The organism is Acinetobacter sp. 24-47-47, from assembly GCF_057737035.1.
On record NZ_CM173216.1, the window covers coordinates 288,358 to 346,028 of the forward strand.

Sequence of the window (57,671 nt, forward strand, 5' to 3'; positions counted from 1 at the left end):
AAGATCCTTCAGAATTTATCAGTGTGGAAGGTAAGAAAGTTATTGTACTCGGTGGCGGTGATACTGCTATGGACTGTAACCGTACTTCAATCCGCCAAGGTGCAACATCTGTCACTTGTGCATACCGCCGCGATGAAGAAAACATGCCAGGTTCACGCCGTGAAGTTAAAAATGCGCGAGAAGAAGGTGTTGAATTTCAGTTCAATCGTCAGCCGATCGAAATCGTGGGTGAGAATGGAAAGGTCACAGGTGTTAAATTTGTGACGACTCAACTCAGTGAGCCTGATAGTCGTGGTCGTCGCAGTCCTGAACCGATCCCAGGTTCAGAGGAAATCTTACCTGCTGATGCAGTGCTGTTGGCCTTTGGTTTCCGTACAAGCCCTGCAGAATGGTTTAATGATGTAAGTATTAATTTAGATGGTTCAGGTCGTGTCGTTGCTCCTGAGCATCAACAATACAAGTTCCAAACTTCTAATCCGAAAATCTTTGCCGGTGGAGATATGGTGCGTGGTTCTGACTTGGTCGTAACTGCGATTTGGGAAGGACGTCAGGCTGCTGAAGGTATTTTAGATTATCTTGATGTTTAAACGAAAACATGCCTTACAAAAAATCCTACTTCGGTAGGATTTTTCATTTATATGCATGACTTGTTTGACAATCTCTTGTTGAATATTCAAAAGTATCCAATTCAAGAACTATCTTAAGAATCATGTAATTAAATTAAAAAAGAGAATGGTGTTGTAATTTAATTTGCGACTTTATTGGCAAAAAATATAATTTATTTGTCTGTGTGGTTATTTTTGCAATATTAAATCTGATTTATTCTGACAGTATGAATAAGAAATGCTATATCCATATAGGCTCTAAAATGACAACTACACAAATCGCCAAAGATAAATCTTATTTAAATCGTCCAAAAGCGATTGGGATTACCGTACGACGTTTAAATTATAATCCTAAAGCCATACGACGCCATTTTTTCGCGAATTCTCCTGTCATGTCACACTTGTTGACGGCACTTTCTTCTACCTTTCCAATTGGTGAACAATTCTTTGTTCATAGTGTTCGTAATGTACGAGATAAAGTGAAAGATGAAAAATTACAAGCGCAGATTGCAGCATTTATTGGTCAAGAAGCGATGCATTCAAAAGCACATGCGGAATTTAATGACGCTTGGCGCCGTGATGATTATCAACTTGACAACTTTCAAGCATGGTTAGCGCGACGCGATGAATTTATTCGTACTACCCATCCAAAATTGCAGTTAGCAATTACCTGTGCTTTTGAGCATTTTACAGCGTTATTGGGTGGTTATATTCTTCGTCATCCTGAAGTCCTGTCGACCTTAGATGAAGATGCAACTAAGCTTTGGGTGTGGCATGCTATTGAAGAAATTGAACATCGAGCAGTTGCATTTGATGTCTATCAAGCGGTATACAAAGATACCAAAGTGCGCCGCAATATTATGCGTAGCGTAACCACAGGTTTCGCGAGTCTTACATTTTATTCAGCGACTCGATTATTTTGGCAAGATCGTCGAAAAAGCTTACCGAAGGTCAGTGGAAACTTATATGGTATTTACCTGATTTCTAAAATGATGATCGAGCTAATTCCAGAATATTTATCATATTACAAAGAAGATTTTCATCCTTCTGAAATTGACTATACGGATATCGTGAATCATTGGAAGGCAAAATTAGCTGAAGAATATCAAGTGGAAGGCTTCCAAGAGCATCCCCAACCTGTACTATATAGCTAACAAAAAAAACCTAGCGAAAGCTAGGTTTTTTTATTACTTAGATGAGTCTTGATTAAACTGACGCATTCTTCTTTGGCGCTGCCAAGGGAGAGGGCGGTCTAGTGCTTCGGGGACATCGCCTGATGTAGAGCGTAAACGTAAATGTAATGCAGCTTGTGCAATTAAATTTGCCGATACAGGCGCCGTAATAAAGGCAAGTAATGTAATCAGTAGTTCAGCAAACCCAAAGCGACTATGAAAAGCTGAATAAATCATAGCTGCTATTAAAAAACTACCTAGGCCTAGTGTGCTCGACTTTGTAGGGGCATGCAGACGCATGAATAGGTCAGGCAATTTCACCATTCCAATTCCACCTACAAGTGTAAAAAAGGCACCATTGATCAGGAAGAAGGAAACTAAGATTTCCATAATCAGCTGAATATTCATAGTTTTCTCCTAGTCCACCACATGGCCTGTCGTAAAATAGCGAGCTAATGCTGCTGTCGATACGAAACCGAGCATGGCTACCAATAGTGCACCTTCAAATAAAGAGGTGCTAGCCCAATAAATTCCTAGAACCACAACTAAACACGTAGCATTCAGAAATAAAGTATCTAATGCAAGTAGTCGATCAACCATTGAAGGACCGATTACAAGACGGATTAGACAAAGCAACATTGAAATCGTAATTCCAATTAAGCTAATTCCCAATACATAAGGGAGAATGATCATTGAGAATCTCCTTGCTGTTTTACATGGAAAATTGCGATGAGAGGCGCTTCGTAGCGCTGTTTGATTTCTAAAATATCAGCCTCTGGATTGTCTGTATTAATCGAGTGAACAAGAATATCTCCACGTTCTTGGTCGATTCCAGCACTGACTGTACCAGGAGTAGTCGTAATGATCATTGCCAGTAAACTGTTTACTTGGTCATGATCCGTATCTAGAGGTACCCGATACCACTTAGGGTGTAGACGATCAGTAGGTCCTAGGACTTGTTTAGCAACACGAATATTACTGAAGATAATGTCCCATAACACAACAAAAACCAGTTTAACTGCTAAATCCCAATGAATATTGGGTGTACGAACGATAAAAGGTTGTACTAGCTTAGGAATGACTAAACCAATAAGAATAGCAACCAATATATCAAACAACGCTGCGCTGTTAGCCAACATCAGCCAACTGATAGCCACGATAACTGAAACAAAAGGATGTGGCATGATTCGATCAAATAGAGAGCTCTTTTGTATCATTTACTGCTCCATCGGTTGAAGCTTAGATTGGGCTTCTTCAGGTTGTCGCTGGTTCAATTCTTGTTCTTTGATTTGACGGCGCTTGAACTCTGAGATGTGTTCGCCCTCAAGTGATTTTTCACTTATAACATGTGGAATATAATGTGCATTTGGGTCTGCAAACTCTCCGCCGTATTTTGTTTCTGGAAGATAATTGGGATCAAATGGTTGTACACTAATTACTTCACCACGTTCATCCATTTTTAAAACAGCAGTAATATATTGTTCTGAATCATTTAACTGATTTGCAGTTTGTTGAATATAATGTGTGACTGGATGAGCAAATATCACATAAGCGATTAAACTTATAATAAAGACAAAAATTGTGGTGTCATTACGTGGAGGTGCCTTGCTTGGTAACTTTTGATATTCATGATAAGACTCTTGATTAGGGTCATTTTCTGGTACAGTTGAACGCCATAAAATAACGAATCCTAAGCGCGTGAAAGCTATGATACTAAGCAAGCTCACAATCAGAATGACAATAATAATGAGCAATTGATAGCTAGATACAGAGGCCGCTTGAAGGATAAATACTTTTCCAAAGAATCCACTGAAGGGTGGAAGCCCTGCCATCATGAGTGCAATAATGAAAAAGCAAATCGAAACTAGCGTCTGCTGTTTCATGATTGGTGCGATTTTTAGATGATCTTTGAATGCACCACGCTGCGAAGTAATCCAACCGCATAGCAAGTAGAATGCAGCGGCAATAATCGTACTATGCACGAGGTAATATAGCGCTGCAGCCCAAGCATCTGCAGTCATCAGAGAAAGGGCGATTGCAATCGTTCCTATAGACGATAGGATCATGAAACCAACAAAACGACGCATTCGCTCTGCACCAATCGCACCAATTACACCATAAATAGTCGTAATTAAACCAATTGGAAGCAGCCAAGTGCTGAGAATTTCTCGCGAAAGCTCATCGGTGAATACGGTTCCATTCACACGTAAAATGGCATAGATACCCACTTTGGTCATGATGGTGAATAATGCGGCTACAGGGGTCGTGGCGACGGCATAAGTTTTAGGTAGCCATAGTCCGACAGGGAGGATTGCAGCCTTGATACCAAAGACTACAAACAGCATTAATCCGCCTGCAACTGCCATATTGTACTGATCACCTTCAAGTGTACGTACAATTCGACCCACATCAGCCATATTCAGGCTACCAGTATTACCATAAATCATCCCTAAGCCAATCAAAAAGAATGCAGACGCTAATAGGTTGATCGTTACATAGTGAATACCAAGTTGGAAACGTGCTTTGCCTTGACCATGTAGAAGCAATACATATGAAGCCATCAACAGCACTTCAAAGAAAACAAACAAGTTAAATAAGTCGCCTGTTAGAAATGCACCACATAATCCCATGAGTAAAAAATGGCTCATTGCATGGAAATAGCGTCCACGTTCATCCCATTCTTTACTTGCAAACCAAATAATTGGTGTCGCAAGAGCATAGGTGAGCACGAGCATAAAGGCTGCCAAACGATCTAGTACAAGTACAATGCCAAAAGGAGCTGACCACTCGCTTAAACTATACACATAGATCTGACCAGAGTTTGCCTGAATTAAGTAAATGATTGCAGTCGCTAAACCAAGAAAAACCGATGTTAAACTGATTCCACGACGCCAAGGTTGACGCCAGTCATGCGCTAAAGATCCTGAACCTGGATTACCCAATAGCACTAAAATAAATGCAGTAAATGTCGGAATTAAAATACTTAAAATTGGCGAGTGGGTGAGCCATAAATCATAAAAATTCATCATTAAGGCTCATCCTCTCTTGGGTCTGTATTGATTATTTCTTCTTTAGAGTCAACATGATCAGTACCCGATTCATAGCGACTTCTCAATGCTAGTTGCACGATAAAAGCAGTTGTGGCAAAACCGATTACAATTGCCGTTAATACAAGTGCTTGAGGTAATGGATCTGTAACTTGAGTGGCATTGGTTAAAATCGCAGGTGAATTTAATTGAATCCGCCCCATTGCAAAGAGAAATAAATTGACTGCATACCCTATCATGGCCAAGCCTAGTACCACAGGGAAAGTGCGGGCACGTAAAATCAGATAAATACCAGTGGCAACCAATAATCCAATAGCGGAGGCGAGTAAAAATTCTAAACTAATCATTCTTTACTCCTTCGGTACAGGGCCGGTGATGCTTGAGTTGCGTGAGTCGCCTAAAACGGAAATCATGAGCATTGTTGCACCAACGACTGTGACATAGACACCAACATCAAATGCTGCAGCAGATGGCAAATGCATTTTTCCGAGAATGATCGGCTCTACATAAATATGAGCACTGGTCAGGAATGGTCGACCCCAGAACCACGCAGCGACCCCAGTCAGACCAGCAATAGTTAAGCCAGTACCAATCCAAATTTCATAAAGACGCCCAGACTTTGCTCGTAAGAGTTGTTCAGTGTGATCTTGACCTAGTGCAATGTACTGAATCACAAGCGCCATTGATGTAATGAGACCTGCGATAAAGCCACCCCCTGGAAGATTATGTCCGCGTAAGAAAATATATAAGCTGACGACTAAGGCAATCGGAAGGACCCAAGATGCGGTCATTCGGAACATCAACGGTGATGGATTAAAGCGATAGGTTAAGCCTTGTGTAATGGTCGTACCATGAGCACGCATTCCATCCATTAAACACAGTGTCCCAATCGCAGCAATACCCAGTACTGTGATTTCACCAAAGGTATCAAATCCACGGAAATCGACTAAAATTACGTTCACAATATTTGAACCACCACCGAGCGGTAGAGATTGTTGAACAAAGAACCATGAGATTGAATTGTGATCACGCGTTAGAATCATCCAAGTGATCCAACCGATTCCTAGGCCTCCGATGATTGCAATCACCGCATCTCTCCAACGACGAGTGCGTGAAGATTCATAAGGCGTAAGTTGTGGTAAGAGGGACAGACTCATCAGAAGTAAAACAGTTGTGACAACATCGACTGTGATTTGTGTGAGTGCCAGGTCTGGTGCTGACATCGTAACAAAGACCATCGTCACGACAAGACCGATTGCTCCACTGATAAGAACGGCTTTAATGCGTTCATGGTGAAACCAAAGCATCATCCAGCACGCTGAAAACAGTAATAACCAAAGCACGATTGCAACCAATGGTGCATGCGTCAGTTCGCGTGTACCTGCATAAATACCTTGACCAATGAGAGGCATGGAGACTAAAGCAACAGCAAAAATTAATATCCACAATAAATAGTTTTGTAGAGAACCTGTTTCTGTTGCTCTTTTTAATTTTCGCGAACTTAAGAGCAAATGTTTGAGAAAGAGATCAAACAGGACTTTACCTTGAAGTTTGCCAAGTATTGGATCAAGGTCAATGTCACGAATTCTACTGTTCTTCGCAAGACTAAAATAAAAAATAATACCGCCAATCAATGCAATCGCACTCATCAATAAAGGCACATTAAAGCCATGCCAGATTGCTAGATGTACGCCTTTAAAAGCTGGAAGGTTGGTGCTTGCTCGTGCACCAGCATTGACGATATCGCCTACTAAGAGCGCTGGTAATAGACCCACTGCAATACATAATGTAGCTAATAAAATTGCAGGTGCACGCATACCAATTGGTGGTTCATGCGCATCTTTATTTGGAATCGCTTTGCCTAAATCACCATCAAAAAATACGCCATGAACTAAACGAACAGAATACGCGACAGCAAACAGCCCTGCGAGTGTTGCAATAATTGCTGCGAAGATACCTACACCACCCGAGAGATTCGCTAATAGTTCAGTAAAGAACATTTCTTTGGATAAGAATCCATTGGTCAGTGGTACACCAGCCATTGAGGCTGCTGTGATCATGGTTAAAGTCGCTGTAAATGGAAGTAACTGCCATACCCCACTGAGTTTTCGTAAATCACGTGTACCTGTTTCATGGTCGATAATACCAGCGATCATGAATAATGCTGCTTTAAAGGTCGCATGGTTAATGATATGAAAAATAGCTGCAGCCACAGCGAGTGGTGAACCAATCCCAAGTAAGCAAACGATCAAGCCTAAATGACTAATGGTGGAGTAGGCGAGCAAACCTTTCAGATCTTCCTTAAAAATGGCAAAGAACGCGGCCATACATAAGGTAAATAAACCAATGAATGTGACGAGGTTGTGATACAGAGCAGAACCAACAAAGATTGGCATTAAGCGCGCCAGTAAGAAAATTCCTGCTTTAACCATTGTTGCTGAATGCAAATAAGCTGACACGGGTGTTGGAGCAGCCATTGCATTTGGCAACCAAAAATGGAAAGGAAATTGAGCACTTTTGGTGAATGCACCTAAAAGAATAAGGAGCAAGGCTGGCACAAATAAATGACTCGATTGAATCTGCGTCGTCATATTGAGGATTTGATCAATTTGATATGTGCCAGTAATTTGACCTAATAGAATAAAACCACCGAGCATGGCTAAACCACCCATACCCGTGATGGTTAAGGCCATTCTTGAGCCACGCTGTGCTGCTTCGTAGTTACTCCAATAACCCACTAAAAGGAATGACGAAATACTGGTCATTTCCCAAAAGACAAGAAGAATAAGTAAATTATTGGAAAGTGAAATGCCGAGCATGGCGGCCATGAACAGCATCAGTAAGAAATATAGCTTACTTAGAGAGTTTTTATGATTTAAATAATAATAAGCATAAATATAAATGAGCGTCCCAATCCCTGTAATAAGGAGGGAGAAGATCAAGCCTAATGCATCAAGTCTAAAGCTTAAGTCGATACCAAACTGTGGTAACCATAACCAGTGTTCAGAGATGACTTGACCTTGAAAGACGTCTTTGGCTTGAGTCAGCAACAAGATAAAACTTGTTAAGCTGACTCCAATTGCCCCTAATGCTGTCGCCCCGCGAGAGATTTTTTGCAGCCAGAGGACAAGAAAAGTGCCAAGTATTAATGGTAACAATATAATAATCGGTAGCACACTCGTATCCATAGAGTTGTAGGCCGGAACCTATGATGAGTTTTATCTTTCAAAAGCTTGAGGATGGCAAAGAGTCATCCAACTACTTAAACTTTGAAAGCCGAACGAATTTTAAAAACAAAAACAAGTTGTGTTGCGCAACTTGGAAAGCTAATGCAAAGAAATAGACACTTTTTGATTAAAAAATGAATGAGTAGATTTTATTACATGTATAAAATTACATCAAACTTTTTAGCTACACAATTCAGAATTATAGCGAAAAAAAGCTTAAATTTCTGTTTAAATTGAGTGAGTCATACCCGATTAATTCATCTATTTCCAATCAATTAGGGTAAGGAAATACTCGATAAGTCACCAGCTTGGAGATACTCAATGAAGCGCTGTTTTTCTAACGCTGATAAATTTTTGAAGTGTTCAAACAAACGCAAGCCATCAAGCGTATCAGTAGATCGACTCACTTCAGTGATTTGATCATCTTGTAAATCATTAGCCATGAGTTGAGCAAATAGTTCATCATATTGTTCCCTGATTTGGTTTTGTTCTACTTCAACAATTTTTCGATTTTCTAACTTAAAATGTTGTACATCTACTTCATTGTTTAAAATCAATTCAGAGCATGCAGATGCGATAATTTGAATTTGTGGGAATGCTTCATGCAAACGGCTGAGTACGTTTTGCACAAAATCTTCATCTACTTGAGCATCAATATTGTCAATTAATAGAATGCCTTCACCATCAAGGCATGGGTCAATACTATGAGGATTCAGGAGACAAAGTCGTCTGACAATATCACCTACTAAACACAACCATTGACGATACGAATTAGATAATTGCGAAAAAGGAATTTCTTGACCATTTTGTACCAGCATCAATTGGATCTTGGGCGTGTATTCAATATAAATGTCACTGATCGATGGGAATAATGTCTGGATGGCTTTCTTGAGTGCTTTGAGTGATGGTAGTTGCATCTCTGCTTCAAGATTCAATAATTTTGCAACTAAATCCTCTTGGTCATGATGAGAGGATAATTTTTGATTGGTTTGAATTTTTTGAAAAACTTGTGCTAATCGTGCATTTTCGATGTCGCTAATTTCACGAAACCATTCGAAGAACCGAGCAAAGGTTGTGTAAGGGAGTGCTGCAAGTTCATAGGCTGCGTGTGTTTGTAATACAGCAGGATTATTTTTGCTTAGCAAATTCACTTCGTTGATAAAGCGATCAGAAGGATAGTAGGCCACCATAGGCATGCCTTGAGCAGGATCTTGTTTGATCGCTTGTTGATAAAGATGAACGAGTGATTCTAATTGAGTCGTTAGCGCTTTACTATGACCTACACCTTTACTGGTTAATGTTTTATAGAGTTGCCATTCGCACAAACCATCTTCATTGTGTTGCACAGTCGCAGCCTGTTCAATAGATCCAATATCAGTGGGATATTGAACACAAATATCTATTTTGGCTTGAATGTGTTTGTGCTTAATATCAGAATCAAGCATGACTACACCAGCGGTTCTTAAATCTTTGGCACGTGCAGCAAACCACGTTAAAGCTTGATAAATATTTTTAATAATCGCAGTTTTACCAGAGGCCTGATCACCTAAAATAATAGATATTGGTCTTTGAGTTGGATCAAATTTAATTTTTATATCTGAAAAATGATAACAGTGACGTAACTGAATAGATTGAACTTTCATATTTTGCCTGCAACTTATCGTAGGGGATTATGCTGTTGCTTTCGTTTTAATCGTGGATTTAAGTTTGAGTTGTTGTATTAAATCATAAATATGATGAATATTTAAGCTGCTTTTTGCTCGTGTACATGCGACATAAAGTAAACGTAATTCTTCATCGCTGATTTTATGTTCTAGTCCATTAATTTTAAATTGGTAATCATCTTCTAAATGCACGCGATTCCACTCTAAACCTTTGGCTTTATGAGCGGTTGAAATTACATAGTCCGCTTGTTCAATGGGTGTGATTTTGGCAAGAGCTCGTTTGAGTGGATCTGTACCATGTTCATCAACCAATTTAACCAAAGGCTTGATGTCACTACCATCATTAGTTTCACAATATTCATGTACATCATGCCAAGAGTTGAACCAAGCTAACTCAGGAACGTCCGTTACTCTTTTACCTTGTTTAAGTAAGCTTGCAGCGTCAACAAAGCGATTTAATTTCGCATGATCGGCTTGCAGGCTCACTTTGTCTCCTTGAACTAATCCTGAGAGTAAAAGTTCCATCGCGCGTGCGTTAGTACGGCATAAAATCGCATCTCGCATTTTGGTATGAGGCTTGTTGACGACTTTTGATTGGAGTTCGGGGTTGCCAATCAACGGAACAGTCTCATTGAGTGCGCCTAATAAGTGATTAGCAACTTCAGCGATATCATCACCAAAACGGAATGAAGTGGTTAGGCGCGATTCGGGTAAAGGCATTTGTTGCATCGCATTGACTGCCCCACGCCATGCATAAATTTGTTGATGTGCATCGCCGACATAGATGACTTGCGTACTTTTTTGCTTGAGTAAAATCCCCAGCATCAGGGGGTCAGCATCCTGTGCTTCATCAAACAATACATAGTCTGCGGGTATAAAAGGATCTGATAAAGCCCATAATTTGAGATAGATGTCATGTCCAATGCCAGCCTGATGATTAGGGTCGATTGATTCTAACCAACGACGTTCGACTGCAGGATAGAGGTGTTGCTGTAATACCGCAATATCGTCAGCATGTAGCCAACTTGGTGCTTGAATATGGCGGGGTGCAGGATATTGCGAGCTTGTTGAACAGAAATAACTGACAGCATTTGCAACTAAGCCCGCCAAACGACTAGGCATAAGCGCATATTTTTCGTAACGCCCCCCCATGAGTCGGCGTAATGTGATGGGTTGCAAACGGTATTCTTTGGCAATAAAGCTCGGGCTCAAGCGAGGGAGTCTAAGTTTATCTGTCACTCCACGTGGAACGCTTCGAAATGCTAAAGAGTGGAATGTACGACAATCCACGCGCTGATGAAATTTTTGTTGAGCCTCGCTGGCAATCGCTTTGTTAAAGGCAAGATACATACCGCGACGCTGTTGCATCGCATCACTGACTAATTTAAGCGTTGTTGTTTTACCTGTACCTGCATAGGCAATCACTTTGAAGGATTGACCAGATTGCGCTTGTTGAATCGCAATTTCTTGTTCTAAGGTAGGTTTGACAATGACAGACACAGGTTGATAAATCTTCAATGGTTTTAAAAATGATCAGTGAGTATAGCAAGAATTTACAAGGGGGAGAGTTCAATCTTCTTCTTTTTGGATGGGGAGTCTTGGGCGATTTAAAAAGCCGAACTAAATAAAAAAGCCATGTTTGAACATGGCTTTATAAGGGTAAATTAATGCGTGCGATTCGCTTTTTCAACAAGTCCTGACAGACCCTGACGTCGTGCAAGCTCATTTAAAACGAGTTGAATATCAAGATCGAAGTAACCCAGCATGACTATGGTATGGAACCAAACATCAGCAACTTCATAAATTAAATCATTTTGGTGATCCAGTGTCGCTTCTTGTTTGAAATCTTTAGCAGCAATTACCGTTTCAAAACTTTCTTCACCAATTTTTTCTAGTATTTTATTGAGACCTTTATGATAAAGCTTTGCCACATAAGAAGAGTCAGGATCTGCAGATTTACGTTCTGCCATCATTTGACCAAGATAATGTAATACATCGACTTGCTCAGCTTGAGCTGTTGATGCATTCATTACTTTACTATGCGCATTCTCAGACTTTTCGCCATAAATTTGGTTCGGATCTTTCAATTGAGCGTCTACAATTTCCCAACCGTTTGATGTTAAGCGGCGATAAAAACATGATTCACGTCCCGTATGGCAAGCAATGCCACCATGTTGCTCAATTTGAAGAACGATCACATCAGCATCACAATCTAAACGAATTTCATGCACAGTTTGGAAGTGACCTGATTCTTCGCCTTTATGCCACAATTTGCTGCGTGAACGAGAGTAGTAAACAGCTTGATTTTTTTCTGCTGTAAGTGCCAAAGACTCACGATTCATCCAAGCCACCATCAACACTCGACCTGTTTGATGATGCTGAGCAATGGCAGGGATTAAACCTTGTTCGTTAAATTTTACTTCATCGAGCCATTGCGTATTGTTCATAAGGATTTCACCAGAATTAAATGAGACACTACAAAATTGTAGGTCATTAGTTTAAGCGAATAAATCTTTGTAGGGGAGAGTAGAAATTAATTTATTTAAGATCTTGCATGTATTCTTCAAAGTTTTGCTTATGGATCATTTCTAGGAATGCATCCCCTAATCGTTGACTTTCAGCTACAGACTGTTTCCAAAGCTCGATTCGTTTTTTTTGATCAAGCCCTTTCAGTTTGAAATCTTTGCGATCAGGAAGACGTCCTAAAGGAAGTGATCTTAAATAAGACTCAGAGGGTGAAATCAATACGGTTCGTGCTTGATATTCAGCATTAGATCTACGTTTTTTGAGGAACTTATCGAACCAACCAGGTGTTATTTGATCTGTAAAATGAGGGTAGAGGACAATCCCATGACTCGGTAAAGGTAGATCAATATGATAATCGATTAGCCCGCCATCACGATAAGCAGCGACATCTGCACCTTCGATAATTCTGACCGCCGGCATCACAAATGGAATGGATGCAGATGCCATTAACCAATCTTCTAAATTTTTTTCAGTCAACGCATAATCAAGATGTTCGAATTCATTTTTGATGAGTGAAAGTCGTGAAGCGTTGTGTGGTTGGGCAATTGTACGTTGCATGAAGTGCCCAATTTTAGCTCTCGAAAAAGTATTGAAACCGATAATGCCAGCAACTGCACGGGCAAGCATAAGAGGATGATCACTTTGAAATTTTTTTGATGACTTTACTGACAAAATAGCCAAATGGTAGTCGGGATGATCAATAATTTGATTGGTTTTACCTTGAAGGAGGGTTTTAAGCATGCCGCGACAGACGTCTCCAACTTCAATAATATTCATCTTAGGTCGAAATTCAAGATGGATATATAAGTCTGCTAATTTGGATGTGCCTGCTTGTGCACCATGCGCTGCAATACTTGCAAAACGCCAACTCCCAATGGATGAGCCTATTAAAGTTCGCTTTTTCGGTGCTTGAGCAAAGAACTCACCAAAAACAGCTTGGTCCAATCCTTGAATTCCAATACCTTTGGGACCACCTGCTGCTCCAGGAACAAAATCAACCGCACTGGCTTGTAGACCTTGTTCTTGAATGATCTGTTTTGCTTTATAACCTACATGAATATTCAAGCAAGGTTGAGTGGTCTTGAGGATCTGTATCATAAGCAATTCAGCGACTAAAACCTATTGAAGTAGTAAGTTTTGACATGAGATAGTGAACTTATTTCACCATACGCCACATAGCAATGAAGGATGCCAACACAATTAAAATCATGGAGATGAACCATGGTGCAATCACAGCGATTGAGAGCAAAATTGCGATTACACTTCCGAAAATCCAACTACGCTTTTGCTGATGTTCCATTTGCAAGCGCAGCGTTTGAAGTTCATTCAATTGTTTAGCATGCCATGCAGACTGATTTTTTAAACCGTTAAGACTGTCAATCAGTAAAGTTGGTAAATCCTGAGCACCTAATAATAAGTCGGGAATTTTTTGTCCTAATTCTTTAATATTTTTTTGAGGATTCATTTGGGCTTTAACCCAATCCGTTAGAATTGGCTTTGCTAACTTCCAAATATCTAATTCAGGATAAAGGTCTGTACCTAAGCCTTCAACATGTACTAAGGTTTTAAGCAATAACATCAGTTGTGGTGGAATTTCTAGATGAAAACGTCGAGCGATGTCCATCACTTGGATCAATATGCCTGCGAAATCTAACTCATGCATCGGTTTCGAAACCATAGGTCCTACTGTACGACGCATTTCACGTGCTAAAGCATCTTGATCCGTGCCTGGTGGAATCCAACCTGCTTGATGCACAATCTGAATCAATTGCATGAAATCACTGTTCATGACTGCCAGCAACATACGTGCTATCGTCATTTGATCGTGCTTGGAAAGCTCGCCCATGATGGCGCAATCGAGCGCAATAAATCTTGGATTTTGCGGATTAATCGTTTCTACGAAAACATTACCCGGATGCATATCTGCATGGAAAAAATTATCGCGAAACACTTGAGTAAAGAAGATTGTTAAGCCTTTTTCTGCTAAGTCTGCACGATTCATTCCTAAACGATCAAAGGTCGCAGTATCTGATATAGGCACACCGGTGATGCGCTCTGCGACCATCACATCCAGACTATCCATATACACTTCAGGCACATACATCATGCTTGAGCCAGTAAAATAATGGCGCATACGTCGTGTATTTTCGGCTTCAAGAGTCAAGTCGAGTTCATTTAAAATGATTTGACGATAATCTTGAATAATTTCTGATAGATGTAAAGCACGGGCAGCTTCTAGCCTTTTTTCTAAATAGTGACCAAGCCATTCTAAAATTTCAAAATCTTGAATAATTTGAGCACGTATATTGGGGCGAGTTACTTTCACGACAACTTCACGACCATTGTGAAGAGCAGCGGTATGTACTTGAGCAATTGAAGCAGCAGCTAGCGGCTTATCATCGAAGCGCGCAAATAATGTGGAAACATCTGCTTTAAGCGAATCTTGAATTCTTTGCTTAGCCACTCCAAGATCGAAAGGTTTAACACGATCTTGTAATAACACCAATTGTTGTAATATTTCTGGTGGAATTAGATCGCGACGCGTAGAGAGGAGCTGCCCTAATTTAATTGCGAGTGGCCCCATTTCTTCTAAAGCTTCTTTAAGCTTTAAAGGATTTTTACGTTCTCGACTAGAAAGTGCAGCAGGATGCAAACGTATAAGATTCAGTAGGGGGCGAACCTTTGCAGGAATATCTTCCGCAGGAACCAACGTGTCGAGTCTATAGTGCGCAGCTATACGCCAAAGTTCGATTAAACGTCTAATGTGCGGAATCATATATGCAATTACCTGAAATCTACGAAGGGTTAAATTTTGATTTTAAAAGCTGAATTTTTGCTTCTAGTCGATCAATATCTTGATTAAGCTGGCGAGTTCCGTGGAGAAGATCGTCCATTTGCCAACGTGGTGCGAATAGTCCGGTATCTTCTTTTAAAAAGTCTTCCGCAAAAAAAAGATGAGATTGAAGTGACTTAATTAAATGTTGTGGTGCTAATTGAACCTTGCCGATTTGACTTGCAAGATTAGGTCCGATCCAATCACTCAATTGCGAAGCGAGGTCTGGCTCAGCATTTTGTATAATTTTTTGAATGTCTTGCAGAAGGTGATAGTCACCTTGAACGGGGATATTGCCAATGTCATCTGCTAGAAATAGTTTGCACAAGTCGACCACATTATTAACATGCAATGTGGAATCTGCTTCAGTAATCGTGTGAGCTTGCTCCCAAGGCCGCTGTTCGAAAATAGAGGGTTGAGTGCTATGACCTGTTACTGTTGGTTCTAAACGAACTTTATTTTCATCAAAAAACACATCAACGGAAAGCTGTGGTGTATCAATCACAACACGAAGGATTTTCCCTTGTAACTGGTTAAATTGGATACGAGTAATCGCATCCAAATTAATCCAATGATGTATGGTTTTTTCAACTGCACCCAGTGCTAAGATTGACCACATGACGAAGTGCTACCTGCGGTTAGAGTTTAAAACCACGGTGAACTGCAACAATACCACCTGTTAAATTGTGATAATCGCAGTTTTGGAAGCCCGCATTTTCCATCATGCTTTTCAATGTGCGTTGATCTGGGTGCATACGAATTGATTCAGCAAGATATTTATAGCTTTCAGCATCATTTGCCACAATTTTACCCATGATTGGTAAAGCAGTGAATGAGTACAAATCATAGAGTTTTGAGAAAGGCTCAAACACTGGTTTTGAAAACTCTAATACAAGTAAGCGACCACCTGGTTTAAGTACACGATACATTGCTGCAAGCGCTGCATCTTTGTCTGTTACATTACGTAGACCAAAACTGATGGTGAGTAAATCAAAACTGTTGTCTTCGAAAGGCTCGAGGGTTTCAGCATTCGCCAGTACAAAATCAACGTTGGTACAACCCGCGTCGATCAGACGGTCGCGACCTACATTCAGCATGGATTCATTAATATCAGATAATACAACATGCCCAGTAGGACCAACTTCACGGCTAAATACTTTCGCTAAATCACCAGTACCACCAGCGATATCTAAAACGCGTTGCCCACGGCGAACGCCAGACATATTAATGGCAAAACGTTTCCACAAACGATGAATACCAAATGACATTAAGTCATTCATAATGTCGTATTTCGCGGCAACTGAATGGAAAACTTCAGCGACTTTTTGCGCTTTCTCTTCAGAATTTACGGTTTTATAACCGAAGTGTGTCGTTGGTCCAACGTTTCCAGTATTCGCACCACGTGGCAAATTATATTTCGGCACTGAAGAATGTACTGGCGTATCTGTCAGTTGCTCTTGTAGCGATTGTTGCTGACCTTGAGGTGCGCCAGTTGGTAATGGATCTGTTAAAAAAGGACTCACGTTGTCTTTATTATTTGCCGGCTCAACCTGAGCATGAGGCTGTTGATTTTCATTAGACATTCGAGTCACTCCTGAACACAAATAATATTAAATCTGAATTAAACTGCATAATGACAGATTCTTCAGTTTTTTTCAGTCTAGATTATGCAATTGATATGAATAATATACAGAATTAAAGCGAAGTTTCATCCATGAAATGAGAAGATGTTCTTTTATTTTCGATATTCTGACCAGACGCTTTTACGCTTTTTTGGCTGATCAGAATCTTGGCTGATGAATTTTAATTAAGCGATTTGGAAGGGATTTTCTTTCCCTGTGTGGACATTATTTACAATGATTCGCTCTTTTTCAGTAAAACTCCGAATGAAGGTGGCAGCCGATTTCATTGGTTTCATAGCGACAAAGCCTTCACCAATAAAGTCATACATCAGTTCAAAATTATATTTGCTTGCTGCACCTTTACACATTTTAAACGCTGTGTGCATGATGAATGAACGCATGTATTTGTCCAGACTCAGACCGAGCTCATCCAACAGATTGAGTTGTTCATGGCGCGCTTGCTCTTGATCTAAAGCCACTAGAGTTTCACGCATCATTTCATCAGTAATGGGTTGGTCTTTTGGATAATGTTGGAGTAAATACTGTGCAACTTGTTCATCCAATTGCATTGCCAAGACCGCTAGTCCTACAGACTTTAATCCGGTTTTAATGGCATTTTCTGGAATGATTTTTTCAGCTTTGTGTGCGTATTTTAGTAAACGTTCGATTTGCAATGCTAGGTCATCAAATTCTGGGCCACCATAAAGACGGTTAATAAAATATTGAGCCATCAGCTTATTTTTATCTTCAGCGAATAACTCAGCATGTGTGTGAAGTATGCGCTGTTTTAGCCAATTTTGAGCACCATTTAACCTTTGTTTAAGTGCCGGATCCTGATGATAATTGAGTTGTTTGTATTGTTCTAAAAGTTGATCTAATGCAGCAAGTTTGGACATGTTCTAGCTCAATTAAAAGGACTGAAAAAAGCATAATAGGTTGGATTGCGCTCGACTATGACTGTTGAAATCTAAAATAAAACCTTTCAGGTCAGTCATGGATGAAAAGACAATTGCAATAAATTGTACCTGAAGATTTAAGTTGATACTGTTCCTTGAGTATACTGTCGAAAATACAATAATTTTGAGTGGGCTATGTCTGAACCAAAACAACAATCTGATAAAAATACTGATCAACCCGAAGATAAGAACAAAACATTTGATGCAGATCAGATCAATTTGGACTTAATTGAAGCACAATATGTACTCAAAGATACACGCGGTAAAAAAAATGCCAAAAGCTTAGTGGTGTTGGTAAGTGGCATCGAGTTAGCAGGTAAAGGAGAATCGGTTAAGCAATTAAGAGAATGGGTCGATCCACGATATTTGAAAGTCAAAGCTGACCCTCCTCATCTTATTCAGCCAAATATCCCATATTGGCAACCTTATGCACGTTATATTCCTGCTGAAGGGCAAATGATCGTCATGTTTGGGAATTGGTATAGTGATCTCTTAGCCACATCCTTACATGTTTCACAACCATTTGATGAAACCATGTTCGAAAATTATTTGCAGCAAATGCAAAGTTTTGAGCAGGATTTAAAAAATAATCATGTTGATGTCGTGAAAGTTTGGTTTGATTTATCGTGGAAATCATTACAGAAGCGTTTAGATAAAATTGAACCTTCGGAGCAGCGTTGGCATAAATTGCATGGGCTGGATTGGCGCAATAAAAAACAATATGAAAATGTACAACGATTGCGTCAAAAATTTACCCAAGACTGGGTCATTATCGATTGTGAAGATGAAGTATGTCGTGATCAGAAATTCGCAGAAGTTGTATTAGCGCGACTGAAAGATTTGCCAAATCATCCTCAAAAAATGCGCCAAAAATGGCATCAAGCGGATATCCCAGAAATTTTAACGTCCCCCAATGAAGCAGTACTTGAAAAAGATCAGTATAAGGCTGAACTCAAGAAACTGACCAAGAAGGTCGCTGAAGCATTACGCGCAGAAGGACAAAAAACGGTGATCGTTTTTGAGGGGATGGATGCCGCAGGTAAAGGTGGTGCGATCAAGCGTATTGTGAAAAAGCTCGATCCAAGAGAATATGGAATTTATAACATTTCTGCGCCCGAAAAGTATGAATTGGCGCGGCCTTATCTCTGGCGTTTTTGGAATAAACTGCTTGAAGATGAAAAAATCTCGATTTTCGATCGTTCTTGGTACGGTCGTGTATTGGTGGAAAGAGTTGAAGGTTTTGCAACGGATGTAGAGTGGAAACGTGCATATGATGAGATTAATCGCTTTGAAAAAGATCTAGTAGATACGCAAACAGTCGTTATTAAGTTTTGGTTGGCCATCAGTCAAGAAGAGCAAGCCAATCGTTTCAAAGCACGAGAGGAAACACCGCATAAGCGTTTTAAAATTACGGCTGAAGATTGGCGTAATCGCAAACGTTGGGATGATTATTTATTGGCTGCAGCAGACATGCTCCATCGAACAAATACCGAAGATGCGCCGTGGTATATCATTGCTACCAATGATAAATATACTGCACGCCTTGAAATTTTGAAGGCAATTTTGAAACAATTAAAAGTAGATGTGTAGAACTGGTGAGAGATATAAATAAAGCCCTTACAGGGCTTTATTTATACGTCTAAGGTTTTATGGGTTAAGCGTATTTCACAACATTTGCTTGTTGTTTTTGTTGAATGCTTTTGGCAAGTTTATAGCTTTCTTCAACATGAGCCTCAGCCACTTTTTTCATGACAATATAACCCAAGCTAGCTGCAATAATTGAACCGCCCAATGGAATAAACTTAGTCACTTGCTTGGTCAACACTTTGGCTGCCATATTGTTCAGCGAAGCTTTAGCGGCAGTACGAGCCACGACTAGACCAGAAAACTCGAAACCGCGTTTGCGTAGTTCGTTCCAATGGATTTTTTTGGTTTGAGGATCAAAAACGCTGATTTGTTCAGGAGCTAAGCCAAAGCGAGCATTAATTTCTGGAATTAAAATTGACAACATACCTACGTCAATCACAACATCTAAAAAGGGCACAGGAATGACAGCAACACCTGCTGAAACATAAGAGCGTTTTTTGACGAGTTCAAGACATTCATCTCGAATTTGTTCTAAATTTAAATTTGGGTCGATTGTTTCTGGAATTTTATCAATTTTCATTTATTTATCACCTAATCAAAGTCTATGGTTCTCGATCCATCACATGATGAACATAGCGCGAGATGAAAGTTTTATTAAAGTCATAAAGTAAAAGTGACATAGTCAGATTAAGATGTATAGTAATTTATGTTTATGATTTTGTTCACACAACTTCATAACGTGTTCGTTGTATGGTGAAAGGGACCTTATGGGAATTCATGTAATTCAAAGTCAGCGCATTGAAGTTTTGGTACAAGGCATCATCACAACTCAAAAGCGTCCCACGAACAACCCATTTGCAGTCCTACAGCAACAACATTTTGTGGTGCCTTCTGCGGCAATGCAAGAGTGGTTAACCCAACGGTTATCTGAGCACCAAGGCATCAGTGCAAATACATTTTTCCATCAACGTATTCGTGGCTTTCAATGGTATGCCTACCAGCAAATTTTGAGTGACAAAGATAAAGTACGTAAAGCGAATATTCCACGTCTGATTATGAAGTGGCGTATTTTCCAAGCACTCAAACCTTTTATACAGCGTGCGCATAATCAGCTTGAGGTTGAACATCCTTTATTCCCATTAATCACACGTATCTATGACAGCGCAGCACGTATTGAACAGTCAAATGAACAATATCGAAAAAAAATGAGCATGTTGTATTGGGTGTCTGATCAAGTGTCAAAATTGTTCAGCAATTACATGATTTATCGAGCAGATTGTCGCCGAGCATGTGAATATGATTGTCGTTGTCCTGAAAATTGGATTCAGGTATGGGGGCGTAATGAAGCACTCAATATTGAACAACAATTACAATATCTAAACGATCAAGATTCCAGTTTTAAATTTTCGCAGGCACAACAATTAGAGGCTTGGCAACGTTGGTTATGGCTCAATATTTTTCATGAAGACTTTGTTGAAATGCAAAGTATTGATCATGATTTTTGGGGTGTACTTCGTGATGAACAGCAACAGAAAATAGCCCTCAAAAAACTACCACAGCAACTGATCGTTTTTACACTCTTGGATTTACCACCAAGTCAATTACAGTTTTTGCGCCGTTTGGGTCAGTACATTGATGTGTTGATTTTGCATTACAATCCCTCACAAGAATATTGGGCGGATAGTGTCGATCCGAATTGGAAAAAACAATATGATTTAAAGCTCAAAGAGCGATATATCGAAAAGTTTCAGCAAAAGCATCAAAGAAAACCAGCTGATAATGAAGTTGAGCAGTTTTTTGAGAATTTTAGTCTGAGCTTTAATGGGCTGGCACGTGAGTCCAGACATCCCTTATTAACACGAATGGGAAAGCAGGCACGTGATCACTTTTCTCTGTTGTCTAACCTTTCCTCGGGTGATGAGGGGCAATGGATAGATGCTTTTGTGGATGAAGCACCGCAGCATTTACTGAGCCAATTGCAATCAGATATTTTACATTTGGTTGAACCTCAAGCTCAAAGTTATGTATTAGATCCAGCAGACGATTCAATCCACATTCATGTTTGTCATTCCGCTGTACGACAGCTTGAAGTCTTAAAAGATCAATTGACCCGATGGCTTGCTCAGTCAACAGCAGAAGCACCACGCCGTCCGAGTGATATTTTAGTTCTTGCGCCTGATCTGAAACAAATTGAGCCTTTGATACGGAGTGTGTTTCCGCAAAAAAATACTGCAACAGGTGTTTATCTGCCAGTAAAGCTAGCTGGTATCACGCAGTTAGATACAGTATTGGCATGGCGTTCAGTGTTAGGGCGAATTGAGCTGATACAAAGTCGATTTACCATTGATGATTTTGCTGATTGGTTGAACTTAGCAGCGACCCAGGTGAGATATTGCTTAGACATTAACGGGACTGAGCGCATCTTATCGTTGTTGAGACAAGCGGGATTTCGACGAGGTTTGGATGAGCAACATCTGCAAAAAACATTGGCGGAGTATGATCAAGACTATCGGTTCAGTTTTAAGTATGCCTTAGATCGTTTGGCGCTGGGTGTGGCTGTTCCAGTTCATGCGATGTTTCAGGAGACCTTAAGTTCTCATATAGTGGACTCGGGTGATTTTCACTTAATTGCCACGCTCATTGAAATATATAAGCACTTTGTAGAGCGTCGAGATTGGCTCACGATGATTGAAATCGAAAATGATCAAGAGACGTCAGAGCATGTTGAATTTTGGCTCAATCGTTTAATTTTAGAAGTTAATGAGTTTGAAAGCGCTGGTGTAAGCTCGTTAGAGATGATTAAAGAGATTATTCAAAAGCAAATAAGAATGCTAACGCTGGCAAATTTCTATGAAGAACATGATCAAGCCATTCTTAAAAACATACGTTTGCCTTTGAGCTATATTCTGACTGAAATTCAAAGCACCCTTGAATCGCAACTTGATTATGCATTGCCAACTGGACAAATTACATTTAGTCAAATTGGTTTGATTCGGCCAATACCGTATAAGTTAATTGTCATGATGAATTTAGATGGGGGGAAGTTTCCAAATCGGGAGAGCCATTTACCTTTTGATTTAATGGATTTACTCAAGCCAATGATTGGTGATCGATCACGTTTAGACGATGATCAAGGTGCTTTTTTAGACGCTTTGTTATTGGCCAAAGATAATCTCTGGCTATTCTATAATGGTTTTGATGTAGCCGATGGTGAAGTACGAGATCCATCGAGTAGTGTTCAGGAATTACTCCAACATCTCGCGTGGATCATAAAAACATCAGATCAATCTTCCTCGAATCCTCTCATTGATATTGATGGCATTCAAGTTCATCAGAATTTGAGCACACTCTACACGGTACATCCTTTGCAACCCTTTGATCCTGATGGTTTTCAGCAACAGCATCAGCGCTATGAAGATGAATGGTATGCTGTGGCTTCTAACCTCAATCGTCAGGATCAACGTGGTCATAGAGAGGCTTGGATTAATACCACGCTTGAATTGAATCAGGACATCATGGTCTTGGATGCTGAACAATGGATCAAAGATATCTGTTTTCCTGCGCGTCTTTATTTAAAAACCTTGGGCGTATCTAATTTAAAGGATCAGGATTTACCTGAGGTGAATGAGCCGTTGTTATTAGATGGATTGGCGCGATACTCTATTCGTGACTTTTTACAACAGCAGCCAAATGTTTCGAAGCTTCAGACTGAATTACTCAGTGACCAGCTTCCTGTCGGCAAATTACAAGAAGTCAGTTTGAAAATGAGTCTGTTAGAGCATCAACAGTTATTAAAAAGGCAAAAGTGCTATGTTGATGAGCCGACCAAAATCACTCAGCACGTCATAGCAATAGATGATATACAGCTTCAAGTGACCGTTCCTCAAGGGGATGAGACGAGTTGGGTGAGTGTTTCAACATCCAGTGCACGCGCACAACGACGAGCACATGTGTGGTTAGAATACTTACTTTGGTTAAGTTATCGAGACTTACCAGATCACCTTGCAACTGAAATGCAGCGCATCCAAATCTTTAGCGATAAAACCATCATGTGTACTGGCCTGACGACGAAACAAGCTCAGGATATGCTTTCTCAATGGATTCAGGCATATAAACAAGCCCAAATAGAGCCTCTCGTTTTACCTGCAGCATTGCTGATGAAACTTGCTGTAGATGGAAAAGCATTAGAATGGGTCACTGATGAAGAGGGTCATCAGCAGTTAAATAACTTCGATAAGCTATTAAATGAGTGGAATAAAAGCGATGCCTTTCTGAGTTATAGTTTAAATGACAGTGAAGAAAGTCATTTGCACCGAGATTGGCAGTATATTTTACAGGATTTAGATGCTGAGCACTTATTAAAACAAGCGTGTGATCAGTTTGCTTATGTCTTATATCAGCCGATATATATGTATCAATCGGAGGCTGAAATATGAGTCAAAAGCCTACAGTCTCATATCAGCCAATTGTGGATATGCATTTCACTGGATTGCATTGGATTGAGGCATCTGCAGGAACTGGAAAAACGTATACGCTCTCCAGCCTCATGGTCAGAATTTTATTAGAAGAATATTTACCAAAGCAGATTATTGCGACGACATTTACACGCAAAGCAGCGGCTGAATTGAAAAGTCGAATTCGTGCACGTTTAATCGAGGTACTTGGACTTTTAGAGTCATGTCGTGAGTTAACTCAAGATCAAGTTCAAGCGCGTGCAAAATTAGAATCAGATATTTTATATCAAGTGATTTTAAATCAATTTTCTGGCTTGATTGCACATGCGTGTGCACGTTTAAAACTGGTAATAGATCAGCTTGAAGAACTCTTTGTTGGGACCTTAGATAGCTTTAGCCAAAAGCTTCTTCGTGAGTTTGCATTTGAGAGCGGTAAAATTGAACGAATGCAAATCACCAATGATGCAAAACAATATACGGTTGAGTTAATTCATGATGAATTACGGGCATGGATTCAACAGCAGCCTCAATCAACTGTAGATTATTTGCTGCTTAAGAAAAAAATTAAGTCACAAGATGCTTATATCGATTTAATTGAAACCAGTTTGAATTTTTCCTCTGCTTATTTCAAAGCAGTGCCAGCGCCGACCATAGATGTAGATGCTTTCGAGACTCATGCAGAGCGCTTCATGCAGATCGAGCTTGAAACGCTAGATTCATTAACAGACTTTTATGATTCTGAAGGGCAGTATTATGCTGTAGTCGCAAAGAAGTGGCGCGATCAAGATAAATTAAAAATTACACTCACGCAGTTGTTGCCTGAATTCCTTGATCAAGTTAAATCCCAAGGCGTTGAAGTCATTTTTGCGTCGCATCTCAGCACTCATCTTAGTCAGTTGAATGAATTAAGAAAAAAAGTTCTCAATAAATGTCCCGTCGATGTTTTGGCGGCATTTGAGCAACATCCTATTATTGTTGAACTTGCTGAGTTTTTTAAACACTTTGATAAGCTCAACCAACAACTCGAGCATTTGGAGAGTTATTTACAATATTATTTAGCGCAGCAAGTAAAACAACGTCTGCCAGAATTGCTACAGCAAAAATCCGAAACCACATTTTCACAGCAAATTCGAACTTTGGCCGAAGCACTGCAGGGAGCGCAAGGTCAGGAGTTTGCAAAGTACGTTCACGCGCGTTACCCACTTATTTTAGTGGATGAGTTTCAGGATACCAACCAAGATCAAGATGATATGTTGGCGCAGATTTGGAGACATCCAAGTCGTGTGAAGCAGGGTTGTATGATTATGGTGGGAGACCGTAAGCAAGCGATCTACGGTTTCCGCGGTGGAGACATGCTCACGTTCCTAAAAGCATATCAAGATGTTGAAACTAAAGCAGGGCGTTTTTACCAACTTGTGCATAATCATCGCTCAGTGAAACCATTGGTCGAAGTCGTCGATGCATTGTTTCAACAACAAATGGATTTTGGTGAACAAGTTGAATATACGCCTGTTACAGCAGGTACTCGATCGCATCCATTATTGATCCAATCCGGTTTAGAAAATTATGCTCCGCTTCGTTGGGTTCAAGTAAATGATAAGGAACACGAGTTAGAGCAGGTTGCTTGGAAGATACTGGATTTGCTCAATCAGGCTGCCCAAAGTCAGCTATATTTCGAAAAGCAGGGGCAACGTATTGAGCTTCAGGCAGATGATATTGCTGTTTTGTCTCGTAACAATCCTGATTTAGATAAAGTTCATCATCACTTATTGATGTTAGGCATTCCTGTAAATCGACCTTCACGAAAAAGTGTCTTCAAAAGTGGAATTGCTCGAGATGTTGGTGCAATTTTGACAGCCATCATGAATCCATTTGATGAAGCTAAATTAAAGAGAGCTTTACTTACACGATTGATGGGTTTTAATTTACATCGTTTTTTGCAACTTCAAATTCAAGCAGATGGCTTAAGTTTATTTATCATGAAATTTGAAGAAATTCGTGAAATGTGGATGGGCCAAGGCTTTTTAACAGCATGGCAAAGTTTCCTCACAGAATTCAAAGTTTGGACAAACTTGGTTGAGCAATTCAGCTATGACAATGAACGCGAAGTGGTCAATCTACGACACATTTCAGAGTTGTTGAGCCAAAACAGTGATGAGTTAAGAGGTATGCATACCCTTTATCATTGGTATATGCGGCAGCTTTCAAATCCGATGGAAAGAGAGTGGGAAATTGAAAGACAGTTGAGTAATCAAGCGGGCGTTCACCTTTTAACTATTCACCAATCTAAAGGATTGGAGTTTAAGATTGTATTCTTGCTTGGCGCAGATCGTAAACTGTCAGATCGAAGCGAACTTAACTTTTCAATTCGTGAAGTGCAGGATCATGGAACTGGAAAGTCCGTCGCACAACGTGTCGTGGCGTTAAAGCGTGAAGAATTATTGGAACCATTAGAGGTTGAGCAACATGACCAACGTGCTTTGGCAGAGCATCGACGATTATGGTATGTGGCCTTAACTCGAGCACAACACCGCGTTTATTCAATGATGAGTGATCAAAAAGGGCAATCTATTTATGGCTTGGCGTTTTGGCGTGGTCATGGTGCGAACCAATTTCAGCATGCTTTCAGTTTAGATGAGCCATGTTTAGAGCAATGCCCTGAGAAAGTAATCGCAAAAAAAGAACATCATAATGTTCAAATGATTGCGCAGAAATATCCTCAAGTTCATTTTTATCCTAGAGCCAAAACCAGTTTTAGTTATCTCGCACAACATTTGAGTCATCAACAAATTAAAGATCGTATGGCGGCTCAAGATATGATTGAACATCATGCGAGTGATGAGGTCAATGCTGTGACGCTCGTGACTCCATATCAATTTGAGGATTTGGATCATCAACAACCTTTGAGTTGGATTCGTGCTCATTTTCCGATGGGAACATTAGCTGGAAATTTCCTACATGAAATTTTTGAACATATCGATTTTCAAGATCGCCGAGATTGGACATTAGAAATTCGCCGCCGTTTTAAAAATGCCTATTCGAGTTTATGGGAGCAATTATTCGCTAAATTTCAATCAGATTTTCATCAACATCATGATGCCGAGCAACATCTGTTAGAAATGATGGCTGAATGGTTAGCAGAGGTTTTAGAGACACCTATTCAACCTGAATTTCGACTCAAACAATTAGTACCTGAAGCACATTTGGCTGAATTTCCATTCTATTTGGCTTTAGCAGACCGAATATTTGGTATTCAGCGTATTCAGCAATTATTTTTAGAGTTTGGGCTTAATATGCCCGAATTCAATGCTGCAAATTCAGCACGTTACCTCAATGGTTCAATTGACTTGGTTTATTATGATGGGAAGCGCTATCACATTGCCGACTATAAGAGTAATTATCTCGGAAATCATGTGGAAGACTATTCAGCTCAAGCTATTCAGCTGAGCATGACGCATGCAAGTTATTGGCTACAAGCAGCCCTATATTTGGTGGCATTACATCGCTATTTAAGTATTCATATTGATGACTACAACATCGATCGAGATCTTGGTGGTGCCAGTTATTTATATTTACGTGGGATGAATGGCACTGACCAATATGGATTTAATTATTGGCGTCCTAGTTCAGAATTTATTCTAAGATTAGATGCAATATTGGGCTATTTTGCTGAGGATAAAAACAGCAAAATAGCATGAATATTTAAATGAATTTATTATTAATCATTAATTTATCTTGTGGATAATATTGATGATAAATGTGTAGATAACTATGAGGATAACTGTGTGGAAATTAACCAGAATGAAAAAGTTGATGTTCCTCAATGGGTAACAACTTGGGCTGAATATATCCTAAATCAGTATCTTTCATCAGATGATTTAAATGAACAATCCATTAACACCATTGAACAAGTTCTGATGGCATCTACTGTCGGCGATAGTTGTATTGATTTGAAAGGGGAGGTTATCCAAGATCTGAGTAAGTTGCTCGTGAGCGCAGAGCTTGCAGAACAACAGGTCGCGCCTTTTGTTTATGATCAGAACTATTTGTATTTATATCGCTATTGGCAATTAGAGCAGCGTTTAGCTCAACAAGTTTATCGTTTAAAGCAGCAAACGATAGTGCCTGTAGATTGCACAAAATATGAAAAATTATTAATCGATCCATTTCAAAAGCAAGCCTTAGAAATAGTATCAAGGCAAGCGCTGAGTATGATTACAGGTGGTCCGGGTACAGGGAAAACGTATACTCTAGCGCGTATTATTGCCGTATTAAATGAGTCGAATCATCAGTTAAGAATCGCAATGGCTGCACCGACAGGGAAAGCTGCACAGCGAATGAAAGAAGCATTGCAAAACTCATTAAATGACGATGCAATGCTCAATATGGGTTTGGATATTGCCCACTTAAAGCAGCAAAATACGTTAACGATTCACCGTCTTCTGGGTTTAGGGCATAGCGCTCAACCTAAATACAGTCTGAAAAAGCCATTACCCTATGATGTGGTGGTGATTGATGAAGCCTCAATGCTCGATCTCAATCTCGCGACGATGCTTTTTGAAGCAATTCCAGACCAATGTCGTTTGATCTTGTTAGGGGATGCACAGCAGTTGGCCTCGGTTGATGTGGGGATGGTATTGGCGGATTTACAACAAGTAAAAGCGCTTAATGACCATCACGTCAATTTAGTGACCAGTCGAAGATTCAAAGCAGGTGCAAAAATCGGTGATTTGGCAAGGTTCATCCAGTCACATCAATGCTCACCACAAAGCTCGAAAGTTGAGGTATTGGCTAAATTTGAGAAGGAGATTTGTAGAGCATCTGAAATCCAACAGATTAATTTAGCTGAGCTTCAAGAGGATCTTGTTCAACTAGAGTATTTGAATAAAGAATATTCAGATCAAGATTTAAAAGCCTATTACCTTAAATTAAGCTCGGGGTTTACGGATTACTTTAAAGCACTCAACCTTTATGTCAGAAATGGATATCAGCAGCAGGATGTGGCTGAAATTATCCAAAAATTTGATGATTATAGGATCTTAGCTGCAGTGAGACATGGACATTTGGGATTGAATCGTTTGAATGATGAAATTGAAAGGGAGCTATTTCAGCACATGCGGATATCACGACACGACCTTTGGTATATTGGTCGCCCTGTCATGATGACATATAACGATTATCAACTCGGGCTTTCTAATGGTGATATTGGGATATGTCTCAGACATCGCCAGTTTGCTGATCAATTTGAAGTATATTTTCCAAGTCTTGAACAATGGTTTCCAGCATCACGTTTACCAAAGTCAATGCAAACCTGTTATGCGCTGAGCATTCATAAGTCGCAAGGTTCTGAATTTAAACACACTGCAGTTGTATTAGATGAGTTTGCGTCACGTCTATTGAGCCAAGAATTATTGTATACCGCGATTACGAGGGCAAAAAAAGCAGTCAGTTTATTGGTGGATACTGATGCATTATTTGAGGCAATAAACATTAAAACAATAAGAAAAACAGGTTTATTGAATAAATTAAACACTTTATTTATATCTAATATTTAACGATTGGTTGAAAATAGAAAACCTTTGTAGGAAATATCTTACAAGGATTCGAGAAATTGGCGCATAGAGCTTCGTACAATTTTTTGCGATGATTGCTTACATAAAAGGTTCAACACGGAAAGTTGAGCAATATCGCATAATTACAATAATTTATAGTCGAGAGACTGCGAACTTACAATGATGTAAGTGATAAAAGAGGAAACTTACAGCCGCTAAGCCTTGTAGTTTTGGGAGAGACTACAGGGCTTTTTTATATACATATAAGATTAAATTGATTACATAATGTACGCAATTTCTTACATAAAGATCAGAAAACTGCGACTTGTGTTGCATAATGAATCTGGCAAAATAGTCATATAAGGAAATGAAACCTTAAGAACAAGGACCGTATTAATAATAAATGTGTGTGCAGCACTTACAATAAAAATATAAATAACAGAATCATAACTAAAATATAAGAATCTACAGCGCAAAAAAGGCCCTATGACTTGTCATAGGGCCTTTTTTAACCGTTTATCTCAATCTTAATTTTTAGGCATTTTTATACTTGTTTTGACTTAACGATTCTATTAAAGTGTGTAAAAATTATCACTTTACAAAAAAACCATGAAAAAATTCATAATTTTAATCATTTTGGTGAGTGTTGTTCTGTTTGGGTTGTATAAATGTTTTAAGCCTGCAGATCAAATCACTTCCTCAGTCGCTCAGATTGATTCTCTATCTGCTCTTGAGAGTGGACAGCAAACGCCAATATCGCCTAACGAAGATCAAGTCGAAGATTTAAATGAGTCTGAGAAGATGCCTGTTACTGATTCTCCAGATTTAGTAGATCCGAAGAGCGATTTTTCGATTAAGCCTATTGATCCAGAAACTGATCCAGCCAATCAAGTGTAATTTCTTACCCTGCGCACTAAAAACATAACAACGGAGAATAATTATGTTTAAAACTTTATCATTAAGCGCATGTTTGAGTGTTTTGATGGTCGGTACTGCAATGGCTCAAATGAGTCCTGTAGCAGCTAACGCTCAATTGAACAATCAGGCAAAACAAAAAGTGTCGAAAGGTGGTATTAATCTGTCGGCATTATTGAACAACAGTTCAAATGATCTAATCGTTGAATATCATATTGACATTAATCATTTAGAAAATAATCGCGCTCAACTTCGTGAACATCTTGCTCAAAAGAAGCAATCGATTCAATCGAACTTTAAGCGTTTAGGTGGTATTCAATTACTACGCGATTATAATGCCTTACCATATAGTTTTCATCGCGTTCAAAAGCGTGACACGCTCGTAAGCTTATTGAATGACCCGAATGTAAAAGCAATTTATCCAAATAATATTTCTTATACGACAGCATCTCAAAGTCTACCATTAATTGGTCAAGTGCCTGCAGCTGCGCAAGGCTATACTGGTGCAGGGACAACAATTGCTATCTTAGATACAGGTATTAATTACCACCATTCAGACTTTGGTAATTGTACAGCGCCAGGTGTACCATCATCCACTTGCAAAGTTTCGGATTCTATTGAAATTGCTCAAGAAGACGATACATTAGAATTAGATGTTAATGGACATGGAACTAACGTTGCAGCAATTGCTTCTAAAGTTGCACCAGATGCAAAAATTGTGATGCTTGATGTGTTCACCGGCAGTACAGCTAGAACTGGTGGTGGCGCAACCGATTATGACATAATTGGTGCCTTGAACTGGGTAGCGAACCATGCCCAAAGCAAAAACATTAAATCAGTAAACTTAAGCATTGGTAATGGACGTAGTTATTCCTCAACTTGTACTAGTTCCGTACTTACAGATTCTTTTTCGAAGTTGAGAGGCTATGGGGTATTACCAGTAGTTGCATCTGGCAATGATGGCCATCTGAGTGGTATATCCTATCCAGCATGTACTGCGGGTGCAGTCAGTGTAGGGGCAGTTTATGATGCTAACGTAGGTTCGATTGCATTTAGCAATTGCTCTGACAGTGCAACTTACAGCGACAAAGTAACGTGTTTCAGTAACTCTAGTCGTAATTTAACTTTATTGGCGCCTGGTTCACGTATCACCGCTGGCGGATATACAATGGATGGTACTTCAATGGCTGCACCTCACATTGCTGGTGCTGTTGCTGTGTTACGTGCGAATAATGCTTTCCCGAATGAATCTCTGGATCAAATTGTTGCACGTATGACGTCTACGGGAACTTTGGTTACGGATCATCGTAACTCAATTCGAACACCTCGTTTGAATTTAATTGCTGCGTTAAATGGTGCTCCATCTACTCCAGCACCACAACCCCCTGTTATTGACCCACCTGTAGTGACGCCAACTCCTACGCCAACACCAACGCCAGCACCAAAACGTAACTGTCGTACTTTCTTTTTTGTGACAATCTGTAGTGGTTAATTAATAGCTAATAGATGAAAACTTTAAAAAAAGGCATCTAAATGATGCCTTTTTTACATTGATATTAAACACGTTCAGTTTCAGATTGATCAGCTCCAAATAACGCGCGTCTTTTTTCCTTAGGAATACTTGGGCATTGGTTGGATATTTGATATAGCACTTTTGCTAAAGCGGCTAAATGTGTGCCTAACACAGATTTTCCTGTATTTAAGAATGATACACTGATATCCCGTTGAGGGTCTGCCCAACATAAAATATTCGAGAAACCTAGATGTCCAAAAGCTTGTCCAGTGTTTGGGCCAAATACACCGATTGGATTACTGCCTAACATCGGACCAAGTGCATAACGCATAGGTGCTAAAAGGTTGCGGTCTATTGTTGTATTGGATGTAGGGAGTGTTGCTCTGAAGACCGTTTCTGAATTGATAATTTGCTGATCTTGATAACGACCACCATTAAGTAACATTTCAAAAAAACGATTGGCTTGTTCAGCACTGGTATAAATATTTCCTGCAGGGCAGACGGTATCCATAAAACGGGGATCATTGGTGACATCCACTGCCAGTTGCAGTCCTCCGCCTAATACACGATTGAGATATAGGTCAGTCCCCAAAACAGGGTGAATCCCAGTTGGATAATTTTTTGCAACTAAATGACGTAGTTCTGGTTTTAAACCATAGTTGAAGAAAGGTAAATTCATTGGTTTTTCAATATGTTCGTGCAAGTAATCACGAATATCTTGTCCTGTTACACGTTCAACCAATTCTCCTAAAATATATCCAGCAGTTACAGCATGATAAGAGAGTTGCGAGCCTACGGGTGCAATCGGTTTTGCTGCATAAAGATGCTCCAGGATCCCTTGACGATCAAATAAAAGCTCTGGAGTGACCTCAGTTTCAATTTTAGGAATACCGCCACGGTGTGATAACAAATGAAATATGGTGGCGCGTCGTTTACCGTTAACACCAAACTCTGGAATATAGCGACTCACTGGATCAAGTAAGTTAATTTTCCCTTGTTGATCTAACAAATGCACTAACATGGCATTAACGATTTTAGAGGCAGAAAACATACAGACCGGTGTTTCTGGTGTCGCAACTTTAGAAGGGTCTGTTTGATAGTTTGGACCAAGTTCTGTGTAACCAATACTGCGATTAATTAATATCTGACCCTTGCGACGTAAACACATACTGATCATTGGATGATTGCCAGTACGATAAAGTGCTTCAACACTGTGCCAAATTTTATCAATTTGCTGTTGCGTCATTCCCCCAAATTCTGGCGCAACTTCGTCTTTATGACGAGTGATCGTAGTTAAGTCTTTTGGTGCTATGCACGTATTTGTAGAGAGTAATTTCACGTTCATTCCATGTTTCATTGTTTTTATAACAGGCAAGTTTGCCCTGCCAAAAAACAAAAGTCAGTATCTTTAACGACATGAATTGATGATTGTTTCTGCCAGAAGTTATTGAGCGGATAATTTTGCTTTTTGAGGGGGGTTCCTTTAAAATAGCACGCTGCTGTAGTGATGCACGGCAGTCAATTCCGCTTTGAAGAGCGTCATTGATTTGTATCAAATACTTTTAAATAAGCATCTCGGAGAAATCGAATGGCTTTAACAAACGCAGATCGCGCAGAGATCATTGCTAAATTTGCTCGCGCTGAAAACGACACTGGTTCACCAGAAGTTCAAGTAGCTCTTTTATCTGCTCAAATCAATGACTTACAAGGTCACTTCAAAGAGCACAAACACGACCACCATAGCCGTCGCGGTCTTATCCGTATGGTTAACCAACGTCGTAAGCTTCTTGACTACCTTAAAGGTAAAGATGCTACTCGTTACAGCGATTTGATTGCTGCTTTAGGTTTACGTCGTTAATTCGATTTAAACTTTATTTTCGGATTATTGCATGTTGAATGCTGTATTGCTGAAAACTAAAGGCGATCTAGTTTCGACTAGATCATGGGGAAGGGGCGAATAGTTTCGCTCCTTCTTTGTGTTTAAAAATAGTGTTTCTAGTGAGGTCGGCTTCTAAGCTTTGTCATTTAAAACCTGTGTTGTGAATGCCAAACCTTAGGGGTCTCCACTAGAATAAAATCAGGAAAAAATAGAACATGTCGATGTTTAATATTATTCGTAAAGAATTCCAATTCGGTCAGCACCAAGTTGTGCTTGAAACAGGCCGTGTGGCGCGTCAAGCAAATACAGTAGTGATTACCATGGGTGGTGTGACTGTATTGGTTGCTGTTGTTGCTCAACCAACTGCGAAAGCAGGTCAAGACTTTTTCCCACTGACTGTTAACTACCAAGAAAAACAATATGCTGCAGGTCGTATCCCAGGTGGTTATGGTAAGCGTGAAGGCCGTGCATCTGAAGCTGAAACTTTAATTTCACGTTTGATCGACCGCCCAATTCGTCCGTTGTTCCCAGAAGGTTATTACAACGAAATCCAAGTGACTGCAACAGTTGTATCATCTGACAAAACTATGGAAGCTGATATTGCTGCAATGTTAGGTACCTCTGCTGCACTCGCAATTGCAGGTACACCATTCCGTGGTCCAATTGGTGCTGCACGCGTTGGTTTAATTAACGGTGAATACGTTCTTAACCCAAGTCATGAACAACTTGCTCAATCTGACCTTGACCTTGTGGTTGCAGGTACAGAAGCTGCTGTTCTTATGGTTGAATCTGAAGCGAAAGAACTTTCAGAAGACCAAATGTTGGGTGCTGTATTGTTCGGTCACGACGAAATGCAAATTGCAATTCAAGCGATCAAAGAATTTGCTGCAGCTGCTGGCGCGAAGGAATCTGACTGGGTTGCTCCAGCGAAAAACGAAGACCTTCGTAGTCAATTGAAAGCAGCTTTTGAAGCGAAAATCTCTGAAGCGTATACGATTGCGGTTAAGCAAGACCGTTATGCAGCACTTGATGCACTTCATGCTGAAGCGGTTGCTCAATTCGTTCCAGAAAATGACGAAACAGGTATTGCTGACGAAGTTAACGAATTATTTGAAGACCTTAAATATCGTACAGTTCGTGACAATATCTTGTCTGGTAAACCACGTATTGATGGTCGTGATACTAAAACTGTTCGTGCAATCGACGTACAAGTGGGCGTATTAGATCGCGCTCATGGTTCTGCATTGTTTACACGTGGTGAAACTCAAGCACTTGTAACAACAACTTTGGGTAACACGCGTGATGCATTAATGGTGGATACCCTTGCAGGTACGAAGACTGATAACTTCATGCTTCACTACAACTTCCCTGCATACTCTGTAGGTGAAACTGGTCGTGAATCTGGTCCTAAACGTCGTGAAATTGGTCATGGTCGTTTGGCACGTCGTGGTGTTCAAGCAGTTCTTCCACCAGCTGATCGCTTCCCGTACGTGATTCGTATCGTATCTGACATCACTGAATCGAATGGTTCGTCTTCAATGGCGTCTGTGTGTGGTGCTTCTTTATCACTTATGGATGCAGGTGTTCCACTTAAAGCGCCAGTTGCAGGTATTGCAATGGGTCTAGTGAAAGAAGGTGAACGTTTCGCAGTTCTTTCAGACATTCTAGGCGACGAGGATCACCTTGGCGACATGGACTTTAAAGTAGCAGGTTCTGCAAACGGTATTACTGCACTTCAAATGGACATCAAGATCGAAGGTATTACTGAAGAGATCATGGAAGTTGCATTGAATCAAGCGTATGCAGGTCGTATGCATATCTTGAATGAGATGAATCAAGTGATTTCACGTGCTCGTCCTGAAATCTCAATGCACGCACCAACATTCCAAGTGATCAGCATCAATCCTGATAAGATCCGTGACGTGATTGGTAAAGGCGGCGCAACTATTCGTCAAATCACTGAAGAAACCAAAGCAGCGATCGATATCGAAGATAACGGTACAGTACGTGTATTTGGTGAAACTAAAGCAGCGGCAATGGCTGCAGTAGCGAAAATCCAAGCGCTTACAGCAGAAATTGAACCAGGTACAATTTACACAGGTAAAGTCATTCGTATCGTTGAATTCGGTGCGTTCGTCAATATCCTTCCTGGTACTGATGGCTTGCTTCACATTTCACAAATCTCGAACGAGCGTATTGCGAATGTGACAGACGTTCTTACTGAAGGTCAAGAAGTTAAGGTACAAGTTGCGGATGTTGATAACCGTGGTCGTATCAAACTTACAATGAAAGACATTGAACAAGCTTAATCATTTAAGCTAATTCTAAGCCTTGTGTGGTGCTTCGTTTAAACGAGTGTTACACAAGGCTTTTTTTATGGCATGATCAAAATGTTCTCATTTAAAAATAACTAAAATGCAAAAGTTTAATTATTATTATCATCAAGGTGACGGGTATATTTATCTGAGTGAAGAATTATCGACTGATGTTGATGCAGAATTTATATGGTTGAGTTTTGAACGCCACGAATTGATTCAAAATACAGAGACGTGGCAACGATATATTTTTGAGAACACTGGAATTCTGTTGAACGAATTTCATCTTAAAGATATTCAAAACATTGAGCATCCTTGCGTATTTGATGCATTGGATGATTATGATTTATTGATATTTAAAAAATTAATCACCCCAGATGACCACATTCAAATTCAGAATGGTCATTCAGCTGAACAACAAACTGCGGACATTGTTACAACGCCGGTAAGTTTTGTCATGACATCAAATGTTTTAATCACAGTGCATGAACGAGGTAATCGTGTATTTGAAACATATCTTGAAAGAGTGCAGGCGATTCAAACACGACCTATAGAGCAACAAAATATTCCACGAAAATTAGCACAGAGCCCTGTAGATATTGTGCTTAGATTACTGAATATGATGGTGGATGGCTATTTAGGTTTACGTGTGCCACTAACCAAACGTGTGGAATTTTGGCAAAGAGAACTATTACAAGGAAATCAAAAATTTAATCGATGGAATCAACTGCTGCAAGAGATCACGGCTTTTCAACAAGTTGAAAATTTGTGTGAAGAACAGGTTGAATGCCTACAAGAATTAAGAGATGAAGTTGTCGAAAATTATCATCATATTAAAGCTAAACGTAAGGCAGAGAAGCAAAATTTAATGCTCGTCCGAATGGATGATTTAATTAGCCATATTGAAAGAATACAAAAGCACAGTGTTCGGTTAAACCATGCAGTACAAGCCGCTATCGATTTGCACTTTTCAGCAGTGGCCAATCAAACCAATGAAAATATGAGAATTTTAGCAATTATCACCGCTGTATTTGCACCACTGACTCTTCTTACAGGTATTTACGGAATGAATTTTGAATTTATTCCAGGATTAAACTCACCGCATGGCTTTTGGTATATGCTCACAGCCATGTGTGTGACAACACTTTTGTTAATTTGGTATTTTTATCGTAGACAAATGGTCGGGCGCGGTGAAAAAAGTGTGATGGAATTGTTGGCTCAACAAAACCAGCAGCAACAACTCGGTTTGTTTGCATTTTTGGAGTATGAACCGATTCAAAAAACATTGAAAGGTACGCTCCGAGAAATGGGACGTTGGACTCGATTAAAATAGTCAACGTCATATAAGGCACTTATGCTTTAAGTCAGAATGATAAGTGCCAGATTCACCGTTATTTTATAATATTAAATTGAAATTACTGGGTAAGGTTCGTCTGCGCTTGTTTGAGCAAACGATACATTTCATCTTTTAATTTAAGTTTTTTTCGCTTTAGAAACTCAATATCATCATTAATTACATTAACTGGATTTAGTTCCAAATGCGTAATTTCATGATCTAACGTTTCATGTTCCTCGAAAATTTTAGCGAAGTGAGGGTTTTCTTCTCTTAAAGGCTGAATAAGTTCACGGAACTCAGGGAAAAGGTTTTTCAGCTTTTTATTGCATTCTTTAACTTTCATTGATGGTTTAATCCTTTCATTCTAATCAATAAAAAATAAATGCATGTAACAGTACATGCATTTATGTGGGCTTGCTTTATTTGAAGTATTTCACTTGCTTGCGCAATTGTTGTACTTCATCTATCAGATCCATCATCATGGCGACGGCAGGGAGACTTGCTTCAAAATCCCGTTGCAAGCGATAAGCTCTCCGTGCTCGAGTAAGTTCTTCACCAAAAAATTGATGGATTTTTTGCTCAGAACGAGCTGGTAGAATTTCATATTCAAGTAATTGCAAAACCCATTCAGGACTTTGTCCACATGCTTGGGCAAAATGCTTTAAATCAAAAATATATTGTTCATCAATGATTTCAGCCTCTAAATATCCATTTTTGTACACTTCTCGGTACTGAATCGTTGTCATGATTCACCTCCTTCATCACGAGGGTTGAAATGTGTAAATGCTTGAGCAAATTGCTCATATGCCTGTTTTTGCTGCGGGGATTCTGCTCTTGGATAAACAATATTCAGGATTAGATAAAGGTGTCCCGGGGGGGAAGAGGGAATCCCATTTTCTTTAATACGGAGTTGTTTGCCATAAATTGTATGTTGAGGAATGCTGACTTTAATCTTTCCAGAGGGGGTTTTTAGCTCGATGTCTTGGCCTAAAGCAGCTTCCCAAGGACTAATGTTAATGTGATAGTAAATGTCTGCCTGATCGACATATATGCTGTCAGTGGTTTGATAATGGATCTGTATATAAAGATCTCCATTTTCACCGCCCGATAAACCAGCTTGTCCTTGACCTTTGAGCCGAATTTGTTGACCGTTTTTCATCCCTTTCGGGATTCTAATTTCAAGGGTTTTTCGCTGAACTTCAGGTTGTCCATATGCATTAAAAGTGGGTATACGCAATTGGATGGATTGAGTGACACCTTCAAAAGCGACTTGTAAGGGCACTTCTATACTGGCATGTTGATCTTCACCACGAATTGGCTGGGATTTATATTGGTGTGAGCGCTGTGCATAACCTCCACCAAAACCTGTACCAAAACGCCCAAACAAATCTTCAAAGCCAGAAAATTCATGATTTGTATGGTTTTCACTATCCGAGAAAGGAGACTGACTATTCAACTGATCGAGTTGTTGATCGTACTCTTGTTTTTTTAAAGGATCACTTAATGTGTCATAAGCCGTATTAATCGCCTGCATTTTTTTTTCGGCATCAGGTGCTTGACTGATATCGGGATGGTATTTCCGAGCCAGTTTTCGATATGATTTTTTTATTTCCTCAGGACTCGCATCGCGATCTAGTCCGAGTTCCTCATAATAATTATTTGCCATTAAGCAAAAATAACCGTTGATTAACTTTTAATCATTATGAGCAGACTTTCGAAGACTACAATATGTTCAGATGGTGAATAATTGTTTCAATTTCTTACAACAAAAAAAAATCAGCAAGTAAAACTTGCTGATTTTCGAAGAGAACTGTTTAGGATTAACTGAGGTGCTCGCCGAATAAACCAAGAGCTTCTTCAGCAGTAAATCTGTATTGAGTGTTACAGAATTGACAGTCCATGGTAATAGGGTTCTGTTGTTCTAAAATTTCACGCACAGATTCAGCACCCACCTGAATTAATGCTGTAGAGCAACGCTCTTTAGAACATGTACAGCCAAATTGAAGTTGTTCAGCTTCAGGTAGTCTGACTTCTTCTTCATTATATAAGCGATACAAAATTTCTTGCGCATCCAGCTCAGTAAGTTCATCTGTTTTTAAAGTTTCAGTGAGCATGGTTAGACGAGGCCAGATATCTTCATCAACCTTTTGCTGCTCTTCATCATTGTTACGCGGTAATAATTGAATCAAAAGACCACCAGCGCGTTGAGCAGTACTAGCTAAAACGATCTTGGTTGGGATTTGGGCAGATAAATCATAATACTGCATGAGGCATTTAGCTAAATTCGGCTGATCTAAAGGCACGATACCCTGATAGCGTTCGCCAAATTCAGGTTCAATATTAATAAATAAAACTGGACTGACCAAAGTTTTCAGAACGATGCTGCTGTCTGATGCTTCTTCAAAACGTGGATCAGCTTCATATTCAGCTAATCCGCGTACTTCACCGAGGTGATTACATTCAGCCATAGCCCATTTTAAGGTGCCAGAAGCTTGAATTTGGAGGCTAATACGTCCCTTAATTTTAAGTGTGCTGGCCAACAATGCAGTTGCACTGAGCATTTCGCCCAATAAAATTTGAATCGCAGGTGCATAGGCGCGTTGCGCTAAAATTGTTTTAAGCGTATCTTCAAGATGTACGACTTCACCACGAACAGGGCTGTTATCAATAAAAAAACGTTGACGTAAATCAGACATAAAATTCTCCAAATCCCTGTCTAGATGGTGACGATATTGTAAATCACAAGTTAAAATTCTTCATCTCGACAAACATTAATTTGGTTTTGCGAGTGCTTAGCGCGTCGTTCTATAGAACTTACTTCAGAATCAATGGTTTCATCTAAACTTTCTGAAAGTGGTTGATGTTGTTGAGCATCATTTTCAAAAATTTGTTCGAGTTCCGCTAAGAAATTTCGATAGCTTTCAAAGACTTTTTGATCATCCGTATAGATGCGTTGTTGCTCAGCTAATAGACGCTCATCATAGTCTCTAAATATTTCAATACTATGTTGAGCATGTTCTTGACTTAAACCTAACGCGGTTAAGGTGCGAAATGCCATACCGAGTGAAGATAGAAAAGTTTCACGCCAAATATGCTCAATGCCTAAGTCTTTAAGTAAATGCATATGATGTCGATCACGGGCACGGACGATGAGTTTGAGCGTTGGATAATTCAAACGTAAATGGCGAGCAATATTCATCGACATTTCCACATCGTCTACAGCAAGTACAAATGCCTTAGCATGCTCGATGCCTGCAGATCTCAATAAATCAGGGGAGGAGGCGTCTCCATAATAAATTTTACCACCGTACTTTCTCACAAAATCAATTTTTTCTAAATTATTATCAATGGCTGTAAAGCTGACATGATTGAGATAAGCAACGCGCGCCACTATTTGTCCGACGCGTCCAAAACCTGCAATGATTAATGTTGAATGAGTGTCTGGTAATGGGACATCTTCAGCGCTATCAGTCTTTCGATCAAGATATGGAATGAGCCATCGTTGTGCAAGCCAGAAAATGACAGGGGTGAGTGCCATCGAAATTGCAATGATCAGAATCGTAGGGGATAACACTGCTTGAGTAATTAAACCTTCGGTATTCGCAACAGCTAAGATTACATAAGCAAATTCTCCTCCTTGAGCAAGACAAATGGCAATCAATACACTGGTTTTCCATTGAAATTTAAAATATCGTGCGATTGCAACCATGCTTAATATTTTTATGATGATCAGCACGAATGCCCCACCAAAAATGAATAGCGGCTGATCTACGAGGAGATCAATCGGTGTTATCATGCCTACGCTCATAAAGAATAAACCGAGTAATAAACCTTTGAAGGGTTGAATGCTCGATTCCAGTTCATGGCGAAACTCAGAATCCGCGAGTAACACACCTGTCAGAAAAGCACCGAGCGTGGTGCTTAATCCGAGCATATCCATAAACAGAACGACAGCTAAAACAATGAAGAGTCCAGCAGCCGTAATGAGTTCAGTTGCACCGCTCTGTACAATGAATCTAAAAAATGGTCGCATTACATAGCGACTAAATAAAAATAAGCCAGTAAACGTTGCAACAACAGCGGCAAAATAAGCAATACCATGATGTGTAGACTGATTTCCCGCGAGTAGGGGAATCAGGGCGAGTAAAGGAATAGCGGCAATATCTTGAAACAGTAAAATAGAGAAAGATTGCTGACCATGCGCGGTATTCAGCTGCTGCTTTTCTGCAAGTAATTGCATGACAAATGCTGTAGATGATAAAGCAAGGGCAAGACCAATTACGACACTAGCAGCAAGATGCTGTTGGAAGAACAGCCAAATGGTTGCGACAAGAATTATACCTGTGATCAAGACTTGAGCACTTCCAATCACAAATATAGAGTGACGCATATTCCACAAGCGCTGAGGGCGTAATTCTAGGCCGATTAAGAACATCAAAAAAATCACGCCGTACTCAGCTAATTTCATTAATGTTTCGGCATCATTGGTCACATTCAATGCACTTGGACCAAGTAATATTCCTGTAAACAAATAACCTAAGACTGTCGCAATACCAATTTTTTTTCCGAGCGGAACAAAAATTAATGCGGCAGCTAGAAAAATTGTGATTTGTAACAACAATGGCATTGGCCTTCCCTAAAGTGGAATGTTGGACTGATGAAATTGTAATCGTGTCTGCTTTAGCTGTGTAAATTTAATTCAGGTCTTCGACTTTGATAATTTAACTCTATTCATGATTAGCTTAGCTCTTGAGGATCTATATCAATACTGAGCTTCATCGTTGAAGGTTTTTGTTGAAGCACAAATGGCCACCATTCTCGTATATAGAAATGCATTTTTGCACGATCTGATGACAATAAAACCACATGTGCCTGATAACGCCCAGCCTTTCGCTCCATTGGCGCAGGAATTGGACCCCAAATCTCAATCAGCTCACCAGTATGTTGTTGGAGCGATTGTGTCATATTGGTTAAAAAATTGAGATTTTCTTCCTGACTACGCGATTCACAACGTATTAATGCTGCATAGCGCATTGGAGGGAGTAAAGCAGCTTGACGATCATGAAGTGTTTCACGAGCAAAAGCACGATAGTCTTTATTAATGAGCGTGTTGAGTAGAGGGTGATCAGGTCGTAAAGTTTGTAGATAAACCTCACCTTTTTTTTCACCTCGTCCTGCACGACCTGCAACTTGAACAATCAATTGGGCTGTTCGTTCCGTTGCTCTGAAATCAACACTGAGTAGGCCACTATCAATATCTAAGATTGCAACTAAGGTTACATACGGAAAGTGATGGCCTTTGGCTAACATTTGCGTACCAAGTAAAATCATCGGTTTACTTTGATGAATTTGCTCGTAAATTTTTTGCCAACTCCCGACACGGCTCGTGGAATCACGATCTACTCTGACCACAGGAAAGTCTGGAAATAAAAGTTGTAAATTCTCTTCAACTTTTGCCGTGCCCATTCCAATAGGCTTCAAGGTGTGTTGCTGACAAGAGGGGCATTGATCAGGCAGTCGATTAATTGTCCCACAGTGATGGCAATGCAGGTGCTCATATGGTTTTTTATGAAGCGTAAAATGTGCATCACAATGGGGACAATTGGCTTGCCATCCACAGCTTTCGCAGATCAGGACAGGTGCATAACCACGTCTGTTTAAAAAGATCAGTACCTGTTCTTCTTGATTGAGTCTTTTTTGAATTTCTTTAATGAGTTGTTCGCTTATACCATGCTGTTTTTGAGCAATCTTTAGATCAATTAAATGAATTTTAGGTAAGCTTGCACCTGCGGCACGTTCATCGAGTTTCAGAATCGTTAATTTTTTTTGCTCCACCAAATGATATGAGTCAATACTTGGTGTTGCTGAGCCAAGGACAATGGGGCATTGCTCTAAATAAGCGCGATAGAGAGCAACATCACGTGCATGGTAGCGAAAACCTTCTTGTTGTTTGAATGACAGGTCATGCTCCTCATCTAAGATAATGAGCCCTAAATTTGGCATGGGGGTGTAAATCGCAGAGCGTGTACCTAGAATAATGGAGGCCTTCCCTGTTTGAGCATATTGCCAAGCTTGGAGGCGCTTTGTGTCATTCAGTCCGGAATGCAACAAGACAATATTGCAGTGAAAGCGAGATTGAAATCGACTGATAGTTTGAGGGGTTAAGCCAATTTCTGGTACCAGTACCAATACTTGCTGACCTTTTTGTAAAACCTCTTGCATGACTTGCAAATAAACTTCAGTTTTTCCGCTTCCAGTTAAACCATCGAGTAAAAATGCTTGATAGCGATTTTGTGCTTTTAAAATGGATTGAATTGCTTTTTTTTGATCATCATTTGCAGTCAATGGCATTTGAGCCAGCTGTACAGGTTCAGGACTAAAGTCCTGCTGAATCAATTTACATTCGACGATTTCTTTCTTTTCAAGCGCTTTTAATGTTGCTGTTTCCACACCACTCAAATTCAGTATCGTCTCGGCAGTCCCTTGAGGGTGTAGCTTTAAAATTTTATAAGCCTCTTGTTGTTTTAAAGATCGAGCCACTTTCTTTTCAGCGTCTAAATTTAAAACTTTCCAAGAGTGAGCTAATAAATTATAGGGTTTACCCTGCCTTAAAAATGTCGGCAAAGTGGTATGCATGACTTCCCCAATGGGGAATTGATAATATTGAGCAGACCACTGCGCGAGCTGAATGATCGTAGGATTGAGTATGGGTTGCAGATCCAAGATTTCAGTGATGGGTTTCAGTTTGATTTTCGGATCTAATGGCGTTTCCGGTGCGATCTTTTCAAGTACGATTCCGACTAAGTTTTGACGACCAAACGAAACAAGAACACGCCCACCTATGTGTATAGTTTGGTATTGTTCTGCAGAAACTTCATAATCAAAACAATCATATAGATAAACTGGCACCGCGATGCGCACTCGATAAACAATTTGGCTTAATTCTGAAATATTTGTCATATATAGTCGTCAATCAATATGGTGAAAACTTATCGTGGATAACCAATGCTTGTGATAGAGTGTTCAAGTTGTTGCAAGTGATCAATATGAATGAAGAGAACGGTCTAAGGCAACTCTTAAGACATCATAATTAGGAAAATTAGAGCATTATCATGCCCGCATATCAATATACTGCCATCGATGCTTCAGGAAAGCAGCAAAAGGGTGTGCTAGAAGGTGATTCAGCCCGACAGATTCGACAACAGCTTCGGGATAAACAATGGATTCCAGTACAAGTTGATGCTGTAGAACAAAAAGACAAGCATCGAACTGGTGGTTTTTTTCAAAAAAAATTTACAGCTTATGACTTAGCTTTGATGACTCGCCAATTATCCGTATTAGTTGCAGCGGGGATCCCACTTGAGGAAGCATTAAGAGCAGTTGCCAAACAAAGCGAAAAAGCTCACGTGCAAAATTTGATGTTATCTGTAAGATCAAAGGTTTTAGAAGGTCATTCCTTGGCTCAAGGGATGCAACAATCTGGCAGATTCCCTGAACTTTATATTGCAACGATTGCTGCTGGTGAGCGATCAGGACACTTAGATCTTATTCTCGATCAATTGGCTGATTACACTGAAAATCGCTTTGCGATGCAAAAGAAGATTCAAGGTGCAATGATTTATCCTATTATTTTGATGTTGATGTCTTTCGGTATCGTGATGGGACTCATGACCTATGTAGTGCCAGACATCGTTAAAACCTTTGACCAAAGTAAAGATGCGCTACCTTGGATTACGGTTGCTTTAATGAAAGCCAGTGATTTTATACGTCAAGCTTGGCCATTTGTATTGGTCGCGTCGGCGTTGGGATTCATTATATTGGTGCGTTTTTTAAGGACTGCCGCAGGGCATTATGCTTTTGATCGTCTCACGTTGAAGTTGCCATTATTTGGAAAACTATCACGAGGTATTAATGCAGCCCGCTTTTCAAGTACCTTATCTATCTTAACGCAATCTGGTGTTCCTTTGGTCGACGCGTTGAAAATTGGTGCAGCAGTAAGTAGCAATTGGGTTATTCGAGATGCAGTCAATGTCGCGGCTGAAAAAGTCACAGAGGGTGGAAATCTGGCGACGCAACTTGAGCGCTGTGGTTATTTTCCACCGATGATGGTGCAAATGATCAAAAGTGGTGAAGCCTCGGGTGAGTTGGATCGAATGTTAGAAAGAGCTTCGACGATGCAAGATCGAGAAGTTACTACATTGATCTCAACATTATTGGCGTTGTTGGAACCACTAATGTTGGTGTTAATGGCTGCGATAGTATTGGTGATCGTGATTGCTGTCATGTTGCCAATCGTCAACATGAACAATATGATTTAAACAGATTCAATAAATTCTAATAATGAATGAAATAGCGAGTGAAAATATGCGAAACAAGATGAAAATGCGAAAACAATCTGGTTTTACCCTGATCGAAGTGATGGTGGTGATTGTGATTTTAGGTGTGCTGGCAGCACTGATTGTGCCTAATGTCATGGGTCGTGGTGAGAAAGCTAAGGTTGATACCACAATCATTACGCTGAAAGGTGTTGCAGGTGCATTAGATCAATACAAATTAGACAATAACCAATATCCATCGATGCAAGATGGTGGCTTGGATGCCTTAGTCAATCAACCAGCTTCAGCAAAAAATTGGTTACCTGGTGGTTATGTGAAGGGTGGTTATCCTAAAGATAGTTGGGATAATGATTTGCAATATGTGATCCCTGGTTCGGAAGGTCGTGCATATGATCTTTATTCATTCGGCGCAGATGGAAAGCAGGGTGGTGAAGGAAATGATGCTGATATCTTTTACACACCATAAATGAAAATCATTATTAAAAACCATTCATGGTATTAATCACTTCACTTAATCGAATTAATAAATATTGAGTGAAGTGATAATCTTTATTATTTGTAAATATTAACCCAAGTCATTGATAATTATAATGTTTATAAATAATTGGTTTTTGAGATTTATAATAAGAATTATTCCCATATTTAATGGTTACAAGAAACAGAAAATATGAAGAAAATTAGGCTTTTTATTTTAATTTTTCCCTGCATAATGGAGCCAACAGATTAGCTTGATAATAAGGGGGAATGATGAAAGCATTAATATTGTCAGATGAAATCAATTTATTTCATTGGACTGTGCTCAAGTCTGCACTGCTTATTTTGAGCTTATTGCCTATTAGTCATCTATTTATTGATCTTTGGTCAAATGCAGATGCAAGCAGTCAAATCATGATCGGATTTATGGCGATTAGTGTATTTAGTGCGATTACGATTTTAAGTTTTTATAGTGCACTTAAAGCATCTGTTTTGACGCTGTCTGATGTATCTTCAACATTTGAAGCGCTGCTCATTAAAATTTATCGATCTATTCCGATGTTGAGTTTGATGGCAATGCTGTCTTACCTCACAACACAAATTTAAAAAAACCGAGCATATTTGCTCGGTTTTTTTGATATAGAACGTATATTTGATTTGAACCAAGTGTTATCGACGAGATTTAAAACTGACATCGACAACACGTGGTCTAAAGAACCAACCCATCACCAATAAAATCAATGACAATCCCAATATTGGCCAATCACTGAATCTCGTATACCAAGTTTGCCCTTCCATTGCAGGTAGATCACCACGAAGAACCGCTTTTTGATCAATTGGGGCTTGGCTGACGATTTCCCCTTTGTGGTTGATAAAAGCAGTTACACCTGTATTGGTTGCACGAATAAACCAGCGTCCATTTTCTTTTGCTCGCATTTGTACCATTTGTAAATGTTGCCACGGACCAGCCGTACCCGTAAACCACGCATCATTTGAAACGGTGACGAGGAAATCACTATTTAGTGCATTGCGTCGGGTTAGGTTCGGATAGGCAACCTCATAACAAATCGCAGCAGCTAATTTGTGGTTGTGAATTGAAAAAGGAGCTTGATCCTGCGGACCACGTGAAAAACCGCTCATTGAAGGATCATTTTGAAGCGCAGGTAACACCCAACTTAACAGGCCAGACAGCGGAATATATTCACCAAAAGGAACGAGACGCTGTTTTTTATATAAGCCTGTAGCTTCATCACCAGATGCTATCATGGAGTTGTAATAACGCGGATAACCCAATGCCTTAGATTCATTTAAATCCCAATAAGGAATGCCTGTTACCCAAGCTGTGTTGGTACTTTTGGCTTGCTGATCCATTGCATCTAAAAAGGGTTCAATATCTGATTGAAACATTGGGATAGATGATTCAGGCCAAACCACCAAGTCACGTCCCCATTCTGATCGTGTTAATTGTGCATAGATTTCAAGTGTCTTTACTTGATACTCAGTTAACCACTTTAAATCTTGAGGAATATTACCTTGGATTAAAGAAACGCTCAGCGGTGCTGATTTTTTTTCTTCTACAAAAGTTAAATAGGATGCGCCCCATGCACCTAGCAATACAATTGAAACTGGAATAGCCCAAAAGTAGCGTTTTCGTAGGAGTTCAACAAGTGCAGATGCAATGAGAATGACCACGAAAGAAACTGCAAATACACCAAATAAAGGTGCATAGCTATCTAAGAAACGCTCGGTAAAAGCATAACCTGCAAATAACCAAGGGAAACCAGTAAATACCCAAGTTTTTGCCCATTCAAAGAATACCCATAAAGGGGCAAAAGTAAGTGGTGTTTCTGGAAAGAATCGACGATATATCCAAGTTTGTATTGCTGTAAATAGCCCCATCACCAAGGCCATAATCGCAATCATGATGACACTTAAAAACGCAGATGTATCACCATACACATGGATAGAAGTGTATAACCAGAATGCACCAACAAACCATAAACCAAAACCGTAAGTCCAACCGATGAGGAATGCTTGTTTAGGATTTCGCTTACTGAGTGTGGCATATAGCAATGCTGGCGATAATATTGCCAGCCACCACCAATAAAAAGGTGCAAGTGCGAGACTAAAAGTCGCACCTGCTGTTAAAGCAATAAGGAGTGGATAAATGAAAGGTAATGATTTTTGTTTTTCTGAAGGACTCAATAATTTTTGAAAATAGGCTCTCATTTACGCACAGCTCGAATCAGATGGATAGTACGGACATCTGCTTCCACAATGGTAAATTCCCAATCTCCCAATTCAATCACTTGGCCTTGAAGATCGCTGACTAAACCAATTTCTTGCAGTAATAGTCCACCCACAGTTTCCACTTCATCATCGGAAAATTCAGCATTTAAAACATTGTTAAAATGTTCAATTGGTGTAAGTGCTTGAACTAACCACGTGTTACTACTGTCGCTGGTTTGATCTGGAACGATGAAATTGGCTTCTTCATCGACATTGTCATGTTCATCTTCAATTTCACCCACAATTTCTTCAAGAATATCCTCAAGTGTCACTAAACCCGAAGTAGAACCGTACTCATCAATCACAATCGCAATATGTGTTTGAGTGTTTTTTAGCATTCGGAGCACTTGATCAGAACGCGCGCTTTCAGGCACAAAGATCGGTTGGCGCATCAGCGAATGTACATTTACTTTCGAATCACGATCTTTTAAGAAAGGTAAGAGGTCCTTTGCCAAAAGGATACCAATGACGTTATCAGGTTGATCTGTTGAAAATACAGGGAAACGTGAGTGCGCTGACTCGATGAGAACATCAAGAATATCCAATAACTCATCATCTTCTTGTAAGCTGACCATTGAAGTTCGTGGCGTCATGACTTCACGAATTTTAGTCGCTGGAAGGTCAAAGATTCCCTCGAGCATCGCTACTGTATCTGGTTCGAGTAGTCGACGTGAATCTTGTACAATTTTTAACAGTTCATCTCGGGTTTCTGGGGCTGTGCCTAACCATTTGCGTAAGCCACGCATACCCCACGATGTACCTGATTCCTCTTGCATGATCTTTCCTAAAGACTCTTCAATTGAAAAAATAAGTTTTAATCATACCGAAGAAAATACGCTTGTCTATTGGTAAAATTTTGATTCCTAATGATCTATTTGATCATAGACCACTGTATTTGGAGTCTTTTTCTGAATTTGGGAGTGAAAAGATTGAATTATGATAAAATAATCGCCCAATCTTTTAAGGGCGATATTGAATGTCTGATTCTCAAGTTCAACCTCAAATCCAGTTGAATACACGTGGTTTACGTTGTCCAGAACCGGTGATGATGTTACATCAAGCCATTCGTAAATCTAAGTCTGGTGATGTGGTGGAAGTATTTGCAACAGATAATTCAACTTCTTGGGATATTCCTAAATTCTGTATGCATCTTGGTCATGAATTGCTGTTGCAAGAAGAACGTTTAGATGACAATGGGAACAAAGAATTTCATTATTTGGTAAAAAAAGGTTAGCCCGTCGTGAATTAACGGTTGAAACAATTCATATCGTTTAAAATTGATTTTTTCGTGTACAATTTGGGTTAAGAATATCTAAATAATAATGATTAACTCATTTTGACATGAAGAATTTCATCAATAATATTCAGCGTACGATTGAACAGCTCGGTCTAACTGCCCAAAACAGAGCCCTCCACATCCAATTCAGTCATTCACAGCTGAATAGCCAAGTCTTCCTACAACGCATCGATGGCAGCCATGCCCTCAACGAAGGCGTGCAAGCAGAACTCGTCTGTCTCTCGACCAATGCCTTAATTCCACTCAAACAATTCATCGGCACACAAGTGGCCGTCGATCAAGTCACTGATCAAGGCACCCTGTTTAGAACCACTGGCATCATCACCGAAGCCTCACAAGGACAAAGCGATGGGGCACTGACCCTCTACAAACTTACGTTTAACGATGCAACTTCACTTTGGCACAAACGCCGCAACAGCCGCGTATTTATGAACAAATCCGTGGTCGAAGTGGTCGAAATCCTCTTTGAAGAATGGCAAAACAAAAGCCCACTCTTTGCCTCTAGCCTCAGCCTAGACCACAGTGGATTGCAACAACAATACGACATCCGACCCTTCATCATGCAAAGCAACGAAAGCGACTACGACTTTCTGACTCGCTTACTACGCAGTGAAGGCATTAACTGGCTCATTGATGAAGCCCAACCGATTGTACCGAGCAACAACAGCCCGATCGAAGCACAAAAGCTCCGCCTGATTGATGACAACAGCCAATACCAAGCGCTTAACCGACGCAACATCCGCTACCACCGTAGTGATGCGACAGAACAATTTGATACCATCACCAGTTTTATCGGACAACGCAGCTTACAACCCACCGCAGTTCACCTACAACGCTGGCAAGCCACAGCCCTCGAACAAGAAGAAGGCGCAGGCTCAGTCCAAAGCAAACACCAACACAGTGACCACCAAGACAATGCCAGCCTAGGCCTCGAACAAGCATGGCACATCAGCCCTGCATGGATCCAGGACCTCAAAGGCGAAGACCAAGCCACCGCCTCAGGCAACAGCCAAGTCGAAAAACTCAACCAACACCTCAGCGACTACTACGCCGGACAAAGCAAACAATTCATCGCCAAAGCCAGCGTCAGAGACAGCCAAGTCGGCTACTGGTTCAAACTCGATGGACACCCAGAAATTGCACAACACAGCGGAGCTGACCAAGAATTCCTCATTGTTGGCAAACGCTACTACAACCAAAACAACCTACCCAAAGACTTAGACCAACAAGTCCAACAACTGCTACAACGCAGCCAATGGACGCCAAAACACAAGACAAACACCAACCAAGCAACCCACAAGGATCAAGAACGCCAAGCCAGCGAACTCATCCTACAACGACGCAACATCAAAACCGTACCCGAATACAACCCCTTACAACATCGACCCAGCACCCATCCGCAACGCGCCAAAGTGGTGGGACCTGCAGGAGAAGAAATCCATGTCGATGAATGGGGACGCATCAAAGTACGCTTCCTGTTTACCCGAGCAGAAGACCACCAATTTGATGGCGGTGCAGGCAGTAACAACAACGATACCGATTCAGCTTGGGTCGATGTACTGACCCCATGGGCAGGCGAAGGCTATGGCGCACGCTTCCTTCCTCGAATCAATGAAATCGTGGTTATCGACTTCTTTGACGGCAACATCGACCGTCCCTTTGTGGTGGGCCGCCTACATGAAGCCCAACGCAGCCCAACCCGATTTGACAGTCAAGGCCAACTGCCGGACACAAAAAAACTCGCAGGGATTAAAAGTAAAGAAGTCCAAGGCGAAGGTTATGGACAACTCCGCTTTGATGACACCACAGGACAAATCTCCACCCAACTGCAAAACACCCACGGGGCGAGCCAACTTAACCTAGGGAATCTCAGTCATCCCAAAGCAACCGCAGAAAGTGAAGGACGAGGCGAAGGCTTCGAACTCAGAACTGACCAATGGGGTGCAGTACGAGCGGGCGAAGGCATACTCATCTCCACCTACAAACAAGAACAAGCCAAAGCAAACCATTTAGATGCAAGCGAAGCCAAACAACAACTCGAAAGTAGCTTAAACAACGCCAAAGCCTTAAGTGAAGTGGCAAAAAATCAACAAACTGATCCACTCAGCTTACTCGAAAACCTACAGGGCTATCTCAAGAACTTAGAGAGCGAAGACCAAAGCAAAGCCGCGGCTTTTAAACAAGCGATCATGCTCTTGGCTTCACCAAGCTCCATTGCCGTAGAAAGTAACGAAGACATCCACCTCAGTGCAGATGGGCAGATCAACCAAATTGCACAAGGAAGCATTAACACCAGCACCCAAGACAGCATCATCGGACATGCCAGCAAAAAGATCAGTTTATTTGCAGCGCAAGAAGGGGCACGACTGTATGCAGGCAAAGGCAAGATTGAGATTCAAGCGCAAGGGGATGGTGCTGATCTGATTGCTAGAAAGGGTGTGCAGATTATTTCGACGGAGGCAAATGTCGATATCACCAGTGCGAAAGAAATCGTACTGACCGCAGGTGGTTCACAGCTAAAAATAAACGCTTCAGGGGTATTTCCTACGACTGGCGGTAAGTTTGAGGTTAAGGCAGGGCAGCATCAGTTTGTGAATGGAAAGAATGTATCAGCAAAATTTCCAGCTTTACCTACCTTTAAATTATTACCTAATAAAGTGGAATTAAAATACATTTATGATGACTTAAAACCTGTTGCACAAGCTCCATTTAAACTGATTTTTGCTGATGGTTCTGCCCAAGAAGGTGTATTGGATGCCGAAGGTTATGCCAAAGTCACTATTCCTAGTGATAAAACTCAACCTAAAGTCTACTATGGCTTTAGTAGTGTTGAGGCGAAACCAGATAGAGAAAAAATTGATAATCCTTTTAAAGATCAAAAAGTGATGAGTGTTAGTGAAGCTGAACAACTTATTGAGCAATACAACCAACAAGAATTAGATGCATTATTAGATGAATATTTCCCTGATGAAATTGAAGACATGCTCATGTCGAATAATATCGAATACGATGATCATGTAAGCGATTATGAAGAACAATTAATACCACAACAAAATAATGTAGATGATGCAATAGCAGATGATTTAGAAGAAATTTTACTTACAGATGATTCTACTTCTAGATTAGACCTAGGAGATAAACAATGAATACTGCCGTAGCCAAGGGTTCAACGCAAGCTGTAAGAGTAACAGCTAAAGGGGAAGAATCGGCGGCTCAATGGATTAAAGGTGTACTTGATGGTAGTGGCTCCAGTCCCGCTCAAATTATTGTTGCAGTTGTGATAGGTTGTATACCCTTTGTTGGTCAAGGCGTTGATGTCGGGAATGTGATTGTCTCAGTCGTTAAAATATCAGAAAAGCCAGATAATAAAGAGAATTGGTTTGATTTGGTATTTAATCTTGTTGCATTTGTTCCAATTGCTGGTGATGGATTAAAAATTGTTTTTAAACAATTGCGTTCAGGTAAAGCTATGGGAGCTATTTTGGATGCAATACCAAGCAAAACATTACGTGGTGATGTAGATAAATGGTTTAGAACCTTAAATTGGAATACATACACAAGAGAGCTGCAAACAACTAGTAATAAAATTATTGATGGTTTAATTGGCGTTTTTGATAGTTGGATGACACGAGCTGTTCTCGGCAATGCTAAGTTAAAAACATTAGTAACTCAGCTTCAGCAAATGAAGAAAGTTGCCAATCAAAAAATTGATATGGTTATGAAAGAAATGCAAGCAGCCCATAAAAAGGCACTAGCAACTCCTTATCCTAACACTACAGCTAGAGCTCCAATTACGACTCGAACACCGACAACAACCAGTAGACCAAATCAAAATCCAGCCCCACGAACTCAGCAAAATGGCAATGTTCCAAGAAATACTGGTGGTAATAATGCAAGTCCAGGGCGTCAAAATACGTCAACTAAACGGCAACAATTAAAACGTAAGCGAAGATCGAATCAAGAACTTGGTTCAGGTGGTGAGCACATTACGGATTATTACTATGTAAAACGCATGAAAAGTCGCTCTAAAATTAATAATAATGGCGTGCTGTACGAATATCACGATACGGGTCATAACGGACTTGATCATGTATGGCATAGTGCTCGACTAGCACATAAGTATCGTATTACAGACAGTAAAGCGACCAATGCACTAAGCCATAGAACACTCATGACACCAAAGGCAGCCATGATGGCATTGAAAATGGGTCTCGATGTTTATATGGCATCAGACCAAGATGATAAGGTTAAGCGTTCAGTGGGGACGACTGTGAGTGATGGTGTGCAGATGTCGCATTTATGGATTGCTAGTAAAATAGATTCAGCCAAAATAGTATCAAAACATGACAATTTATTGGATAAAATAGAAGATTGGCGACGAGTTAAATTCAAACCATCCACAGAAAGAAAACTAGGTAAAACCATCGCAATTCGATGCCCATATGATCGAAGTTTGGTCACTATTACTGGTGATAAATTCGATCATCATGAAAAATGTAAAGGCTTAAATAAACCTAAGTGTACACGGACAGTAACTGCACACGGTATTAAATTAGAATTTGTTTTACCAAACGAGATGTTGGAGAGATGAAAGTATGTCAATACAAGTAAATGATCAAGAAATAGATTGGCAAAAATGGTTGAGTTTAGAAGTAAAAGATACAAGTTTATTTAGAGATAAGTTGCTTGAGCAAGAAATGTATCACAAGAGATTTGATACGTTTGTTAATGGTATATATACAGTTGTTGATGGATTTAGCCATTATAAAAATGATTCTAAATTTGGTGGATATATAGCATCTGGTCATCAAAGATTAAAAGATGTTCTGAACTTGATATCTTTACAATATTCAGCAGGCGGGGATTTAAATTTTATAAAAGAACTTTATCCATATCTTCTTCATTGGACAGAAGAATATGCTGAAACGAGTCATCTTTATAATTTAAGCCCTGATGCAGGTGGACGTTATGTCTGGCATATTTCCTTGGGAACTGAAGATTATTGGTATATTGCTTTACGACTGATATGCTTTGGTTTACTGACAGGGTATGCAGATCAAATGAGTCGAATTATGACGATTATCGACTACACAGAAGCAACGCCTGAAGGACAAGAAAAAGATGGCTTAATCGAGCGATTGGTTGCTCCATTTGTAACAGATCGAGGCATACCACCAAATGAAGCACGTCGTCATTTACCTTATCGTAAGCTCATTAAAGTTTTTGATACTGCACCTGAAAAACGTCCAGCGATGATGTTGCAATACTTAGAAGATTGGTATGAAGCCAGTCGGCGTGAACCATACTTTGAACAGCACCCAGAAACCGACTTAAGATCTGGTAGGAGTTATTATGGTTATTGGTCATGGGAAGCAGCAGCAGTGACATGGCTATTAGATATTGATGACACCATTTATCGAGAGCATCAATTTTATCCAAAAGATTTAGTCGATTTTGCTAAAGCACAATCAGAAAAAGTACAAGCACAAGATTCGGTAGAAAAAATTAAAGTACGAGGCGGTGAAAAATGTTCTAAAACTGGTTTTTGGACGACACCTGCTCAGCCAAATCAACGTCTGCACTTTAATAAAGGTGACATTTTACCAATGCTTTCAGAACAAGACTGGGGTCAAGTATATTGGTATTTTGATGGTGAAGAATAAAACTATATCGCTCAAGGGGAAACTTTCGTATTTATCGAAGTTTAATAAAAAACCCGCTTACGCGGGTTTTTTGATCTCAAACGAGATTACATATTCGGATAGTTCGGACCACCCGCACCCTCAGGTACAACCCAAGTAATGTTTTGTGACGGATCTTTAATATCACAAGTCTTACAGTGAACACAGTTCGCAGCATTAATTTGGAAACGCTTAGAACCATCATCATTTTCCATGATTTCGTATACGCCAGCAGGACAGTAGCGCTGAGCAGGCTCATCCCATTGAGGAAGGTTAACGTTTACTGGAATTGATGGATCAGTTAATTTTAAATGCGCTGGCTGGTTTTCTTCGTGTACTGTATTTGAAACAAACACTGAAGATAAACGGTCAAATGTAAGCTTACCATCTGGTTTTGGATAGTTTGGTTTGAAGTTCACTGCATCAACAGTTTTTAAAGCACTGTAGTCAGGTGTCAAATCACGTAAAGTGAACGGAACTTTAAATACATTTTGATCGATAAAGTTGAATGCACCACCGAAGAATGTACCAAACTTATGCATTGCAGGGCCAAAGTTACGAGCATTATATAACTCTTCTTTTAACCAACTGTTGTTAAATTTCTCTGTATATGACGTTAACTCTTTAGCAAAGAAATCTTCGCCTTCTGTCACACGAGCAATTGCAAGGTCACCGCCTTTTTCTACACCAGCTTTAATTGCTTCAAATACAGCTTCACCACATAACATGCCTGATTTCATAGCTGTGTGTGAACCTTTAATTTTTGCAAAGTTCAAGAAGCCAGCATCATCACCAATTAAGCTTCCACCTGGGAAGGTGAATTTAGGAAGAGAGTTAAAACCACCTTTAACCACTGCACGTGCACCGTAAGAAATACGTTTACCGCCTTCCAATACATCTTTAATTAATGGATGTGTTTTCCAACGTTGCATTTCCATGAATGGATACATATGAGGGTTTTGGTAAGATAAGTCGACAATCATACCCAATGATACTTGGTTATTTTCAGCGTGATATAACCACCAACCACCAGATGAACCAGTTTCAGTTAAAGGCCAACCCGCACCGTGCATGACTTTACCTGATTTGTGCTTCGCTGGATCGATTTCCCAAAGTTCTTTAATACCGATACCGTAATGTTGAGGATCAGCGTCTTTATCTAAGCCGAATTGAGCGATTAGGCGTTTACCTAAATGACCACGGCAGCCTTCAGCGAATAACGTGTATTTCGCATGGAGCTCATAGCCTGGGGTAAAGTTATGTGTTGGCTCACCATCTTTACCAATACCCATATCACCTGTTTGGATACCTTTTACAGTACCATCAGCATGATACAGAATTTCCGCTGCTGCGAAGCCCGGGAAAATGGATACTTCAAGCTCTTCAGCTTTTTGTCCTAACCAGCGTACGACGTTACCAAGAGAGATGATATAGTTACCGTCGTTGTGCATTGTTTTAGGCACAAAAGCATGAGGCATTTTTTGAGATTTTTGATCTGAAAGAAGGAAGTACGTTTCATCTTCTGTAACAGGTACGTTTAAAGGCGCACCTTCTTCTTTCCAATTTGGGAACAATTCATTAATAGCGCGTGGTTCAAGCACAGCACCAGAAAGAATATGCGCACCTACTTCAGAGCCTTTTTCAACGACACATACAGATAAATCGTTGAGGTTGTTTTCAATTGCAAGTTGACGGATTTTGATCGCAGCTGAAAGACCCGCAGGGCCCGCTCCAACGATTACAACGTCAAACTCCATCGATTCACGTTCGATGTGTTCCATAAAGGACTCCTCATAAAGTAAAGGGTGGCAACCGATAATTCCGACGGTGCTGCCATGAGTGTTCTTAGTTGCAGGTACAATTTTGCTCTCGTACCTTTTATATATTTTGCGCTAGTATAGGTTCAAACCTTGATCAAGCCAATTGGCTGAGTCGCTTTATTTTCCGTCAGCAGGGCATAAACCATGGTAAAACAAAATGATTCTATAACAGCACAGCCTGATTCACTTGTACCTGATGATAAAAACTTAATCAATATCGTACAATATCTAAAAGATGCACAGTCAAGTCACAAAAGGTCAATCCCACCTCTTGAACAATGGAACCCAAAGCATTGTGGCTCAATGGATTTGAAAGTAAAAGCGAATGGTGAATGGTGGCACGAAGGTCAATTGATTAAAAGACAAAGCCTCATTGACCTATTCTCGACAGTACTGTGGAAAGAAGACAACAAATTTTACTTAAAAACACCCGTTGAGCAAATCGAAATTGAAGTCGAAGATGAACCTTTATTGGTCAATCAGGTAGATCAAGTCGAGATTCAAGGGCTTTCTTATCTACAGCTAACAACGACCACTCAAGATCTCATTATTGTGGATCAAGATCATCCAA

At 40.0% G+C, this 57,671-nt stretch carries 45 protein-coding genes (2 of these 45 only partly in view); 19 read left to right on the forward strand and 26 right to left on the reverse strand.

Translation table 11 applies throughout. The features are described from left to right. Both AC1M9E_RS01285 and AC1M9E_RS01290 read left to right on the forward strand, forming a co-directional pair. Positions 1-587: the end of an FAD-dependent oxidoreductase gene (locus AC1M9E_RS01285; protein ID WP_035263992.1), read on the forward strand. The gene continues 835 nt to the left of window position 1, outside the view; only the last 587 of its 1,422 coding nucleotides appear in the window; the start codon falls outside the window, past its left edge; its stop codon occupies positions 585-587. Between the two features lie 281 nt (positions 588-868). Beyond that, positions 869-1,759, forward strand: coding sequence for a metal-dependent hydrolase (locus AC1M9E_RS01290; protein ID WP_481589148.1), 891 nt, complete (start codon positions 869-871; stop codon positions 1,757-1,759). A gap of 33 nt (positions 1,760-1,792) precedes the next feature. On the opposite strand, the gene AC1M9E_RS01295 is transcribed toward AC1M9E_RS01290, so the two are convergent. From AC1M9E_RS01295 to AC1M9E_RS01360, 14 genes are all read right to left on the reverse strand, one after another. Further along, positions 1,793-2,179, reverse strand: a complete 387-nt coding sequence (locus AC1M9E_RS01295) for a Na+/H+ antiporter subunit G (protein WP_481590464.1) — start codon at positions 2,177-2,179, stop codon at positions 1,793-1,795. A 15-nt stretch (positions 2,180-2,194) separates the two neighbouring features. Beyond that, the gene (locus AC1M9E_RS01300) at positions 2,195-2,470 is read right to left on the reverse strand and encodes a monovalent cation/H+ antiporter subunit F (RefSeq protein WP_092767266.1); all 276 of its coding nucleotides are present in this window, start codon (positions 2,468-2,470) and stop codon (positions 2,195-2,197) included. Beyond that, on the reverse strand, positions 2,467-2,991 hold the full coding sequence (locus AC1M9E_RS01305; protein ID WP_481607896.1) for a Na+/H+ antiporter subunit E: 525 nt from the start codon (positions 2,989-2,991) through the stop codon (positions 2,467-2,469). The genes AC1M9E_RS01300 and AC1M9E_RS01305 overlap by 4 nt, the downstream gene beginning before the upstream one ends. 3 nt (positions 2,992-2,994) lie before the next feature. Further along, a complete protein-coding gene (locus AC1M9E_RS01310; protein WP_488224958.1) occupies positions 2,995-4,806 on the reverse strand; it encodes a monovalent cation/H+ antiporter subunit D in 1,812 nt (603 codons plus the stop codon). Further along, positions 4,806-5,171: a Na+/H+ antiporter subunit C gene (locus AC1M9E_RS01315; protein ID WP_092767259.1), complete on the reverse strand. Its 366-nt coding sequence runs from the start codon at positions 5,169-5,171 to the stop codon at positions 4,806-4,808. Before AC1M9E_RS01315 ends, AC1M9E_RS01310 begins: the two co-directional genes overlap by 1 nt. 3 nt (positions 5,172-5,174) lie before the next feature. Next, complete coding sequence (locus AC1M9E_RS01320) at positions 5,175-8,012, reverse strand: monovalent cation/H+ antiporter subunit A (protein WP_481607862.1); 2,838 nt, start codon at positions 8,010-8,012, stop codon at positions 5,175-5,177. A gap of 314 nt (positions 8,013-8,326) precedes the next feature. Further along, a complete protein-coding gene (locus AC1M9E_RS01325; RefSeq protein ID WP_481607861.1) occupies positions 8,327-9,694 on the reverse strand; it encodes an AAA family ATPase in 1,368 nt (455 codons plus the stop codon). Between the two features lie 27 nt (positions 9,695-9,721). Next, a complete protein-coding gene (locus tag AC1M9E_RS01330; RefSeq protein WP_481586744.1) occupies positions 9,722-11,215 on the reverse strand; it encodes a UvrD-helicase domain-containing protein in 1,494 nt (497 codons plus the stop codon). A 164-nt stretch (positions 11,216-11,379) separates the two neighbouring features. Continuing rightward, complete coding sequence (gene hisIE, locus AC1M9E_RS01335) at positions 11,380-12,162, reverse strand: bifunctional phosphoribosyl-AMP cyclohydrolase/phosphoribosyl-ATP diphosphatase HisIE (protein WP_092767251.1); 783 nt, start codon at positions 12,160-12,162, stop codon at positions 11,380-11,382. 91 nt (positions 12,163-12,253) lie between these two features. Further along, the gene (locus AC1M9E_RS01340) at positions 12,254-13,339 is read right to left on the reverse strand and encodes a patatin-like phospholipase family protein (protein WP_481607860.1); all 1,086 of its coding nucleotides are present in this window, start codon (positions 13,337-13,339) and stop codon (positions 12,254-12,256) included. Positions 13,340-13,397: 58 nt separating this feature from the next. Then, complete coding sequence (locus tag AC1M9E_RS01345) at positions 13,398-15,017, reverse strand: ABC1 kinase family protein (RefSeq protein ID WP_481607859.1); 1,620 nt, start codon at positions 15,015-15,017, stop codon at positions 13,398-13,400. A gap of 19 nt (positions 15,018-15,036) precedes the next feature. Next, positions 15,037-15,693: a ubiquinone biosynthesis accessory factor UbiJ gene (locus tag AC1M9E_RS01350; protein ID WP_481607858.1), complete on the reverse strand. Its 657-nt coding sequence runs from the start codon at positions 15,691-15,693 to the stop codon at positions 15,037-15,039. Between the two features lie 19 nt (positions 15,694-15,712). Next, a complete protein-coding gene (gene ubiE / locus AC1M9E_RS01355) occupies positions 15,713-16,657 on the reverse strand; it encodes a bifunctional demethylmenaquinone methyltransferase/2-methoxy-6-polyprenyl-1,4-benzoquinol methylase UbiE (RefSeq protein ID WP_035264034.1) in 945 nt (314 codons plus the stop codon). A gap of 224 nt (positions 16,658-16,881) precedes the next feature. Further along, entirely contained in the window at positions 16,882-17,592 is a 711-nt protein-coding gene (locus AC1M9E_RS01360; RefSeq protein WP_481589138.1) for a DUF8198 family protein, read from the reverse strand. A 195-nt stretch (positions 17,593-17,787) separates the two neighbouring features. Between AC1M9E_RS01360 and pap the strand changes: the two genes are divergently transcribed. Further along, positions 17,788-19,242 carry a polyphosphate:AMP phosphotransferase gene (gene pap / locus AC1M9E_RS01365; RefSeq protein WP_481589137.1) on the forward strand — a complete coding sequence of 485 codons (1,455 nt, stop codon included), beginning with the start codon at positions 17,788-17,790 and terminating at the stop codon, positions 19,240-19,242. A gap of 64 nt (positions 19,243-19,306) precedes the next feature. Here the strand turns inward: pap and AC1M9E_RS01370 are convergent, their stop codons facing one another. Next, on the reverse strand, positions 19,307-19,819 hold the full coding sequence (locus tag AC1M9E_RS01370; RefSeq protein ID WP_035264037.1) for a hypothetical protein: 513 nt from the start codon (positions 19,817-19,819) through the stop codon (positions 19,307-19,309). A gap of 187 nt (positions 19,820-20,006) precedes the next feature. Between AC1M9E_RS01370 and AC1M9E_RS01375 the strand changes: the two genes are divergently transcribed. The 5 genes from AC1M9E_RS01375 to AC1M9E_RS01395 all read left to right on the forward strand — a co-directional run bounded on the left by AC1M9E_RS01375 (position 20,007) and on the right by AC1M9E_RS01395 (position 31,652). Beyond that, positions 20,007-23,675 (forward strand): exodeoxyribonuclease V subunit gamma, encoded by a 3,669-nt coding sequence (locus tag AC1M9E_RS01375; protein WP_488224959.1) that lies wholly within the window; start codon positions 20,007-20,009, stop codon positions 23,673-23,675. Further along, on the forward strand, positions 23,672-27,391 hold the full coding sequence (locus AC1M9E_RS01380; protein ID WP_488224960.1) for a UvrD-helicase domain-containing protein: 3,720 nt from the start codon (positions 23,672-23,674) through the stop codon (positions 27,389-27,391). The genes AC1M9E_RS01375 and AC1M9E_RS01380 overlap by 4 nt, the downstream gene beginning before the upstream one ends. Before the next feature lie 87 nt (positions 27,392-27,478). Beyond that, a complete protein-coding gene (recD, locus tag AC1M9E_RS01385) occupies positions 27,479-29,248 on the forward strand; it encodes an exodeoxyribonuclease V subunit alpha (RefSeq protein ID WP_488224961.1) in 1,770 nt (589 codons plus the stop codon). 606 nt (positions 29,249-29,854) lie between these two features. Beyond that, on the forward strand, positions 29,855-30,142 hold the full coding sequence (locus AC1M9E_RS01390; RefSeq protein WP_488224962.1) for a hypothetical protein: 288 nt from the start codon (positions 29,855-29,857) through the stop codon (positions 30,140-30,142). Positions 30,143-30,185: 43 nt separating this feature from the next. Beyond that, a complete protein-coding gene (locus tag AC1M9E_RS01395) occupies positions 30,186-31,652 on the forward strand; it encodes a S8 family peptidase (protein ID WP_488224963.1) in 1,467 nt (488 codons plus the stop codon). Between the two features lie 64 nt (positions 31,653-31,716). Here AC1M9E_RS01395 and AC1M9E_RS01400 read toward each other — a convergent pair whose 3' ends face one another. Both AC1M9E_RS01400 and AC1M9E_RS01405 read right to left on the reverse strand, forming a co-directional pair. Beyond that, positions 31,717-33,012 carry a serine hydrolase domain-containing protein gene (locus tag AC1M9E_RS01400; protein WP_488224964.1) on the reverse strand — a complete coding sequence of 432 codons (1,296 nt, stop codon included), beginning with the start codon at positions 33,010-33,012 and terminating at the stop codon, positions 31,717-31,719. Then, the gene (locus AC1M9E_RS01405) at positions 32,948-33,091 is read right to left on the reverse strand and encodes a hypothetical protein (RefSeq protein WP_488225192.1); all 144 of its coding nucleotides are present in this window, start codon (positions 33,089-33,091) and stop codon (positions 32,948-32,950) included. The genes AC1M9E_RS01400 and AC1M9E_RS01405 overlap by 65 nt, the downstream gene beginning before the upstream one ends. A 170-nt stretch (positions 33,092-33,261) precedes the next feature. On the opposite strand from AC1M9E_RS01405, the gene rpsO reads away from it, so the two are divergent. The 3 genes from rpsO to AC1M9E_RS01420 all read left to right on the forward strand — a co-directional run bounded on the left by rpsO (position 33,262) and on the right by AC1M9E_RS01420 (position 37,200). After that, on the forward strand, positions 33,262-33,531 hold the full coding sequence (rpsO, locus tag AC1M9E_RS01410) for a 30S ribosomal protein S15 (protein WP_035264047.1): 270 nt from the start codon (positions 33,262-33,264) through the stop codon (positions 33,529-33,531). Positions 33,532-33,773: 242 nt separating this feature from the next. Then, the gene (gene pnp / locus AC1M9E_RS01415; RefSeq protein ID WP_488213883.1) at positions 33,774-35,861 is read left to right on the forward strand and encodes a polyribonucleotide nucleotidyltransferase; all 2,088 of its coding nucleotides are present in this window, start codon (positions 33,774-33,776) and stop codon (positions 35,859-35,861) included. Positions 35,862-35,967: 106 nt separating this feature from the next. After that, a complete protein-coding gene (locus tag AC1M9E_RS01420; protein ID WP_488213213.1) occupies positions 35,968-37,200 on the forward strand; it encodes a magnesium transporter CorA family protein in 1,233 nt (410 codons plus the stop codon). Positions 37,201-37,282: 82 nt separating this feature from the next. Here the strand turns inward: AC1M9E_RS01420 and AC1M9E_RS01425 are convergent, their stop codons facing one another. From AC1M9E_RS01425 to AC1M9E_RS01450, 6 genes are all read right to left on the reverse strand, one after another. Next, positions 37,283-37,546, reverse strand: a complete 264-nt coding sequence (locus AC1M9E_RS01425; RefSeq protein ID WP_035264053.1) for an HP1242/YdcH family protein — start codon at positions 37,544-37,546, stop codon at positions 37,283-37,285. Between the two features lie 76 nt (positions 37,547-37,622). Then, entirely contained in the window at positions 37,623-37,949 is a 327-nt protein-coding gene (locus AC1M9E_RS01430; protein ID WP_179998835.1) for a chaperone modulator CbpM, read from the reverse strand. After that, the gene (locus tag AC1M9E_RS01435; RefSeq protein WP_488224965.1) at positions 37,946-38,869 is read right to left on the reverse strand and encodes a DnaJ C-terminal domain-containing protein; all 924 of its coding nucleotides are present in this window, start codon (positions 38,867-38,869) and stop codon (positions 37,946-37,948) included. The genes AC1M9E_RS01430 and AC1M9E_RS01435 overlap by 4 nt, the downstream gene beginning before the upstream one ends. 154 nt (positions 38,870-39,023) lie before the next feature. Then, a complete protein-coding gene (gene hslO, locus AC1M9E_RS01440; protein ID WP_035264061.1) occupies positions 39,024-39,899 on the reverse strand; it encodes an Hsp33 family molecular chaperone HslO in 876 nt (291 codons plus the stop codon). 50 nt (positions 39,900-39,949) lie between these two features. Beyond that, a complete protein-coding gene (locus tag AC1M9E_RS01445) occupies positions 39,950-41,830 on the reverse strand; it encodes a monovalent cation:proton antiporter-2 (CPA2) family protein (RefSeq protein ID WP_488224966.1) in 1,881 nt (626 codons plus the stop codon). A 110-nt stretch (positions 41,831-41,940) separates the two neighbouring features. Further along, positions 41,941-44,163 (reverse strand): primosomal protein N', encoded by a 2,223-nt coding sequence (locus tag AC1M9E_RS01450; protein ID WP_488224967.1) that lies wholly within the window; start codon positions 44,161-44,163, stop codon positions 41,941-41,943. A gap of 152 nt (positions 44,164-44,315) precedes the next feature. Between AC1M9E_RS01450 and gspF the strand changes: the two genes are divergently transcribed. The 3 genes from gspF to AC1M9E_RS01465 all read left to right on the forward strand — a co-directional run bounded on the left by gspF (position 44,316) and on the right by AC1M9E_RS01465 (position 46,619). Beyond that, positions 44,316-45,521 (forward strand): type II secretion system inner membrane protein GspF, encoded by a 1,206-nt coding sequence (gspF, locus tag AC1M9E_RS01455; RefSeq protein ID WP_481590406.1) that lies wholly within the window; start codon positions 44,316-44,318, stop codon positions 45,519-45,521. Between the two features lie 58 nt (positions 45,522-45,579). Continuing rightward, complete coding sequence (gene gspG / locus AC1M9E_RS01460; protein WP_228143111.1) at positions 45,580-46,005, forward strand: type II secretion system major pseudopilin GspG; 426 nt, start codon at positions 45,580-45,582, stop codon at positions 46,003-46,005. A 281-nt stretch (positions 46,006-46,286) separates the two neighbouring features. Beyond that, positions 46,287-46,619, forward strand: coding sequence for a hypothetical protein (locus AC1M9E_RS01465; RefSeq protein ID WP_481591450.1), 333 nt, complete (start codon positions 46,287-46,289; stop codon positions 46,617-46,619). Positions 46,620-46,682: 63 nt separating this feature from the next. Here the strand turns inward: AC1M9E_RS01465 and lnt are convergent, their stop codons facing one another. Beyond that, positions 46,683-48,242, reverse strand: a complete 1,560-nt coding sequence (lnt, locus tag AC1M9E_RS01470) for an apolipoprotein N-acyltransferase (protein WP_481610847.1) — start codon at positions 48,240-48,242, stop codon at positions 46,683-46,685. Then, a complete protein-coding gene (locus tag AC1M9E_RS01475; RefSeq protein ID WP_035264074.1) occupies positions 48,239-49,078 on the reverse strand; it encodes a CorC family transporter in 840 nt (279 codons plus the stop codon). Before AC1M9E_RS01475 ends, lnt begins: the two co-directional genes overlap by 4 nt. Before the next feature lie 200 nt (positions 49,079-49,278). Between AC1M9E_RS01475 and tusA the strand changes: the two genes are divergently transcribed. The 4 genes from tusA to AC1M9E_RS01495 all read left to right on the forward strand — a co-directional run bounded on the left by tusA (position 49,279) and on the right by AC1M9E_RS01495 (position 55,262). Next, a complete protein-coding gene (tusA, locus tag AC1M9E_RS01480) occupies positions 49,279-49,536 on the forward strand; it encodes a sulfurtransferase TusA (RefSeq protein WP_035264077.1) in 258 nt (85 codons plus the stop codon). 107 nt (positions 49,537-49,643) lie between these two features. After that, the gene (locus AC1M9E_RS01485; RefSeq protein ID WP_488224968.1) at positions 49,644-52,745 is read left to right on the forward strand and encodes a type VI secretion system Vgr family protein; all 3,102 of its coding nucleotides are present in this window, start codon (positions 49,644-49,646) and stop codon (positions 52,743-52,745) included. Beyond that, positions 52,742-54,190 (forward strand): hypothetical protein, encoded by a 1,449-nt coding sequence (locus AC1M9E_RS01490; protein ID WP_481608144.1) that lies wholly within the window; start codon positions 52,742-52,744, stop codon positions 54,188-54,190. The genes AC1M9E_RS01485 and AC1M9E_RS01490 overlap by 4 nt, the downstream gene beginning before the upstream one ends. A 4-nt stretch (positions 54,191-54,194) precedes the next feature. Next, positions 54,195-55,262 carry a PoNe immunity protein domain-containing protein gene (locus tag AC1M9E_RS01495; protein ID WP_481608145.1) on the forward strand — a complete coding sequence of 356 codons (1,068 nt, stop codon included), beginning with the start codon at positions 54,195-54,197 and terminating at the stop codon, positions 55,260-55,262. 86 nt (positions 55,263-55,348) lie between these two features. Here the strand turns inward: AC1M9E_RS01495 and AC1M9E_RS01500 are convergent, their stop codons facing one another. Further along, positions 55,349-57,061, reverse strand: a complete 1,713-nt coding sequence (locus AC1M9E_RS01500) for an electron transfer flavoprotein-ubiquinone oxidoreductase (protein ID WP_481608146.1) — start codon at positions 57,059-57,061, stop codon at positions 55,349-55,351. 183 nt (positions 57,062-57,244) lie between these two features. Here AC1M9E_RS01500 and AC1M9E_RS01505 point away from each other — a divergent pair, with 183 nt between their 5' ends. Then, positions 57,245-57,671: the 5' portion of a DUF1285 domain-containing protein gene (locus AC1M9E_RS01505; protein WP_035264966.1), read on the forward strand. The gene runs 185 nt beyond the window's last position; only the first 427 of its 612 coding nucleotides appear in the window; it begins with the start codon at positions 57,245-57,247; its stop codon lies off the right edge, out of view.

Excerpts from the sequence above, each read along its gene's own strand:
- AC1M9E_RS01290 (WP_481589148.1), top strand. The coding sequence starts at position 869 with ATGACAACTACACAAATCGCCAAAGATAAATCTTATTTAAATCGTCCA.
- AC1M9E_RS01300 (WP_092767266.1), bottom strand. The coding sequence starts at position 2,470 with ATGATCATTCTCCCTTATGTATTGGGAATTAGCTTAATTGGAATTACG.
- AC1M9E_RS01310 (WP_488224958.1), bottom strand. The coding sequence starts at position 4,806 with ATGATGAATTTTTATGATTTATGGCTCACCCACTCGCCAATTTTAAGT.
- AC1M9E_RS01315 (WP_092767259.1), bottom strand. The coding sequence starts at position 5,171 with ATGATTAGTTTAGAATTTTTACTCGCCTCCGCTATTGGATTATTGGTT.
- AC1M9E_RS01320 (WP_481607862.1), bottom strand. The coding sequence starts at position 8,012 with ATGGATACGAGTGTGCTACCGATTATTATATTGTTACCATTAATACTT.
- AC1M9E_RS01325 (WP_481607861.1), bottom strand. The coding sequence starts at position 9,694 with ATGAAAGTTCAATCTATTCAGTTACGTCACTGTTATCATTTTTCAGAT.
- hisIE (WP_092767251.1), bottom strand. The coding sequence starts at position 12,162 with ATGAACAATACGCAATGGCTCGATGAAGTAAAATTTAACGAACAAGGT.
- AC1M9E_RS01340 (WP_481607860.1), bottom strand. The coding sequence starts at position 13,339 with ATGATACAGATCCTCAAGACCACTCAACCTTGCTTGAATATTCATGTA.
- AC1M9E_RS01345 (WP_481607859.1), bottom strand. The coding sequence starts at position 15,017 with ATGATTCCGCACATTAGACGTTTAATCGAACTTTGGCGTATAGCTGCG.
- AC1M9E_RS01350 (WP_481607858.1), bottom strand. The coding sequence starts at position 15,693 with ATGTGGTCAATCTTAGCACTGGGTGCAGTTGAAAAAACCATACATCAT.
- ubiE (WP_035264034.1), bottom strand. The coding sequence starts at position 16,657 with ATGTCTAATGAAAATCAACAGCCTCATGCTCAGGTTGAGCCGGCAAAT.
- AC1M9E_RS01360 (WP_481589138.1), bottom strand. The coding sequence starts at position 17,592 with ATGTCCAAACTTGCTGCATTAGATCAACTTTTAGAACAATACAAACAA.
- pap (WP_481589137.1), top strand. The coding sequence starts at position 17,788 with ATGTCTGAACCAAAACAACAATCTGATAAAAATACTGATCAACCCGAA.
- AC1M9E_RS01370 (WP_035264037.1), bottom strand. The coding sequence starts at position 19,819 with ATGAAAATTGATAAAATTCCAGAAACAATCGACCCAAATTTAAATTTA.
- AC1M9E_RS01375 (WP_488224959.1), top strand. The coding sequence starts at position 20,007 with ATGGGAATTCATGTAATTCAAAGTCAGCGCATTGAAGTTTTGGTACAA.
- AC1M9E_RS01380 (WP_488224960.1), top strand. The coding sequence starts at position 23,672 with ATGAGTCAAAAGCCTACAGTCTCATATCAGCCAATTGTGGATATGCAT.
- AC1M9E_RS01390 (WP_488224962.1), top strand. The coding sequence starts at position 29,855 with ATGAAAAAATTCATAATTTTAATCATTTTGGTGAGTGTTGTTCTGTTT.
- AC1M9E_RS01395 (WP_488224963.1), top strand. The coding sequence starts at position 30,186 with ATGTTTAAAACTTTATCATTAAGCGCATGTTTGAGTGTTTTGATGGTC.
- AC1M9E_RS01405 (WP_488225192.1), bottom strand. The coding sequence starts at position 33,091 with ATGTCGTTAAAGATACTGACTTTTGTTTTTTGGCAGGGCAAACTTGCC.
- rpsO (WP_035264047.1), top strand. The coding sequence starts at position 33,262 with ATGGCTTTAACAAACGCAGATCGCGCAGAGATCATTGCTAAATTTGCT.
- pnp (WP_488213883.1), top strand. The coding sequence starts at position 33,774 with ATGTTTAATATTATTCGTAAAGAATTCCAATTCGGTCAGCACCAAGTT.
- AC1M9E_RS01420 (WP_488213213.1), top strand. The coding sequence starts at position 35,968 with ATGCAAAAGTTTAATTATTATTATCATCAAGGTGACGGGTATATTTAT.
- AC1M9E_RS01425 (WP_035264053.1), bottom strand. The coding sequence starts at position 37,546 with ATGAAAGTTAAAGAATGCAATAAAAAGCTGAAAAACCTTTTCCCTGAG.
- AC1M9E_RS01430 (WP_179998835.1), bottom strand. The coding sequence starts at position 37,949 with ATGACAACGATTCAGTACCGAGAAGTGTACAAAAATGGATATTTAGAG.
- AC1M9E_RS01435 (WP_488224965.1), bottom strand. The coding sequence starts at position 38,869 with ATGGCAAATAATTATTATGAGGAACTCGGACTAGATCGCGATGCGAGT.
- hslO (WP_035264061.1), bottom strand. The coding sequence starts at position 39,899 with ATGTCTGATTTACGTCAACGTTTTTTTATTGATAACAGCCCTGTTCGT.
- AC1M9E_RS01445 (WP_488224966.1), bottom strand. The coding sequence starts at position 41,830 with ATGCCATTGTTGTTACAAATCACAATTTTTCTAGCTGCCGCATTAATT.
- AC1M9E_RS01450 (WP_488224967.1), bottom strand. The coding sequence starts at position 44,163 with ATGACAAATATTTCAGAATTAAGCCAAATTGTTTATCGAGTGCGCATC.
- gspF (WP_481590406.1), top strand. The coding sequence starts at position 44,316 with ATGCCCGCATATCAATATACTGCCATCGATGCTTCAGGAAAGCAGCAA.
- gspG (WP_228143111.1), top strand. The coding sequence starts at position 45,580 with ATGAAAATGCGAAAACAATCTGGTTTTACCCTGATCGAAGTGATGGTG.
- AC1M9E_RS01465 (WP_481591450.1), top strand. The coding sequence starts at position 46,287 with ATGAAAGCATTAATATTGTCAGATGAAATCAATTTATTTCATTGGACT.
- lnt (WP_481610847.1), bottom strand. The coding sequence starts at position 48,242 with ATGAGAGCCTATTTTCAAAAATTATTGAGTCCTTCAGAAAAACAAAAA.
- AC1M9E_RS01475 (WP_035264074.1), bottom strand. The coding sequence starts at position 49,078 with ATGCAAGAGGAATCAGGTACATCGTGGGGTATGCGTGGCTTACGCAAA.
- tusA (WP_035264077.1), top strand. The coding sequence starts at position 49,279 with ATGTCTGATTCTCAAGTTCAACCTCAAATCCAGTTGAATACACGTGGT.
- AC1M9E_RS01485 (WP_488224968.1), top strand. The coding sequence starts at position 49,644 with ATGAAGAATTTCATCAATAATATTCAGCGTACGATTGAACAGCTCGGT.
- AC1M9E_RS01490 (WP_481608144.1), top strand. The coding sequence starts at position 52,742 with ATGAATACTGCCGTAGCCAAGGGTTCAACGCAAGCTGTAAGAGTAACA.
- AC1M9E_RS01495 (WP_481608145.1), top strand. The coding sequence starts at position 54,195 with ATGTCAATACAAGTAAATGATCAAGAAATAGATTGGCAAAAATGGTTG.
- AC1M9E_RS01500 (WP_481608146.1), bottom strand. The coding sequence starts at position 57,061 with ATGGAACACATCGAACGTGAATCGATGGAGTTTGACGTTGTAATCGTT.